This is a genomic window from Pontibacter brevis (assembly GCF_054779655.1).
In genome coordinates this window covers 1-57,671 of record NZ_BAAGXV010000087.1, presented here as the reverse complement: position 1 = coordinate 57,671, position 57,671 = coordinate 1, and the positions used below count along the sequence as shown (strand labels likewise).

Genomic DNA, 57,671 nt, shown 5'->3' with positions numbered 1-57,671 from the left:
CAACAAGTTCTACTACCACACGCGCCTCGACAAGAAAATCCGTTTCTCCAGCCCCACCAGCTTTATGGCTAACGAGAAAAGTTTATTAGAAGAGGCATGGCCCGGCGATGTAGTGGGCCTGTATGATACCGGCTCGTTCAAAATTGGCGACACCCTCACAGAAGGTGAACTGCTGCAGTACAAGGGCCTGCCGAGCTTTTCACCGGAGATATTCAAGGAGGTGGTAAACAGGGATCCTTTCAAGACAAAGCAGCTGGAGAAAGGCATCCGGCAGCTGACGGACGAGGGCGTGGCCCAGCTTTTTGTGCAGCAGCCTGGTAGCCGCAAAATCATTGGCACGGTAGGCGAGCTGCAGTTTGACGTAATAAAATTCCGCCTGCTGCAGGAGTACGGCGCTACCGCCGATTTACACAACCTCAATTACTACAAGGCCTGCTGGATTACCTCAGACGACAAAGAAGCGCTGGCCCGTTTTATCTCCTTTAAAGGGAGCAGCATTGCCTACGACAAAGACGAGAACCCTGTCTTTTTCGCTGATACGGCCTGGGTCCTTCGGTCGGTGCAGGAGTCTTACCCGGCTTTGAAATTTCACTTTACTTCAGACTTTAAGTTTGATGCTGCCGCAGAAGTGTATTAGCAGATTAATTCCCCTCCAAGGAGGGGCTAGGGGTGGGTTTAAGTGCGCAGCATACAGTTTATAATGGTGTTAGTCTGGATAAGCTGCCGTTGCGCCCGCTTATCCAGCGGCACCAGACCTGCTGTTTCATGGTTCTGGTCCTAGCTCCTAAGGCAGAGGCCTCGTCTTGGGAGAAGGCGCTCAACCCAAAGGCTTGAAAATCATCCACTTCGCACCAAAGAATAGAAAAGCCTGTGGCTTTATGGAAGGAGCTGCACACTATCTGGTATTAAACGGCTTCAGGCTCGGAAAGAGCAGTTAAGAAAATAGCTCCGATGAATCTGACTGTTTACAGCCAGCCTGGGAATGGCGAAGGCTCCGTAGAAATAACCTGCGGGAGCATTTCCTCTCACAGTTCGTCTCTACGGAGCCTTCGACCAGAATTTCTATATACGGCTGCTCCTCAGGAGCTCTATTAAACCTCTAGAACTTTGAATGCTGAATCCTGACAGCGTTCAGGATGGCAAGAAAAGCAACGCCGACATCAGCAAACACGGCCTCCCACATCGAAGCAACACCTACAGCACCAAGCAGCAACACAGCCGCCTTCACACCAAAAGCCATCCCGATGTTCTGCCACACCACCTGCTTTGTCTTTTTACCCACGGCAATGGCCGTGGCAATTTTAGAAGGCTGGTCTGTCTGAATCACCACATCCGCGGTCTCGATGGCGGCATCGGAGCCTAAACCGCCCATGGCCATGCCCACGTCCGAAAGTGTTATCACAGGAGCATCGTTTATTCCGTCTCCCACAAAGGCCACTTTCCTTTGCTGCGCCTTCAGCTCTTCCACCTTAGCAACTTTATCCTGTGGCAACAGGCCTCCATAAGCTTCATCCAGCTGAAGTTCCTTTGCCAGTTTCTGCACAATCGCGTCTTTGTCGCCGGAAAGCATCACCAGGCGCTTCACGCCCTGCCTGCGCAATGCTTTTACCGCAGCTGCTGCATCTGCTTTTACTTTATCCGCAATCACCAGGTGCCCGGCATAACTCCCATCAACGGCTACCAGCACCGTGGTCTCAGGTACGGCATCAATGGAGGCATCATAAGTCACCCCATGCTGGCGCAGGAGTTTTCCGTTTCCGGCCAATACCTCACGGCCGTTTACCCAGCCTTTTACGCCATGGCCGGGCACTTCCTGCACCTGCGTTGCCTGTACGTTTCCCTTACCGGCATATGCTGTAACAGCCTGCGCTACCGGGTGCGTGGAAAAACCTTCTACCGCCGCCACATAACTCAGAAATTCCTGTTCATCAGGCCACAGCGTAGTCACTTTTTGCACCTCGAAAACGCCTTCCGTCAGGGTTCCGGTCTTGTCCATCACAACCGTATCCAGCTGCGTGACCTGGTCCAGAAAATTGGCGCCCTTAAACAGGATACCGTTGCGCGACGCAGCACCGATGCCTCCAAAGTAGCCCAGCGGTATAGACACCACCAAAGCACAGGGGCAGGAGATAACGAGGAACACAAGGGCTCTGTAGAACCAGTCACCGAACATATAAGTGTCTACAAAAAAGTATGGTAACAGCGTGATGCCCAGCGCCAGGAAAAACACAACAGGTGTGTACACTTTGGCAAAGCGGGTAATAAATTTCTGAGTTTTGGCCTTGCGGCTACCTGCCTCCTCAATCAGTTGCAGTATCCTGGACAGGGCGCTATCCTCATAAGCAGCCGTTACCCGCAGTGTGGCAGCAGTGTTCAGGTTAATCATGCCTGCCAGCACTTTGTCGCCTCCCCGCTTTGTATCAGGCTTCGATTCGCCGGTGAGTGCTGCTGTGTTAAAGGCGGCTGTCGCTGTCTGCAATTCGCCATCCAGGGCCACCTTTTCACCCGGTCGCACCAGTATGGAGTCACCTATTCTTACCCCTTTGGCTGGCACGCTGGTTACTCCTGCGGCTGACTGCAGGTTTACCATGTCCGGGCGGTTATCCACCAGGTCCCGGATAGACCTCCTGGAGCGAATTACGGCTGCTTCCTGAAAATGCTCCCCTACCACGTAAAACAGCATCACGGCCACTCCCTCGGCATATTCGCCAAGGTAAAAAGCACCCAGTGTAGCCACCGTCATCAGCAGAAACTCATTAAAGAAGCTGCTTCGCATGCTCCTGAAAGCATGCCACACCACACGCCAGCCTACCAGCACATAAGCCACGCCAAAAGTCAGGAACCTGACCAGGCCCGTAAACCAGGCTACATCAAAATAATCCAGGCCGATACCGCTTACCAGGAGCACAAAGCTCATGATGGTGGGCAGGTACGATTCTTTTGCCTCTTCCTGTGCCTCTGACGCTGGCCTTGCGGCCGCACCACACGCCCCACCGGAGCAGCAACTATCCACCTGCGGACCAGGGGATTTGGCTGTCCTGGGTGACGTAATTTCCAATGGTTTAAAATCTGTTTCTATATCTGCTTTGTTGTTCTTCATCATTTATATTCTTCCCACTTAGCAATCTCAGTTCCTTTTACGTATTCCTGGCCGCTTCCGCCATGATGGCTAATTTTCATATCTGCACAGGAGTTTTATCCGGCCTTTGCCCATAATCAGCTGTTCCGACCAATACAAAGGTACTCCCGTTCCTCCCGCTCTATGTTACAAAATTCTGTAGAAGAGTTGCATGTTTTACAACCTGCTTCCTGCGCCTTCTGAAACCGGGGATCTAAAACTATTCCAAAACAAACTATAAGAGAGAAAGTACCGGCAGAGACGGCACCTTTGCATTGCTTAAACCATAAATCGGTTTAATCCTATTTTTATAAAGATCATTTAAATAAACCTCTCCGTATAAACCTGTATAAGTACAGCATAAAACACTAAAAGTTAGTTCACCTGGTACTCCTGTTCAACCACACCGTATAGAAAAAGTATTATAACACCCAAACCGGCACCAGGTAGACCCGGAGGAAACAATCCTGCCAGTGGGGCCTGTGTGATGCAAAAAAGCTATCACCTGATTTGCGTCGGTTGTTGAGGTGAAATCATATTACTGAAGGAAAGGACGAGAGGATGAAAAAAATACACCCACTACTATTATTACTTACCATCCTGCTCTTCTCTTGTGACAGAGAAGAGCAGGACAATACAACAGGAACCACAAGTGAATTTCCAGCCGAGGCAGTCCATCCCCTGCAATCTGAAGCTGACCTTGATGTACTCCTGAATGAAATCGGTGATGACCAGGTGGTACTGCTGGGAGAAGCCTCACACGGTACTTCAGAGTTTTACACCTGGCGCGCAGAAATCAGCAGAAGGCTGATTGAGGAAAAGGGCTTCAAAATCATCGCTGTGGAAAGTGACTGGGCTGATGCCTATGACCTGAACAATTACATCAGGGGCAACAGCAATGCTGCTACAGCAGAGGAGGCGCTTGTACAGGGTTTTGACCGCTGGCCGACCTGGATGTGGGCAAACGAAGAAATAGCAGACCTGGCAGACTGGCTGCAGGCCTACAACGCCGGCAGGGCAACAAACGAACAGGTGGGCTTCTACGGAGTGGACGTGTATGGTATCTGGGAGTCGATGGATGAGGTTACAGCCTACCTGGAGCGCACAGATCCGGCTGCAGCCCAGACAGCCCGTGAGGCAATGCGCTGCTTTGCCCCTTACAACCAAAATGAAAACGCCTACATCAGCGCGACCCGTTCTTCAACAGACAACTGTGCCGATGAACTGGCTGCCCTGCTGGAAGCCGTGGAAAACAGGGTTGCAGCCGAAGCTCCACGAAACGAAGCCGCTTTTAACGCCTTGCAGAATGTAATGGTGGCCGTTAATGCGGAGCGCTACTACCGTGCTGCCGGCGTGAGTAATGTCCAGTCGTGGAATATACGTGACCGGCACATGATGGGTACCATCGACAGGCTGCTGGAACAGTATGGCCCGGATGCAAAAATCATTGTGTGGGAGCATAACACACACATAGGCGATGCCCGGGCAACCACCATGGCAGATAACGGTATGGTGAACGTAGGCCAGCTGGCGCGTGAGGAATACGGCCAGGAAATCGTTTACATCGTTGGCTTTGGCACCTATAGCGGAACAGTGATTGCTTCCCAAAGCTGGGGGGCTGCCACCCAAACCATGACGGTGCCTGCAGCACAGCCCAACAGCTGGGAATGGATGCTGCACCGGCACGGACCTTCAGACAAAATCATCCTGATGGACGAACTTCGCCAGCGGCAGCGGTTCATGCAGCGCATCGGGCACCGGGCCATTGGGGTTACCTATAATCCTAACTCAGAGTCAGGAAACTATGTACCGTCTGTGCTACCGGAGCGCTACGATGCCTTCATTTATATAAATCAGACAGAGGCGCTTCGACCTTTGCAATAAAAATTGTCTTCTTCTTCTATTCATCATTTTTTAAAAACAGGGGCAATGAGCAAATATGCCATCGTGATACATGCAGGCGCAGAAACTGTAGAACCAGGATCGATAAGCCCTGAAAAACAGAAACAATTCAGAGAAGGCCTGCAGCAGGCGTTAAAGGCCGGGTACGAGGTGCTGGAAGAGGGTGGCAGTGCCCTTGATGCTGTGGAAGCAGCCGTCAGGAGCATGGAAGACTTTCCGCTGTTCAATGCCGGCCGGGGGGCCAACCTGAACAAACAGGGAGAAACTGCGTTCGATGCAGCCATTATGGACGGGAAAGACCTGAAAGCCGGTGCTGTGTGCAACATACACTATGTGAAGCACCCCATCACCCTGGCCAAAACCATTATGCAGGAAAGCAAGCACGTGCTGCTGACCGGAGAAGGAGGCGAAGCCTTTGCCCTGAGCCAGGGGCTTGAGATGGAGGAACCTGGTTACTTTGTGACAGAGGAAAAGGCAAAACAGTGGAAAGACGAGGTGGAGGAGCAGCTGACCGAGCAACACGACACAGTTGGTGCTGTGGCCGTTGACAAAGACGGCAACGTGGCAGCAGCCACCTCTACAGGGGGGCTAACATTTCAGCTGAAAGGGCGCATAGGCGACAGCCCTGTTATCGGGGGCGGGACATATGCACATAACGGTTACTGTGCCGTTAGCTGCACCGGAGAGGGCGAGCCTATTATGAAAGGCGTGCTTGCTCACGACGTATACGCTAGGGTGAAATATGCAGGAAACTCCTTACAGCAAGCCTGTGAGGAGGCAATCAAAGGAGATGATGATAAACTGAAGGGGGACAAAGGCATTATTGCGGTCTCGCCTTCCGGAGAGGTAGCCATCGCCTTCAACACAAACCAGATGAAAAGAGCTTACCGGATAGAGGGCGGAGAACCTTTTGTGGCCGTCTGGAAAGACGAAACTCATTAAACGCAACGTTTACGACTTCTTCAGAACAAGAATTAGTTACTGCAAATGCAAAGAAAATTAACTTCTTCTTATTATAAAAAAGAGGCACCCCTTACCAGCAGCATAGCCTTTCTTCCATCCATCATTTCCACTGCCTTCCTTCTTCTGGCAGTGGGCACCCTGTACTATGAGTCTTTGCCCCTGGCTTCTGCCGTAGAGCGCAGGCTCCCCTCCTTACTGGTACCACAGGAGGATAATGCACGGATAATCCTAAGTACAATAGCCAGTGGCATTATTTCGCTAACTGTGTTCAGTTTCTCGATGGTGATGATTGTGCTGAGCCAGGCTTCCAACAACCAGTCACCGCGCGTAATACCCGGCCTGGCAACAGTACACTACCACCAGGTAGTGCTCGGTTTTTACATTGGCACCATTATCTACACCCTTCTCCTGCTGCTCAACTTTAAAACGGAGGGAGGTGGTGGCAACGAAACGCCTGCCATCGCCACTCTACTGGCAATGGTTTTCGCTGTTGTCTGCCTGGTGCTGTTTGTGTACTTTATCCATTCCATCTCGAAGTCCATACAAGTGGATAACATCCTGAACAGCGTTTTCCGGAAAGCAAAATATGCCTTGCATCTTGAAAGAGAACTGGCCTACAGGACCAAAAGCACAAAGGTGGCCAACGTTAGAGCGCTTCCCTACACACTCAAGAACCAGGGCAACGGCTACTTAAGGCGCGTTAATCTGGCAGCGCTGCAACAGCTTGCAAAAAGGTATGATCTTCAGGTTGAAATAATGGTGGAAATTGGCGCATTTGCAGTGGAAGGCACCCCACTGATACGCCTTTCTGCCGACCCGAAAGAATACGGGAACCTTTCAGACGACTTACAAAGGTGCTTTGACCTGAGCGAGGAAGAAGTGGTGATGGAAGACTATGAACAAGGGGTAAAACAGATCTCAGAGGTTGCCGTAAAGGCACTTAGCCCCGGCATTAATGATCCGGGCACCGCTCTGAAAGCCATTGATTTCCTGACACTCCTTTTCATATACAGGGTAAAGTGCGAAGACCGGAATTGCCTGCTGGACGAGGAAAAGAACTTACGGGTAATCGACAGGAATGTCTCATTGGATGAGTTGCTGCACCGTTACCTGAGCCCGATAAGAACCTACGGTAAAGGAGACTTACAGATAAACGAACGGCTGCTCAAATGCCTGCAGAACCTGCTGCACCAGAGCCCCTACAATGCGCATGAAGATGTAATCGCAAAACACGCCCTCGCGGTGGTGATCGACGCAGACAAGAATATCCAGAACCATGTGGACAGGGCTCACCTGAATGAAGCGATTAAAAGCTTCAACGACATTGCCCCGCCAAAATTCCGGCTTGATTTACTTGATGTACAGGATGTAGTTTTTCATTCGTATAGCAGGTAGATGGCAATACTTTCAGTTACAGCTTTGGGCAGCGGCTCTGGGGAAATAAACATTCCAGCTCACTTCCTGATAAAGCGTGTGATCAATTGTATCGCTCCTGCGTAGGCAGCGAAGGGATGGTGGTCACCCAGCCTGATAACGTTAAACCCAAGCCGCTGCCATATTGCCTCATTCTCCTGGTCTGTCACCTCCAGTTCCTGCCAGCTTCCGTGGCCATACGTGGGTAGCCACACCGTTTTATCCTGCGCTCCCTTTATCTCCACAAGCGCATTATTATACGAGGCAAAATACCACGTACGCACCCGCTCCTCCTCGTCATCCACAAAAATCAAAGGCAGGGGATTACGGATTACATCGAAGCCAAGCCGACCCAGAACTTCAGCAATGTTATCGAAAACTTCGGGTGTGGCCAGTGCTGTGGTGTGGTTGCCCAGCAGGTCTCCAGCCATCTGCGGGTCCCCGACCAGTATCCGGTACCTGCCTTCCTCATTCCGGCCTGCCAGCGACAGGAACAGGTTCAGGTGAAAGAGGGGCTGCGCAGTTCCTTCTTTGTTTAGAAGGTGCATAACCTCCGTCCACTCTTCTCCTTCTCTTAGAAAGCTTCTTCTGCTTTCGGATGGAATCTTCAAGGCACTTCCAATAAAGAACAAAGCTCTTTCCTGGTCGAGGTACCGCTGAAAAGGCTCAATAAGCGCCTTTCCGGCAGAAAGGTTTCTTGTTTGCGGCACCAACTCGTTCAGGTCCAGGAAAGTGTCTACGGCGTGGTCTGCACCCAGGAGGAAGAAGTTGTCTCCCACCAGAATGTTCCCGCTTTCAAAGTAAAGCGGTACTTTTACACGCTCCCAGCCAAACTCCCTGCTGGCATGGTAGCATACATACTCGTCAGAGGCTTTCCTGCTGGAGTGGGGCTGCACCATGTACACTTTCCCGTCTTTTGCATCCCGTACCAGCTTAAACTCATCTTTTACCCAGGCGGTATTTTCATACTGTGCCGGCACACGGTACAGGGTTGTGCGACTCACCAGGTCCTGCTCCTCCAGCCATTTCTGCAGTCTGCCTTCCACGGAAGCATGCACCATAATGAAAAGCTTTATATCAGGGGGCAGCTTCAGGATAAGGTCCTGGTAGGCTTCCCACAGCGGGTTGTTTTCGCCTTGCAGCGCAAAAGCAGGCATTGTCAGCACAAGGGCATCCAGAGCACCGTCTGCACTGGGTATCAGGCTCGGGTCAGAGGGCAGCGTCATGTACTCCTGCAGGACACTTACTGCCACGCAGTGCCGGCGCAATTCGTATTCATTCACACACAGGGGCACCTCTTTCTCCGCCAGCTCCCTTATATCAGGGTAATGCCTCTTTTTAAACTGCTCTCCAATTTGCTGCATTTGATTTCTCCTCCCTTCAATCTTTGTTTCTTTCAACTGCCACAAGCCCTTTTGTGCCGGCCCAGAACCACAGGCAGATAAGCGCCACCTCTCCTACCGCATCCAGCAGGTACACATCCCAGATCACGTCTGTCAGGGCGTAGTAAACATCAATGCCTGTCAGGCCGGCCGCGCTGGCTATGCCCAGCCACTTCACCTCGCGCGTTACTACCTTACGAATACCAGCCGCCAGCAACACGCCACCTATCACCGTAATAAGAACACTCACCGTGTAAAGCAGCCAGATATCCTCTTTCGGACCTGTAACCCACAGGAAGCTGCGCAGATGCACAAAAGGCCAGACACCGGTTATAAACCAGTAGGCTCCTTGTATTTTGGCAACTAAACTCAGGTCAGGTCTCAAGAATATCTGATGTTGAATTATTTTAAATATGCAGCTGATCGTAGGTAGGAATGGTGTAGCACTCGTTCTTAGACAGCAAGTGCACCCTCATATTACGCACTGTAAGGGGTTCTCCTGTACCAATCTCATAGATATTGGTATCCGTAATGCCCATACCATCTACCACCGTTACAAGCCCACTACCTATTACACGTACCTGCTTTCCCTCTGTTACAAAAATAGCAGTGTCTTCCTCCAGTCCTATGCCCACACAACCCGGATTTGTTGCGATGCACTGCGCCATGCGTACGATACGGCCTCTTTCGATGAAGTGTGTATCAATGGCCACGTTCTTCAGGAACTCCAGACCGGTAGTAATACGAACGTCTCCTTTAATATAGCCCCCCTTTGTTTCCCCTTCGTAAATCATTGGAGTAGACATGGCGGCGGCTCCGGCACTTGTGCCTGCTATAATAATGCCTTCATCATAGGTAAACCGCTCTTTCATGAGTTCCAACACGGCCGTGCCTCCCAATATAGCAGTTAAGCGCAACTGGTCGCCGCCCGGGAAAATTATGCCTGATGCCCGCTCTACTATGTCACAGAACGCTTTATTCTTGGCATCAGGGCGATTTCGTATATCTATTACTTCTACGTTCGTGATGTTATGCTCTTTAAACACGTCGATGTAATCCCGTGCGATTTCCAGGGGAACAGTAGACGCTGTAGGTACGATGGCCACCAGTGGGTTCTCGCCTTTCAATTCATTAACAAAGAACTTCAGGATTTCCTGGCTCTCAAAGTTCACGTTTCGTTCCTGTTCCTCTGATAATTTGGCTTTTCCTTTATCCTCATGCCCGCCAATAGCAAGCAGCCGCCCTTTGGGAACCGGAGCCTCTTGATGGTCTTTATGTCGATCAGATACTTTCTTCTTTGTCATTTTGTGTTTCAGTTGTTAGACGGTCATTTCAATCAACATTGCTGTTATTTATGCTCACTTCGTGTTGTTCTGAATAGCGAAATGTAGAGATGAGGCAGGTGCTAGGGTTTTTGATAGCTTACCACCTGGCCTTTGACACTGCTTTCATTCTTAGGTTTACGGTTAAAAATCACCCAGCCCTCTCTCCTGGACTCCTTTGGCACAAACATCATCTGCAGTTCCACTTTTTCCAGCTGCTCCCCATCCTCCTGCAGGTATATTTCTACCATCACCGACTCTGCTGTCTCGCCGCCTTTATTATGCACCTGCACTCTGTACCGGGTAGGTTGTTGCGCAGAAGGGTCAGGCCACAGTTCCACATATAAATCCGGAGTGGAGGGTTTGTCGGCATAGACGTGGTAACCCAGGTAGCTGAATATACTTATAAGCAACAGCAGGCTTGCCCAGAACACAGCCCACTCCAGCATGTTCTTCTGGTCTATGACCTCATTCCCTTTGCTATTCTCTTCCATCTGAATCTACTTAATCAGCAGTCGCCCTGCAGAAGCACCCAGCGTCGCAATTACCCCCAGCGTAACACATTGGGCAACGGCATTCCAGAAGCTCATGTTTTCAAAGCGGCCAAAGAACCACAGGGCAAAGGCAGAGGCAGCGAGTGCAAGCAGGTAAGAGGTGCAGGTATCAAACGTGACATCATATAACATTTTACCCGACAGACTCATGGCTGTGCCTCTAAAGTCGCTGAAGTACACGACCACCAGGCTTAGCAGCAAAGAGACAATAGCCATAAAAAGTATATGAACAGGCTCTGCCTCCACTGCAATCATGAGTATTTCCTCGGTCGGTGCCACGTTGCCTCCCACCAGTATGGCGCCGCAAATAGAAAGTACAACCGCTGCCATTTTGCCGGACGCTCTTCTTTTTGAGTCTTCTTCAGGTTCAGCACTGGTGGTGTCCCGCCGTTGCGGGTCACCTTCTCTGCCTACGCCCAGTTGCGCCGTACCTACCGACACGCCTATAGATACAGCCATTGCCTCTATAATCACCTTGCCCATGATTTCCTCAACAGACATGCTGCTTAAATTCACCCGGTTCAGCATCAGCAATACTCCGAAGGACAGGGTGAGGCCTATTCCCATCTCCTCTACAGAATCCACGAACACACTGCGCCAGGAAGCATCAGCCCGCATACCAGCAAAGCGGTTATAGCCCAGTAGCAGCAGGTATGTTACCACCACCAGCACCAGCAGGTCCAGTGGCTTCACAATAAAGCCGGCCCACCACACCTCCATGGTATAGAGCAGGGGAAAGCTAAAAAGCAACCCACCGGCTATGCCGCGCGCATACTCTTTCAGCGACTGTGACACCGGCCTGTTCATGCTGTCCTGCCTTTGTTTCTGCTTCATCTACCTGTTGTAAAATATTTGTTCTTATCCTGCTGAAGCCAGCTCCAGGCGGTGCAAAGCAGCAGTTCATTTAGCCTGAGCAGAAGCTTTTGACAAGTAGATCTGCCGCATGGCTGCCGGGGGATAAGGTGTGAGGATTTACGTTGGCAGGTTTCAAGAGTTAAACACAGAGTGCAATTTCAGTACTTACACCTATCATGATTCAGGACTAAATACTGATTTACCCTTCGAAAGCGTACAATTTCAGCGTTAGAATCCTTCTTTTGCTGCACGTTGGGGAAAACAGGGCTGCTGATAATGCACCCCCATAAAATAGATGAAGCCTGCAAAGTGCAGGCTTCATCTATTTGAACACAAGAACATCTACTACTTGCAAAACATGTTAAAACAAAACTTAATCGAACTAAAACTATTAACTATGAAATCTGGTGTGTTCCTGGTTAACTACTGTTTTGATCTACCTACACTATGAAGAGGTAAGGGCTGCTATGCATTGTCTGGGTCAGATGGACGGGCACGCTCGCTTGCTGCCCCGTAGTTAAAGTGAATAAAATCACTATAAGAGGAGCCAGTGTTTAAATCTGGCTTTTTTTCGTCTGTAGCTAAGCCGTAGGCCACAGTAGCATAACCTCCCCCGCCGGATGTACGAGTGCTTTTTTTTACTTTAACAAAACCGGTTCTTTTTACGGGAGGGCACATCTGACCACTGTTCTGCGCTTCCTGTGTATTTGCCTTTTTGAATGAAAGTTTGCGTGGGCTGCTATGACTGCTATTGATTTTTGCTGTTCTCATAACTTTACTTCATTAAGTGAAGGGGTGCATGGTTGACGACAACACCTGTTATGGTGCTGCTACCTCTAAGGGTGAGGGGAAGGGTGGGTATGAAGAGCACCTGTGCTAAAAAGCAAGACGTAAGGAGGGCCATTCTCAGCACCCGTTTAAGTTTGGCCGCTCCTTAGTCTTGTAAATAAAGCGTTATAAAAACATATGCGTCAAAAGGTTGGCGCTGCTTTTAATCTTCTTTATTTACCTAAATTTACGTTTTGTTTGCACTAAGGTCAAGTCAGGCAGGCATTATTCAGTATTTCCACTTTGAAAATACCGTAATAACGCAGTTATCCGAAGCAGCTTTTTTAATATTTCTCTATTTGCCTAAACTGTTTTTTGCGTTCTCTTCAATTACCGCCTGTTTTAAAGGTATGCGTACTCCCTGATAAACTAGCCAAGGAGGCGAGAAGCACGATAATAGTGGTTATGAAGGTTCTTTTCTCTCCGGGAAAAAGAAAATAGATACGTAGGCAGACCGTATAAAATGGTAGTTTCGCTGTATTAGTAACCAATAACAGCACTTTTGTAAGCCTTGGCGGCGTGAAGGGCGTATAGACTGGAAACGACTGTTACACAGTGCAAAGATGTTTTTGGTTGGTTAAGCAATCTTTTAGTCACTGCCAATACGGGAAGACGTCCTGTTATAACAGTTCCAGAAAAGCTAATGATGTGGATGCTGATAAATGGGTGCTTAAGGTAATCCGTGTCATGTAGCTAATTTGGAAGGGCCTTCACTTTTCGACAGTAGTTGAAAGCGAAGGCCCTCTTTTTTTGGTATCACCTTATGCAGCCTTACTTCTGCCTAGCACATACCACAGCGAAGTAATATTTCCTGGATAGAACTGGCAGGAAACGAGCAAGGCCCATCAGGAGAACTGCAGCATAAGCTGTGCTTTTCCTGATGGGCCTTGTCCTGTTTGACCGTTTGCCCTTGCAAAGAATGGCTTAAAGCAGGTAACTAAGAATCGATACTGATATAACCGTTCTGGATGGCGTACTTTACAAGGTTTGCTGTGTTCTTGGCATTGGTTTTCTCCAGGATGTTCTGCCTGTGTGTTTCAATGGTTCGCTTACTTGTAAAAAGTTTATCAGCAATTTCAGCATTGGTATAGCCTTCTGCAATCAAACCCAGCACCTCCAACTCGCGCTTGGAAAGCACACTGTTGCTGCGGTTCGCCTTTTCTGTTTCTTCTTCCGGGCCTGAGGACTTATGCAGGAACTTAATAGCTAAATCGGCACACATAAACTGGCTGCCACTGGCAACTAATTTAATGGCAGAACGGAGTTCCGCTTTCCCGGTATTCTTCAGAATATAGCCCGAGGCACCATTTTCCATCATTTTTTGCACAAATGGCTCGCTGTTCAGCATCGAAAGCGCCAGCACTTTAACATCAGGAAACTGTTCTTTTACCTGCTTTGTCGCTTCGTATCCGTCCATCACAGGCATGTTGATGTCCATCAGCACAACGTCTGCAGCTATATGGTCCAGCAACTCCAGCAGTTCCTGCCCATTTGAGGCCTCTCCTACCACTTCCACGTCATCATCACCCTCCAACAAGGATCTTAATCCCTGACGGATTATGTTGTGGTCATCCGTCAGTATTACCCTTATTAAATTGTTCTCTCCCATTTTCGGTTCTTCTATGTTAACGATGCCGGAGCATCTGAATTTCATATGCTACGAATAGCATAGGATAACCCCGTGCCCTTACGCATGACTTAACGCCACTACCAAACTTATACGTAAGGCCTGAAGTTCCCGCTCACAATTTATCTAAAGTTTTAATAAGAATATGGTAATTAACACCTATTCTCCCTCTACGCATTAATACCTTAAACAGCAGCATCAGGAATCAAGGCTAAGCACCACCTTTACTCATAACCCTTGGTTTACTGTGCTGACAGCGTGTTTCTGCTCCGCATGAATCAGATTTCTACCCGGCAATGATAGCTGCAACAGGCCAAAAAGCGTAAACAGGTGCTACACGAATAAAAAGACAGCATGAAGATTAAGCGACGGGAAACAATATACGACGGCTTTTATACTTTTCGGAAAGTGATACTGGAAAACCAGGGCGACGAGATAGAAAGGGAGCAGTTTGACAGTGGCAGTGCAGCCACGGCTCTGGTATATGACACGACACAGGACAAGTACATTTTTGTTAAGCAGTTCCGGTACAGCGCCGAAACAGAACTGCTGGAGGTAGTAGCCGGTATTGTGGAGGAAGATGATCCGGAGAAAACAATACTAAAAGAAATAGAGGAAGAAATCGGGTACAAGGCAGACCATATTGAGCATGTGTGGGACTTTTTCACCTCTCCCGGTGCCTGCACCGAGGTGGTACATCTCTACTATGCCGAGGTAAGCGCAAAAACAGAGGAAGGAGGCGGCCTGGATGAGGAACACGAGCAGATAGAAATAGTGAGCTTTAGTGAAGAGGAGTTGCTGAGCCAGCCCCTGCGCGACGCTAAAACCATCATCGCCGTGCAATGGCTGGCAGCCCGCCTCGGCAAAACACCGCAACGGCAGGAAGTGAAGATAAAGAAGTAAATGCTTTTCCAGAGGAATTAACTCCCTGAACAAGCCACCTACTCAATCTTCCGGATAGCTAGTGCAACATCTGACACAACAGCAGGAATTACCACACTCAGGCTACCTAAAACGGTGTTCTGTGCTTCTTCCTGGAACATGGGCTTGCCTTCAGCTGTATTCCACATCGTAAAAAGGTATTTCCCCTCCGACATGCCGGGCACCTTCAGGCCTACTTCAATAGGGGATGCTGCCTGGTTTAGCATGCCACCACGCTTCTGAACTGTGTCTGTGCGCAGCACCCACACCACAGCCTGCTCCTGATCAGCACAGGCAAATACCGTTACTTTATCTGTACTTTTCTGCACCTCATGATTCAAGTTTTTCCGCCGGAAGCGTTTCCAGTCAATCAGGCTGGTGAAGGCAGCCAGGCTTTTCTGAGCACGGCGCATGCCATGGGTGAGGGTGTGGGGGTGGCGGTTGGGCCAGCGCATGCCCCCACCCGCACCGCCTGATGCAAAGTGTGCCCACTGCATGTGGCGGAAGTATTCATCATCAAATGGCTCCGGGAATGTTTTCTTCCTGTCTTTGAAGGCGTGGATAGGGCCGTGCTCGCTGTCAAAAAAGGGTTTAGCCCTGTTCATGTGCTCCAGCGCCTCACGCACCAGCCGCCCCGTTACAATGGCAGACCACAAGGTTTCCTTGGGATTGTTGATGGTGGCTGCATCATAAAAATGGGTGCTGGCAAAGTCCAGGTTGGGGTGCCGGAAAATAACATCTGCCACCTCAGGGTTCTCGTCCAGCACGGGTCCATAGAGCGACACGGTCTGGGGATGCGTACGGCCATACAGCCTCATTTCAGTTTCCCGCAGGTGCTCGCTTACCTCTTTAATGAAGCCGTAGAAGGCACTCGTCTGGTTGTTGGCATGGGCCGGGTGGATCTCGTTCCACAGGTCCCAGGCAAAGAGCGCACCGCTTCCGCCCCACCTTTCCGTCACGAAGGTGAACCTGTCTTTGATAAACTTCCGGGTATCTGCGCACAGCAACCACTGCGATCTGTCAGCGCAGGGGCCGCCATTCTGCTTGTTGTAGGGGTGGTGCTTCCACCTGATCCACATCCAGAAAGTATCCACGGGAGTGAGCAGTATGCGGAGTCCGTGCTTCTCGCAAAGGTGGAACAGGTCATCCCAGAGCCGTACCATATTGGGCGAAAACGTACCGGCAGGACGCTCGAAGTAGCGGTTCTCTGTTTGGGCATACTCCAGCATAAAGCGCAGGCAGGTAACCCCGTGCTGCGCCAGCCACGCCAGGTGCCCCTCTACCTGCTTCAGGTCTTTGCGCCTGAAAGCATTGGCAAAGTCAGGCCACGTAATGGCATCGTTCTGTCCAATAGGGGTCCAGTTCTCTCCTTCTTCCGTTACAAAATAGGGTGCATCAGGAGCTACCTGTATCCAGGGCAGGCCTTTTTTCTCTTGTTGAAGCGCCTGCTCAGGGGCCACGCTTTTATGCTTTCTTTTTTCTAAATCAATTGTTGTTGAACTTGGAATCAGCTGCTTTGTCCGCTCCATTTATGCCTCTCTTTAAGGTAGCCTCTACTAAAGTTCCCTTGCCGTTTCCGTTTCGGACCGCTACGCCATCCAATACAAGGGGCTTCTTTTCCTGTGCTGCTTTCAGCTTTTTGAAAAGCGTCAGCGACTGGGCCACTACCTGGTCCATATTATAGTATTTGTAGGTGGCCAGCCTTCCGGCAAAATGAACATCTTCCGTCTGGTCTGCCAACTTTTTGTACTGGCTGTAGATAGCCGCATTCTCTGCCTTCGGCACCGGGTAATACGGGTCTCCTTCTGCTTTAGGGTACTCGTACACAATACTGGTTTTAGGATGCAGCTGCCCCGTCAGGTATTTGAACTCTGTTACGCGGGTGTAAGCGTGCTCGTTAGGGTAGTTCACCACAGCAGTAGGCAGGTGCACCTCCTGCTCCAGGGTCTGGTGCCTGAACTCGAGCGAGCGGTAAGGCAGTTTCCCATACTTAAAATCGAAATACTCGTCCACAGGACCCGTGTAAATCATCTGCTTAAACGGAATCACGTCCAGTATCTCGTGGTAGTCGGTGTTAAGCATGATTTTGATGTTGGGGTGTGCCAGCATCTTCTCAAACATGGCGGTGTACCCATGCCTGGGCATAGCCTGGAAGGTATCGGTGAAATAGCGGTCGTCGCGGTTGTTGCGGACCGGCACCCGCGAGGTCACGGACTTGTCCAGTTCAGAGGGATCCATGCCCCACTGCTTGCGGGTATAGTTACGGAAGAACTTCTCGTACAGCTCCCGTCCTACCTTGCTCACCACCACATCCTCGGAGGTGCGGATTTCCGGCACCTGCTCTGCCACAGACTTGAAGAAGTCATCTACATCGAAGGCTGTCAGGTGCAGGCCGTAGAGCTTGTTGATGGTATCCAGGTTGATGGGCATGGGCACTAACTGTCCGTCCACGCTGGCCAGTACCCGGTGCTCATATGGCCGCCATTCTGTAAAGCTGGAGAGGTAGTCGAAAACGTCTTTTGAGTTGGTATGGAAGATGTGTGGCCCGTATTTGTGTACCAGTATTCCCTCCTCGTTATAGTGGTCGTAGGCGTTGCCGGCTATGTGCGGCCGCTTGTCTATGATAAGTACTTTCTTGTTTAACTGGGATGCAAGCCTTTCAGCCACCACACTGCCGGCAAAGCCAGCCCCAACTATAAGATAATCGAACATAAGTATCCCTTTCTGTTTTTTTATGTATTCATAACCTGCGCCTACTTCGCCTTTTCCTGCAGGGCCTGCCCCATGAGGGCCACCATGCTGCGCCATGTATTGTCCCAGGACCTGTCTGCCAGGAAAGCATCTACTTTGCTTTGCCATTCCTGATCTTCGGCCTGGTTCATGGCGGCCTCCACTGCCGTGGCAAATGCCTCAGGGGTTTGGGCAATGTGCACCAGCTTTGCCTCGCCATAAGGGTGCACTACATCCCGGACAGGCGTGGACACCACAGGTTTGCCTGCAGCCAGGTATTCTGGTGTTTTGGTGGGGCTGATAAACTCTGTTGATTCGTTCATGGCAAATGGCATGAGCGCCACCTGCCACCCACTGATGTAGGCCGGCAGGTCCTGGTAAGCCTTGCCCCCGAGATAATGTATATTCTGCCGCTGTGGCAAATCAGCCGGATCGATTTTTACCACCGGCCCCACCATCACGAGCTGCCAGTCTGGCCGTGCATCGGCCACTGCTGCCAGTAAGTCTAAGTCCATCCGCTCGTCAATCACGCCAAAGAAACCGATACGGGGTTCCGGTATAGCGGCCTGGTCGGCAGGCTGGTCTGTCTGCTGTTTTGCCCTGGCAAAATGCACCCTGTCAATACTGCTCGGGAACAGGTGCGTCTGCATGTGCTGCTTCTTTTTAGATTCATAGAGGCTTTGGCCGCCTGTAAATACCAAATCAGCCCTTTTGAACAGCTCCTGCTCCAGTTCCTTTATGCGTGGCGGCGAAAACTTAAACGCCGACAACTCATCCATACAGTCATATATGGTTAAAGCCGGGCTCAGGTGGTCAGAAAAGCTTAAGGCCATCGGGGTATAATACCAAAGCGCATAACGCTCCAGCATTTGCTCTTGCAGCAGGCTGTTCAGGAGCGTGCGTTGCGCCTCCTCCATTTGTTCTGCTGTTAAACCATGAGGCAGATAAGGCACCACTACATACAGGTTGTCTTCGCGCGGAGACACATCCAGAGCAGGAACAGGGGCGTCATGAAAGTTTGGCTCTTCTACAAAGAACACCCGCCTCCCGTGCTTTGCGAACCTCGACAGAAGGTGCTGCGGACGCTGGTATACAAAATCCCAACGGAGGTGAGACAGACAGACAACATCAGGAAGTGTTTCTAAAAAGCGGTCTGTTTCTGTTGTATTACTGTTTGTTTTGCCTTTTTTAGTCTGGGCTTTGGTTTCAGTGGCAGACAAATTTTCGCCGGAGCTTGCCGGAACCGGGGATATAGCGCTTGTTTCAAACATATTTAATTGTAGTAAAGCTGGGGCAGCTGGGGCAGCCTCAGCTGGAGCGAGTAAATGTCACTGTTCATACGGGTTTTTAAGCTTTTGAAATACGATATTATTACGTATTATGTCTAAGTATGAATACTCAAAAATGTTTAAACAATAAATTCATATAATCCTATATCCATTTATTTACTCCCTCCTTACATGCTATGATTTGCCCGGTTGCTGCCTATAGCCTGTTAAATAAAATGGTTTTCCGGAGGCTTTCTTATCTTTGCCAGCCTCATTAACAAAAAGCATATCCATGCCTGCAGCACCAGAAGAGACAGACAGCATATCAAGTAACGGAATAGGCCTTCGGAATGAGCGTTCGCTACATGCGGCCCTGAAACAGTGGGTTTCGCTGCCTGAAGACAGATTTGAGGTGCCCTTAGATGGTTACGTGATAGACCTCGTACGGGGAGAGCAGCTCATAGAGATCCAAACCCGCAACTTTTCAGCCATTCGTAGTAAGCTAAAATCACTTTTAACACAGCACAAAGTGCACCTGCTACACCCGGTAACATCAGAGAAGTGGGTGGTGCAGGTAGATCCAACAGGGGAAAAAGTTACTTCCCGCCGTAAATCGCCTTATAGAGGATTGCTGACGGATTTGTTTGAGGAATTGGTGCGGATACCGGAGCTAATGGCTCATGAAAACTTCTCGCTGGAGGTGCTTTTTGTTAACGAGGAGGAAGTAAGGTGCCGCGACGGAAAAGGCAGCAAGCATCGCAAGCGGGTGAGCGTGGTAGACAGGCGCCTGCTGGAAGTGGTGCAATCATACAAATTCAGGAATGCAGCGGACATGCTGGCATTTCTTCCGGCTACTGTTCCTCAGCCCTTCTCCAACAAAGATTTGGCTGCCTGTTCACGGCTGCCGCTCCACCGCTGCCGCCAGATAACCTACTGCCTACGCAAAATGGGTGCAGTTACGGTAGTAGGTAAAAACCGGAACGAACTGCTGTTCAGCGCTCGGGCAGCGGGATAAGCTGTTTTCGCCTTTCTCTTTCTTTCAGGGTGTTGCCTTCCTGCTGCCGAAGGACATTTCAGGATAACCTTTGCCTAGCTGCTGCTGTATAAATTACCCACATTATCCTGACGCAACCACTAATCCTATAACTGCTTTCCCTGCCTGCCACGGCGTAAAAAGCAGCTGAGATGGAGGTTATAAGCGGCCATTGAATTGATGGCGCTACACCCTTGCCTGCATCTCCCATTGCTAGAACATGTTCTGCTGCTTTAGCAGAGCGAAACAGCCTATACCTTTAAATTCAACCTATGGAAACAAGTAACGCAGAAAGGCGCAAGAACACCGGGTTCAAAATCTCGAAATCCAAATTCAAGGCAGGTACTGCCAGGCCCCAGGACCTCCACAACTTACCCACGCCCGCAAGACCTGTCGTGGATGCCCGCGATGTGGTAGTGCCGGAGGGATACACCGTGGAGCCTGTAATGGCAGGGCTCTCCTTCCCTACCGATATTGCTTTTGACGATAAAGGAACTGTGTTTGTAAGCGAAGGAGGCAGTTCCTGGCCTACCCGTCCCTACATGCCTGCCCGGGTGATTGCCCTGCACGCAAACGGTGAAACAGAGACGATCAACATGAACGTGCAGGCCGGGCCAAGGGGCATTGCCTGGCGGGACGGGGAACTTTACATGGCCCTGAAAGGCGGCTACCACATGCAAATTGTGAAGTATAACCTGCAGACGGGTGAGCTGAAAGTGCTGATTGACTCCCTCCCCAGCGGTGGCTGGCACGAACCGGGAGGACCCATTTTCGGGAATGACGGCCTGATGTATTTCGGAAACGGCTCTGTATCGCAGCAGGGCGTGGTGCTGCCGGCAGGTTTTACCGTGGACATGGCCAAGCACCCGCTGGCGCATGACGTGCCGGGGCAGGATGTAACCTTGAGCGGAAACAACGTGAGGAGCCGCGACCCGCGCATGCCTTACCCTTACATGGTTGAAACCGGACCCTTCAAACCATTTGGCACCGCCGCAAAAAAAGGAGAAGTAATAAAAGGAGATATTAACTGTAACTCTGCCGTCTGGCGCTCCCGCCCCGATGGCACCGGGATAGAGCTGCTGGCCTGGGGCATCCGAAACCCCTTTGGCATGGCCCTGAATGAGGAGGATGAGCTTTACGTAACAGACAACGATTACGAGGAGAAAGGAGAACGTGCCATCGCCATGGACCCGGACTGCATCTGGCACATCAAAAATGCAAAGCAGCCCTATGGCTCTATCACAACACCAGACTGGTACGGCTTCCCTGACTTCTGCCATGACGGGTTACCTGTAAACCACCCCTCGCACCTGCCGGGAAGAGGCACACCGGCAGAGCTGCTGATGGAAAACCATCCTCCGCTGGCAGGCCCGGCCGCTTTTCTGGAACAGCCGCACTCCTGCATGTGCCGCATGGACTTCTCCAAGTCCGATGCCTTCGGTTTCCGGGGCGAACTTTTTGTAGCCGAATGGGGAAGCATGGCCCCCTTGAACTCTCCACACCCGGAAGACCTTAGCCACGGGTTCAGAGTGATTCGGGTAGATGTGAAAAATGGAACGGCAGAACCCTTTATGCACAATAAAGAAATGGGACCGGCCTCCAAAGTAGGTGGCGGTGGCATCGAGCGCCCTGTCTCAAGCAAGTTCAGCCCGGATGGCAAAAGCCTTTACGTGCTGGATTTCGGTGCCGTACAGGTAACCTCTGGCAACATGCTGGCCTACGCCCACACAGGTGTACTTTGGAAAGTAACTAAAAAGGAAACGAACAATGGATAATACAACACACATGTCCCCCATCCTCATCGAGCTGAATAACGAAACCCGGAGCAAACAGTTGGACAGGGCCGCCACCTGGTTTAACAACGTGCTGCTGACGCAGGCATCTTACCGGAAGTTAGTTGAAGATACAGTTGAGAAAATAGACGAGCCACACATCAAACAATATCTTGCTGAAATTGCGATGCGTGCCGCAACCCACGAAGAGGTGATACGGGGTGAGCTGTTTTCGGCCATAGACCGAACACCGTCCGACACACGCACCTTGCTGGGAACGATGGCCGGTAAAGCGCGTGAGGCCCTGGGCGATATGATAGCGTTAACAGGCGGGGCAAGTGGTCCCTGGCAGGACCTCCACCAGGTATACCTCTCCAACTATAACTCCATGGGCGCGATTGCGGTGGCAGAGCAACTGGGTTTGGCGCTGGGTCTCCCGCAGGTGGCGCATATTACCTTCCAGCTAGTGGCAGATAAATCTACCGACCAGCTCCTCTTACAGGAGTGTGTGCTCGAAATGTGCTCTATGGCAATTCTGTATAATGAGCGGTTTTGAGGTGGAGCAGTCAATGTTTGATAAAAAAAGGCTGTCATTTCGACCAAAGGGAGAAATCTGATATAACTTAGTACTTCAGATTTCTCCCTTTGGTCGAAATGACAGCACAAAAAAAGGAAGCATGCCTTCACCTAGGCAGCATTTGCCTGGAGCGTTCAGCAATTTGAGCAATCTTTTCTGCAATGGCTTCCCACTGCTCCTCCTGCAGCAGGTGCTTGGCCGGGAGTTTCGTTACTTCTTCTAAACCTGCTGCTTCCTTTACTTCCGTGCCATAGCGCTCGTAGCGTAATCCTGGGTCTTCAGCTCCCCAGATGGCCTGTACCGGGTAAGGCACATTCTGAACTGCCTCATAGCACAGTTTCCTGTACTCCTCTGTGCTAGCAAAATTGCGCATTATCTTCAGAAAGGCATCTCCACCATCCTCGCGTTTAAGCAGGTCTACGTATGCGTATATTTCTTCTTTTGGAATAATCTCTGAGTTGGAAACACCTCCGCTAGAAAACATCAGGTTCCAGGTAGTGTGCTGCAGGCCTGCCAGCTCTGCCTCGCCCAGCAAAGGCTTTTCGAAGGGGCGCATGGGCAGTGGCTTCTGAAAGTTTACCACATCCACCCACGTATTCAGTATCGTCAGCGACAGTATCTTCTCCTTGTTTTCAGCCGCCAGGGCAAAACCGATGGGCCCGCCGATGTCGTGCACAACGAGGTGATACTTCTCCAGCCCGAGTTCTTCGGCTGCCCTTGCACAGAAAATGGCGAAACTGGGAAAAGAGTATTCAAAATCTTCCGGGCGTTCTGCCAGGCCTAAACCCGGCAAATCAACAGAAACACCGCGAAAGCCTTTATCGGCTAAAGACCGAAGCACCTTCCGGTACAGAAACGACGAAGTAGGTACGCCATGAATACAAAGGACAGCTTCCCCGCTTCCGTAATCAAGTGCAAAACTCTGCACGTCGCCGACACGGAAGAACTTTCCGGAGGAACGGTGCTGCTCAATTACCTGTTCGACAGTTAAATTATTACTCATACGCAACAAGGTTGGTGAAATTGAATTGTACGCACTCAGCATCAGGAGGATACTTTTCTCCAGGGGATAAGTGGCAGGTGTGGAAAATGGTCGATGTATCTGTCTTCTTTCCCTTCCTAAATGCAAGCGGGTACAACACCAGTCCCAGCGGGACGACCTGTCAATATAATCAGTTTATCCTGATGCTTCTTTAGCTCCGGCGGAGCGACCTGATTAAATTATATGAACAGGTCGCTCCGCCGGAGCTAAACGTGCTTAGAGACTGTCAGGTTAGCTACAGGTCGTCCCGCTGGAACTAATAGGGCTCGTTTATCTTGTACAAATTTCCGCCTTTTGTGCCTTCTTCAAAAGTTAGACTATGGCTGCGTAAGCTTTAGATCTCTGCGCAGTGGCTGGAACTCGCTTTTATTTTTGGTCCAGTAGTCCTGCAGCATTACGGCTTTACGGGTGGCTCTGCTTACTTCTTCCTGCCCATTCTCCAGCTTACGTACTTCTTCCCAGCCTGCAATGTCATAAGGAAAAGCCTTGTGAAAGTATATGCGGAGCACGCGGGGATAACCGGTATAGGCAACGGTGCACATGTTCAGCTTACCTGCTTCAAAGCCCGCTATCGCAGTATGAACTGGCTCAACGGAAACAGTGGCCTCCTGTGCCTCCAGCGGGAAATGGGTCAGGCGCTGGTCGAGCAGGCCTGGTATCAGCTTCATTTTTCCCGTCGGCACTTCTTTAGGGTTCAGGCGGATGAGGTTCCAGATTTCATCTTCGGAGCGGGCATTGATTTGGAGCTGCTGGTCTCCCTCTTTTTCAAAGTAAGAGCGAAGCTCCACCTTATAGCCATCAGCCTGCCGGTTCATCTGCGTATAGGTCTGCCCGCACCACTCCTGCACACTGGCTGCAATTTTTACCGCCGGCACCTTGTCGTACACCGGGGTGAAGGAGGAAAGCATCATCGAGTACGGGTAAATGCCGGTGACGAAGTTCTTGGTCATGTTCAGCTTCAGCACTTTCTGCGCATCCTTTTCATTCTCCTGTGGGTTATCCAGCTTTACCTGTTTGGCGCGGGAAAAATCTTCTGTCACAAAAATAAGCACGGCTTCCCCCTGGCGCTTTTCGCCGTAGCGGTACTGCTCCAGGTCATAAGAACTCAGCTCAGCTTTGCCCTGGCACCAGTATTCTTCAAAGGCCTTAAAGTCTACTTTCCTGTCGCTTTTGTCTGCGTCAGAAGCCCCTAGCGGGCTGCAGGCAGCAACGGAGAAAATCAGCAGGAGGTATGTCAGTAGCGTCATGTTGATCTAGATATTGATGGTTGATGTTTCGCAAGATAAGTTTGCTCCTTATGGGGTTCCAGCGGGACGACCTGTTGATAGATAGCCATTGGTTAGCTTCTCGCATCCCGCAAAGCAGCCTGTATCGCCTGCTTTAGCTCCTGTAGGTTTTTCAGCTGATTTAGCTGCCTGGCATCCAGCAGCACTTCCGGCTCCTTCTCCCCTGTTTGCAACGCCACGAGCGGATAAGCTTTATGAGAAGCCCTGTGCTTCCATTCATTGCGGTAAATAAACTCCACTTCCAGGGGCAGCTGTTGAACATAATCCGCCCACTCCTGCTTCATCGTGAAAGTGCCATAAGTCAGTGCGCACAGGTTGCAGTTGTATGTAGCCGGCGAAATGGCTTTATGCGCAAAATCGGTCAGCTTATTGAAAAGACCCGTTTTGGCATTGTAGACAAACTGCAGTTTTTGGCTCATAGCTTTTCTTCCTTATGCATTTGTCTTCACCTTTGGCACCGACTGCCACACATTCACGGAATCGTTACCAGTGAGGATAGGAATATCCGTAATACGCCCCTGCTCAGGCCCGTTCTCCAGCTTGAGTACGCCTCGCGGGCAGACAGATGCACAGATACCACAGCCCACACAGGAGGCGCGCACTACATTCTGGCCGCGCTGTGCATACCAGCGCACATCTATTCCCATTTCGCAATAAGTAGAGCAGTTGCCGCAGGAAATGCATTGCCCTCCGTTCGTGGTAATCCGAAAGCGTGATTTGAAGCGCTGCACAATACCGATGTAGGCCGCCAGCGGGCACCCGTAGCGGCACCACACGCGGTTACCCATAAACGGGTAAAAGCCCACGCCAATCACGCCGGCAAAGGCGGCACTGATCAGGAAGCCGTACCACTGGTGCACCACCCCAGTCGCATCGCCAAGCAGAGAGAATTCAGCAAAGTAATTGGCAATCGTCATGGCGGTCATCACCACGGCAAACACCAGCACGCTGTGCACCATCCACCGCTCAATTTTCCAGGCCTTCAGCGATTTGGTGGACAGGTGGCGGAAGGGATCGCCAGCCGTTTCAGCCAGTCCCCCGCAGCCGCACACCCAGCTGCAGTACCAGCGCTTGCCATAGAAGTAGCTCATCAGCGGCACTCCTACCACAACCATCAGAATGCCCCATATCAGCATAAACATGCCGATGGCGCCGCTGCTCACCATGTTCTCTACCCGGTATTCGAAAAAGAAGGTATAATCGAGCGGCCAGATATGCTTAAAGTCATTCCAGGGCTTGTTGAACAGCACCAGTATTTCCGGAATCAGAAAGGCGAAGGCCAACTGAAAGAACATAACGGAAGCGGTACGGAGCGTCTGGTACTTATTGCCCCGGTACTTGCGGAACATGCGAACGCCCATCACCAGAATGGCCAGTGTATAAATAAGCCCGTACATAAACCACTTGCTGGCCGGGTTACCGGATAGCGCAACACTGACAGGATCAGCGAGCAATACCCAGTTGGTGATATACTCGCCATACCAATATAGCAACACGTAAAACGCAATCAGGTAAGTACCCAACAGAATACCTAACCATCCCCTCGATTTGAGGGAAGAATGGTACACGCCCTCTTGTTTAAGCCCTCCTGTTTTGTGCCGTGGCGTTGGCAGCACGTACATGAACACTCCCAATGCGCCCGCTACAATTGTAAGCAGCAACAGGAGCAGTTTATTATCCGCTACAAAGCCAATGCTGGCGGCTTTGGTAACTGAAAAGGCATAATCGTCCCAGATAACTTTCTCGTACGCCCCCTCCATCTTCAACCTGTCGTTGTAGGCTCCGAAGTAGTCGTTAAAGTCACTGGCGAAGGAGAAGTTAGTATTATAGGTTTCGCCCATCATAGGCGCCAGCTCCTCCTTCAGAATAGGGTAATGCTCCTCGCTGACGGCTTCCTGTAAAACAGCATCTGTCAGCCGGAACTGGCCCAGAAACAAAAGGGAAGTAAAAAAGACCAGCGCCGCGAAAAAAACACCCAGTCCAATGTATCTTACATAATTCATGGTGCGGATTAACTCCTTAAAAATGAAAAGAGGCTTTTTTTCTTTTTAACCGGCAGCGAGGCCTCAAACTGCTCATTATAGGTCCTGATAATGTCCTGCTGGTACTGCCTGTTGAAAAACTCTCCGTTAAAATCTGCCTTGTCCAGTTTCGTCAGCACCTCTTCTATTGTGCTCCCGTTCCGTAGGGCTTTATCAAAGAAATCGTGCCGCAGCCGCAGGCCAAAAGCATTCACGCCTGTCAACACCTTTGTTTCGGCCTCGAACATCGCTCTAAAACATATTTTGCCCTCCGGGTGTTCCCAGTACAGCATCTGCAAGTCTTCGCCCCAGGTGGCAGGAACCACGCCATAGGTTTGAAACTCTATATCGAGGAACTTAGCGGAGTTAAACCAGGCGCCGGGTTGATAAGTCACCGGCTTTTCGGTAAGGCTGTAGGCTAGCGTTTCACCGTGCATGCGGCCCGTATACCAGGTTTGCTCAACGCTCCTGCGGTGCACGAGGGGTGTCCGGAACTCAGCACAGTCGCCAATGGCGTATACATCCGGTATGTTCGTGGCAAAGTACTCGTCTACCAGAATTCCCCGGTTTGTTTCCAGTGGTGTGCCCTGCAGTAAACTGATGTTTGGGCTCACCCCTACCGCCAGCCCTACAAACTGACAATCAATTCGCTCTCCGGTGGAGGTGATAACGCCACCTGCCTTGCCCGTGCCATCATCCAGCACCTCCTTCAGTTCATGTATCAGTCTCAGGTCGATGTGATGCTCCAGCACATGCCGGCTCACCAGTTGCGCCTCCTCCTTCGGGAGCACATTCCCCCAGAAGTTTTCTTCCCTCACCAGGAAAATGACCGGTATATCGCGGCTACGCAGCATCTCTGCCATCTCAATCCCGATAAGCCCGCCGCCTACCACCACTGCCCGCTGGCATGCAACAGTGCCTGCCTCCATCGCCTCCAGGTCCTGGTAACTGTACAGGCCCTGCACGCCCTGCAGGTCCTGACCTGGCCAACCAAACTTATTCGGAACAGAGCCTGTGGCCAGAATGAGGATATCATAAGAAATAGGGGCATGCTGCTGTAGCTGCAGCGACTTTGCCTCAAAATCAATCTTGGTTACCCAGTCATGTACCAGCTGCAATCGGTTCTTGCCCCAGAAGTAGTCTTCATAGGGTTTGATGTTACTGTACTTCATGTGCCCCATGTAGAGGTACATCAGGGCTGTGCGTGAGAAGAAATGTTCTGTTTCGCCGGAGATGAGGGTGATTTGGGCAGCACTGTCTCTTTTGCGGATATGACGTGCGCAGGTAACGCCTGCAATGCCATTCCCAATGATGACGATGCGGCGTCCTTCGTTGCTGCGCAAACCAGGTTTATTTATCACGGGTGTGGTAATTATTTTTTGGTGCTATCATGCTGTTATGGTAACGGTACACAGAAAAAATGCTGTATCAGCTTTCAGCTATGGGGTTAACCGTCCCTCCTTTCAATTGTTCAAGCGCTGTTGTTTCCATTACCTGCTTTCCGGGTAACGGGAATAAAGATAAAGCTTTTAGTGCGCATTGCGCTGTAGCAGGAGTATCAAAACATTTGTAGCGGCAGAATTAACCGCCCATGTTTGGTTTACAATACAGCTTACAGTAAACTAGCTTTTTCATTTTCTGAATCAGCCTTTGCCGCATATGCTTCAACTACAAAAAATGCACCACATCGCCATCATCTGCTCTGACTATGAGACCTCCAAACACTTTTATACAGCCATACTGGGTTTGGAGGTGATACAGGAAGTGTACCGGGCAGAGCGGACGTCTTATAAACTGGACCTGGCTTTGAATGGGGAGTACGTGCTGGAACTGTTCTCTTTCCCTTCTCCGCCGCAGCGGCCCTCCCGGCCAGAGGCAACCGGTTTGCGCCACCTGGCTTTTGAGGTAGCCGACATTGAGGCCGCTGTAAAAGAACTGCAACAGAATCGCATTACTCCCGAGCCCATTCGTGTGGATGAGCACACCGGCAAGCGCTTTACTTTTTTCGCCGACCCGGACGACTTGCCGCTGGAATTGTACGAAATGTAAAGGCTTTTTTGCAGCAGGACCTTTTTCTCTTGCTCTTCCGTAAGAACCTACAGTATGGAAGAAAACGACTTAGCAAATAATCCGGATTACAAAGCCATTACCATCACTGATATTCATGAAGAGGCACCCGGCGTAAAAACGTTTGTTTTTGGTGCCGACGATGCAAAAGATATATCCTATCAGCCCGGGCAGTACCTCACCTTTGCCCACAAGGGCCACAGCGGGGAAGTACGCCGCTCCTACTCTATCACCTCCACCCCTGCCCTGCAGGAACCGCTGGCCATTGGGGTAAAACGTGTGGAAAACGGCTTTTTCTCCAGAGAGTTAATAGACAAAGCACAGGTAGGGGATAAGTTATATACTATTGGTGCCTCAGGGCTCTTCACACTGCCGGATAACATCAGCGCGTATAAACAGGTCTTCCTGCTCGCAGCGGGGAGTGGCATTACTCCCATCTATTCTTTGCTCAAAACACTGCTCTATGCATACCCTGAGCTGAAGGTGGTGCTTATCTACAGCAACAACAACCCTGAAAAAGCGATTTTCAGAGATGGCCTGCAGCAACTGGCACAGACTTTTCCGGAGCAGCTTCATATCGAGTTTCTCTACAGTATTTCTCCGGATCTGTCCAAGGCCAGGCTCTATAAAGATTTGCTACAGACGCTGTTGCGGCAATATGCGGTAGCACCATACGACCAAATCCTGTTTTACCTCTGCGGCCCCACCACCTATATGCGCATGTGCTTCTATGCGCTGCGGCAGGTAGATGTGCCCAATGACAACATCCGAAGGGAGAATTTCAGCACCACAAAGGTAAAGGTGCCACTCCTGCCACCAGACACAGCCAAGCACCCCATTACGCTGCACTTCAAGGGCCGGGAACATCGCCTGGAGGCACAACACCCCACTACCATTCTACAGGCCGCCAAAAAAGCAGGCATCGCGTTGCCTTACAGTTGCGAAGCCGGTAAGTGTGGCAGCTGCGCCGCCCGCTGCACAAAGGGCCAGGTGTGGATGTCGTATAACGAAGTACTGACAGAGAAGGACCTGGCCAAAGGTCTGATGCTTACCTGTGTGGCTTACCCGGTTGGCGGGGAGGTAGTACTTGAGGTGATGTGAGCTTTTACAACTCAGCTTTGTCATCTCGAACGCTTATGAGAGGCTCTGGGCTTTGATGATAGCAGATCTCTCACTAGTTTCCAAGATGACAGTTGTAGGAACTTTGGTAGGCTTACCTTTACTTTAAGATAGTTTCTATCTGCTCCAGTTCATCAGTACTAAATTTCGTATTCTGTATACTCTTTAAGGAGTCCGACAACTGTGCCGGAGAGCTTGCCCCTATCAGCACAGAGGTAACCCGAGGGTCCTTTAGAAGCCAGGCAATGGCCATTTGTGCCAGCGACTGGTTGCGGCCTTGCGCCAGTTCGTTCAGCTGCCGAATCTGTTCTACTTTCTCGTCTGTAATATCCCTCTCCTGCAAGTGCCCGTGTGCTTTTGCAGCCCTGGAACCTTCCGGAATGCCTTTCAGGTATTTGTTTGTCAGGAGGCCCTGCGCCAGCGGCGAGAACGGTATACAGCCTACTCCCTCCTCCTGGAGCAGGTCCAGCAATCCCTCCTCTACCCAGCGCACAAACATGGAATATTTTGGCTGATGGATGAGGCAGGGCGTGCCCAACTCACGGAGCATTTGAATGGCTCTTGCGGCTTCTGCTGGCTTGTAGTTGGAAATACCAACATAAAGAGCCTTCCCCTGTCGTACAACCAGATCCAGTGCACCCATGGTTTCTTCTAAAGGCGTTTCAGGGTCCGGGCGGTGGTGGTAGAATATATCCACGTAGTCCAGGTTCATGCGCTTCAGGCTCTGGTCCAGGCTGGACACCAGGTATTTTTTTGACCCCCAGTCGCCGTAAGGGCCAGGCCACATGTCGTAGCCGGCTTTGGTCGAGATGATCAACTCATCGCGGTAGCTGCGGAAGTCCGTCTGCAGAATTCGGCCGAAGTTCTCTTCTGCAGAACCGTATGGAGGACCATAGTTATTGGCGAGGTCAAAGTGCGTGACTCCGGCATCGAAGGCATCGCGGAGCATTTGGCGAGCATTCTCCAGCACATCTACATGCCCGAAGTTATGCCACAGGCCCAGCGACAAGGCAGGCAGCCTGATACCACTCCTGCCACAGCGGCGGTATTCCATTGTATTGTATCGCTCCGGATTCGGGGTATAAGTCATTTTGATAGTTGAGTTTGGTAGGGGATATAGAATTGAAGGCTGTCTGCCAGCGCACCTTTTTAGAAGCTCTCTGGTTGAAATACTCTTTTACGTTTGTAATAGGTGCTGGCTGCTTCTTAAGCTGGCTCAGGCGTTAAAAACAAATAATCGTAATGCACCAGGGGTTTCTGGTTTGCCAGCCCCATGCGCTCCTGGGCTTTGTCTGAGCCGTATTCCGCAATTCCCAGGCCGATGGGTTTTTCCTGTTCATCCAGCAGCTTGATGATATCGCCCTTCTGAAAATCACCGATGATTTGAATCACGCCCACCGGCAGCAGACTGGTCGCTTTAGAGGAGGTCAGGGCCGCACGGGCTCCTTCGTTTACCAGCACTTTGCCCTTGGCTGATTGCTCGGAGTGTGCAATCCATTTTTTCTTGCCAGAAGCAGTTTTCTTTGGTATAAAGCGGGTGTTCACCACCTCCTCGTTTAGCACTTTAGGCAGGATGTTCTCCGTTTTGCCGTTAGCAATATGCACAGCAATGCCCAGTTGCGCTACTTTCTGGGCCATATGGCATTTCGTTATCATGCCACCACGGCCAAACTGCGACCGCTGCGTGGTGACAAAAGAGGCAAAACTCGTGGCACTGGAGGCGATTTCTTGGATTACTTCAGAAGTTTCATCTTTCGGGTCGCCGTTGTAGATGCCGTTTACATTGCTGAGGATAATCAGGGCATCGGCATCGAGCATAGACGCAATCAGGCCCGCCAGCTCATCGTTATCAGTAAACATCAGCTCCGTTACAGATATCACGTCATTCTCATTTACAATAGGAATAACGTTATTCTGCAGCAGTATTTTAAAGCAACTCTGCATATTCAGGTAATGCAGGCGGTCGCGGAAGTCTTCTTTTGTAACCAATACCTGCGCACAGATAAGTTCAAAACGGCTGAACAGTTCAGAGTACGTGTTGATAAGCTTTACCTGACCGATAGACGCCAGCAACTGGCGTGTGGCGACTGCATCGGCTTTTTCAGATACTTTCATCAGGCTTCTTCCCGATGCCACTGCGCCAGAGGACACGACAATCACTTCTTTGCCCTGGCTTTTTATCCGGGCCACCTGCTCTACCAGGTGCTGCATCCGCGCCAGGTCCGGCATCCCATTATCCTGCGTCAGTACGTTTGAGCCAATCTTTACTACTATCCGGTTATAGTTTAGCGCCATGTTTTTGTAAGCGTTATATCGTATTTAGATTTCATTTTACAGACCATTGGAAAAAGCCCGTTTAAGATAAATCTTGATTGTTTATACTTCTAAGACTGCTTCAGAAAAATCTTCTGGTGAAGATGTAAGCCTGATTAAATCCTTTCTTAATCCCAGCGGAACGTCCTGTAGATAGAATTCAATTTTAAACCGTTATAGCTCCAGAGGAGCGTCTTGTTAAAAATGTTTTTACAGGACGCTCCGCAAGAGCTAAGGGTACTAACTAACCATCAGGCTATCAACAGGACGTCCCGCTGGGACTTTTGCCTGACTTTAGCCAAAGACACAAAGGCTCACTTCCACAAACTCGCTGCGCCAATCAAGGCGGCTTCCTCCCCTAACTCCGCCTGCTTTATAGGTACTATAACACCCTGCATCGTTAGTGTTTGCCGCAGGGCAGGATAAAACAGCCCCAGTGCCTGCGCAATGTTACCGCCTATCACCACCACCTCAGGACTTTCTCTCTCCATATAAGGAACAAGGAACTCTCCCAGGTGCTGCCCGAATTCATTAAATATAGTCTGTACCCGCTCATCTGAGGACAGTAAACTGACCAGGCTTTTCACATTGCTTACTTCCTTACCAGAGAGCGTGTGGTAACGCTTTGTAAACCACCGGGCGCAAAGGTAATCCTCGGCTATGCCCTCTTTGTATGGAGAGCGCCAGAGTGCAGCATCCCTGGCCATTCCACCGTGGTAAAAAGCTGATCCCAGGCCGGTGCCCAATGTCAGGCCGATGGCGCGGCCCGCTCCTTTTGCGGCACCACCAAAAACCTCGCCTTGTAAAAAGCAGGCGGCATCGTTCATGAATTTAAAATGTGCCGGGGGCATTTTCAGCGCATCAGCCAGAAGCTTCCTCACATTCAGGCCGTAGAGTGCATCGTACTTGTCCTGGTTTTGCATCAGGGAGATTCCTTCCTCATAATCGAAGGGCCCGGGCATGGCAATGCCAATATGCACGTTCTCCCTGGTATCTTCTTTCGCAGCATGCACAATTGCCTGTGCCCAGCTACTGATGATTTCCTGCTCTTTTCCCTTCGCATTCACTTGTTCCCGAACCAGGGTATCGGCAAGCAAGGCACCTGCCTTCATATCAACAAGTGCTGCCGTAATATGCGTGCCCCCAATGTCAACACCCACTGTCCTGTAGTCAGCCATGGTTCCTCTCTTCGCTAATGAAGTATGTTTGATGCTTGTGAAGCGTTAAAGATACACCCACAGCAGCACCTATAAAAGCAAAGCACCATATTAACAGCGCTGTCGCCCCGGCTTGCCTTTTAAGCTGGTTTTATAGCTCAGGCGCTTGTCTGCTCCCGGCATTTAGAGCTGAAATGTGTAACTTTGGGAACGGCGGCTATAGAAGCTGCTCTAACCACATAAAACCACTACAATGAGCGCAGAAGTACGCAACCTCGAGCCTAAAGCACTTTGGGAGAATTTTGCTGACTTAAATGCTGTACCACGCCCCTCCAAAAAAGAGGCGCGCGTGATTCAGTTTATCAAGGACTTTGGCCAGCGCCTTGGCCTGGAGACTTACGAAGACGAAACCGGCAACGTCATCATAAAGAAGCCTGCCACACCAGGCATGGAACACCTGCAGACGGTAGCCATGCAAAGCCACCTGGACATGGTGCACCAGAAAAATGCAGATACAGATTTCGATTTCGATACACAGGGAATAGACATGTATGTGGAGGGCGACTGGGTGAAAGCCAGAGGCACGACCCTGGGGGCAGACAACGGCATTGGAGTGGCTACCATCATGGCTGTGCTTGCTTCCAAAGACATTCAGCACCCCGCTATTGAAGCACTTTTCACGGTAGACGAAGAAACAGGCATGACAGGTGCCTTGGGCATGAAAGGCGGCTTACTAGACGCCGGCATTCTGCTGAACCTGGACACTGAAGACGACCGCGAACTAACCATCGGCTGCGCAGGCGGGGTAGACATTACTGCCACCGGAACCTACTCCCAGGAAGCTGCTCCCGGAGGCATGGCAGGATACAAACTCCGTATAAAAGGCCTCACGGGCGGCCACTCCGGCATGGACATCATCCTGGGCCGGGGCAATGCAAATAAGCTGATGAACCGCTTGCTGTACTTGGCTACCACGAAATTTGATGTGCGTATCGGCACCATTGACGGCGGAGGCCTCCGTAATGCCATACCACGCGAATCTGTTGCCACCGTAGCCTTAGCCGAGGCTCAAAAAGCCGCTTTCGAGGCATTTGTGCAGGAGCAGGCAACGGTACTACAGCAGGAGTACAAAACTACTGATCCGAAGCTGCAGGTATTGATCGAAGCTGCAGAAGTTCCGGCCCAGGTTGTGAACAAAGATGCTGCAGGCAAATTATTACGCGCTATTTACGCCTGCCCGAACGGCATTTACCGCATGAGCCCGGACATCAAAGGCCTGGTGCAGACATCAAATAACGTAGCCCGTGTGGTGGTGCAGGATGGCAGCTATACCGTGCTCTGCCTCACCCGCAGTTCCGTGGATAGCGAGAAAGAAGACCTGGCGCAGGCAATACAAAGCGCCCTGGAACTGGCAGGCGCTTCTGTTGAGTTGAGCGGCTCCTACCCTGGCTGGACGCCGAAACCGGATGCCGCTATCATACAACTCATGCGTGACCTGTACCGTGAAAAGTTTGCCGGAGAACCGGATGTAAACGCCTGTCATGCCGGTTTGGAGTGCGGCATACTGGGTGCAAACTATCCGGGCATGGAAATGATCTCCTTCGGCCCCAACATCCGCGGTGCCCACTCCCCTGACGAGAAAGTACAGATAAGCTCGGTGCAGAAGTACTGGGATTTCCTGCTCGCCACGCTGCAGCGCATACCGGAGAAAGCCTAGCCTCTCTAACTTATAAGTAAAAGTAAACGCCGCTCTGGTAACCCGGAGCGGCGTTTGTATTCTTTATATAGATGAAAATTCATGCCCAGGGCTGTGTCTTTCAGCCAGGCAACCGGTAAATCAGCTTCTGCTCTGGTAGTTGTACATCATTTCATAGTACTGATGCGCCATGCGGTCTGAGTCGAAGGCGGGTACTACGTCCCGCATACTCTGCTTCACGATACGCAGCCAACGGTCGCGGTCACGGTAATACATCGGCACCACCTGTTGCTCCAGTATGCGCATCATGTTGCTGTAGTCTTCCTCGTCCTGCATTTCGTCTGGCAAAGAGGTATCTACAATGGGCAGCACAAAGCTGTTTTCACCATGGCGGGCAAACTCCGGCAACCAGCCATCCTGCACCGAAAAATTAATGGCGCCGTTCATAGCGGCTGTCATGCCACTGGTACCCGAAGCCTCTCTTGGGCGGCGTGGTGTATTCAGCCACACATCAGCGCCATGTTTCAGCTTACGCGATAATGCCAGCTCATACCCTGTCAGCACGGCTACGTTGTCCTGCTTCTGGGAGATGTATACCAGTTTATTGAACGTGCTCACCGCATTGTGGTCAAACGGGTAAGGCTTGCCGGCCCAGATAACCTGTACAGGCATATCGTGTTTATTCACCAGCCGCAGGAAGCGGTCCATGTCCCGCACCAGCAGGTCAGCGCGTTTGTAGGCGGCAAACCTTCGGGCCCAGACAATCGTCAGCACATCCGGTTTAAAAATTTTGCCTGTCTGATCCGCCACGATTTCGAAGAGCTTCCGCTTCATCTCCTCCTTGCGCCGCTGCATGGTCATATCCTTGTCCCGCTCCTGTGCTTCCCACAGCTGCTTGTCCATCCAGAACGGCACATTCTGCGCGTTCGTAATCGACTTGATTTCGCATACGCCTTCGTTGCCATACCACATATCCCGGGCTACCTCCCCATGCAGTTGCGAAACCCCATTGGCAACTTTAGACAGGCGCAGGGCCACCAGCGTGTGGTTAAACATGTGCCCGCTCGTACTGGTCAGCTCGCGTGCCTCATCCAGCGACAAGCCGTTAAAAAAGCTCATGCTGTGCAGCATCTGGATGTCATGTTCCTCGTTTCCTGCTTTTTCAGGGGTGTGCGTGGTGAATACCATCCGGCGGCGCACCTCCTCTTTCAGGCCATACTCCTGGTACAGGTGGAACGCCAGCGGAAGCGCGTGCCCCTCGTTCATGTGGTAGATCTCGGCACCTCCCAGGGCCTCCACCACTTTGGCTCCGCCAATGCCCAGCACAATACTTTGCGCAATACGGGCATTGGGTTCCGGGTCATACAAACGGTTCGTGATGGTGCGGGCCAGGTGGTCATTTTCAGGCACGTCTGTTGTCAGGAAATAAATAGGGGCAGTTCCGAAAACCTCCGGCTTCAGCACCATCGCCTTCACCAGCACCGGGTGGTTGTTTACCACAACCCGCACCGTAATGCCGCTGTCCTCCAGAAAACTGTAGAACTTTTGCATAAAGTGCGGCCGCATACTCTGGTCTTCGTTTCGCTCCTGGTCATAGTAGCCGTACTTCCAGAGCATACCGATGCCTACCAGGTTCTGGCGCAGGTCAAAGGCGCTGCGCATATGAGAACCGGCCAGAAAGCCCAAGCCACCGGAATATATTTTAAGTGATTGGTGAATAGCGTACTCCATGCAGAAGTAGGCAACACGACGGGCATATTTATCATTTGTATCATAGGGATGATACCACCTGCTGTATGTTGTAGGCATAAGATGCGTCTCGTTAAGTTTAGAAGCGACTCTTTGCATTCCTGAAGGCTTATGGCCGCTCTGACAATTCCTCCTGTTAAATTAAGTGTTTGTATCGATGCTTAGTAAGTATAAATCCTTGAAAAGCATGAAGTATGTTCTACGGTATTCCAAAAGCGAAAGGTTAGAATAGACTTCAACCAATGCAAATATCTCATCCTCAAAAGCTTTTCCTGATACGTAACGACAGCCGGAACTTGTTTTCTGCAGGTTAGAAAAAATATAGACAAATTTGGTTCTGTAAATTATGAACTAATAAAACAAACCTATACCTTTGCTGCGTTCTTCATATCTAAAAAAACACATTATGGCACTAAGCGAACAACAAAGAGAACTGATAGAACAGCTTGGCATCTACCATGAAAACAATGGCTTCCAGCCTGCTGTAGCGCGTGTTGTGGGTCTTTTGCTGGTATCTGATAAGCCCGAATTATCTTTTGATGAAATTTCTGAAACCCTCGGAATCAGCAAAAGCGCCACAAGTAATGCGCTGAACATGCTGCTCAACACGGGACATATAGAATACACCACCTTTCCGGGTGACAGGAAACGGTATTTCAAAATAAGATCAGCCAACTGGCAGGATACCTTTTCTAAAAAAATGGAAGAACTGGGTACACTCAACAACCTGCTGAAGCGTGTGCTCGAAGTCAGGAAAAGAGAAAACCCGGTTTACGACATCAAGCTCAGGGACTTTATCGGCTTTCTGGACTACCTGAAACAGCAATTGCCTGCGCTGATAGCGCAGTGGGAAGCGGAGAAAAAAGTAAAGAGCAAAGACTGATTTTTTTTAGCAGTTTAGTTCAGTAATTTCTGAACTAACCATAAATTTTTAAACAAATAAAACCAATACAGTGATAAAGAAATATTTAGCAATCGGACTGCTGCTAACCTGGATGGCACCTGCCTTTGCGCAGGGACCGGGCGCGGGTCAGGTGAAGGCACTGACGCTGCAGGAAAGCCTGCAGTATGCCCTGAGCAATAACCAGGATGTCAAAAAAGCAAGCTATGACGAGCAGATTGCCGGGCAGCTAATACGCGAGACAAAAAGCGAGGGCCTGCCGCAGGTATCAACTCAGGGCGGGCTGGACTATTTCCCGGCATTGCCAACGCAAATCCTTCCGGGAGAACTGGCAGGCCAGCCAGGCACGGACATTCCGGTGCAGTTTGGTAAAGACTACAACGTGAAGGGGAATGTGCAGATACAGCAGTTGCTCTTCAACCAGTCTTACTTTGTAGGCCTTCAGGCTGCCAAAATCACGCAGGACCTGTACCGCCTCAGAAAAGAAATGGTGGAGGAAGACCTGATCTATAACATCGGTGCCGCTTACCTGCAGGCACTGCAAACAAAAGAGCAGTTTAACACCATTGAAGCAAACCTGGAAAGGCTGACGCAGCTGGAGAAAATTATGCAGCTGCAGTACGAGAATGACTTGGTGAAAAAGGTGGATGTGAACCGCATTCAGGTAAGCAGAATTAACCTGCAGACCCAGCAGCAAAGCCTGCGCACAGCGTTTGAGCAGCAGAAAAACTTTCTGAAGTTCTTTATCGGTATGCCGCTGGAGCAGGAAATCGCGCTGCAGGATGCCACTATCTCACTTGAGAAAGTTGTGCCAGGCACAATAGATGCGGCCACAGCTGCCACAAACAAGACACAGTTCCAGTTGCTGAACACACAGAAGCAACTGACCAGCCTGCAGGAGAAAAACATCAAGGCTGGCTACTACCCTACATTGGCTGCATACGGGCAGTACGGTTACCAGACGCAGCGCAACGAGCTGTTCAGCAGCAGCATTCCTTTCTTTAAAACATCAGTAGTTGGCTTGCAGCTTAATGTTCCGATTTTTGACGGTTTTAAAAAGGATGCGCAGGCCAAGCAGGTGCAACTAGAGAAGAAGAAGATTGACGAGGACCTGAGCAAGTTTACAACCAACACAGCTGCTACGCTAACCAACGCCATCAGCCAACTGGAAAACAGCCAGTCCGCTATTCAGGCACAGGAGAAAAACGTGACGCTGGCGCAGGATGTGTACAACACTACCAACCAGCTTTACAAAGAAGCACTTGCCCCGCTCACAGACCTGCTGGAGGCAGAGGTGCAGCTCAGGGAGGCGAGAACTAACCTGAACAACGAGGTACTGAAATTTAAAATTGCCCAACTGAATTACCTGCAGGCAACAGGAGAGTTAGAAACACTAATCAAATAGAGTCAAAAAAATAAAGATGAAAAAGGTAATTTATATTCTGGTCGTTATCCTGGTTTTAGGTGCTATCGGCTTTAAGCTGATGAGTAACAAAGAACAAATGGCAGCAAAGGCAGCAGTAGCCGACATCAAAAGCGAAGCTATACCAGTTGCTGTTACGGAAGTGAAGTCTGCTAAAATAGACAAGTCCTTTACCGCACAGGGTAACTTCGCTCCTATCCAGAGCCTGACGCTATTGTCAGAAACCCAGGGCCAGGTGCAGCGTGTGCTGAAGCGCAAGGGAGATAACGTAAAGGCAGGCCAGCTGCTGGTGCAGGTAGAAAGCAACACCATGGCTGCTGACTTAGCCACTGCACAGACAAACGCCGAGAAAGCAAAAAGAGACCTGGAGCGTTTCGAGAACCTGGCTGCCGGCGAGGCCATCACCAAAAGACAACTGGAGGATGCCCGTTTAGCCGTGAAGTCTACAGAAGCACAACTGGTAGCTGCCCGCCACCGCCTGAACAAAACACGCATCACGGCTCCTATCAGCGGCGAAATCAACGAGATTTATGTGGAAGTCGGTTCTTTCCTGAATCCTGGAACTAAGCTGTATGACATCGTGAACGTGGACAAGCTGAAGCTGAAAGTAAAAGTGTCTGAAAGCGAAGTGCTGCTGGTACAGAAAGGCGCAAAAGTAAAAGTGAAGGCAGATGCCGGCTCCGGACAGGAATACGAAGGAACCGTGACGGCAGTAGCTGCCCAGGCAGACCCAACCCTGAAGTTTGATGTGGAAGTGGAAGTGCAGAACGCTGCTAACAACAACCTGAGAGCCGGTATGTACGGCACAGCATTCTTTGAGGCAGCCGAACAGCGCGAAGCGCTTTTATTACCTCGCCAGGCAATTGTAGGCAGCATCCAGAACCCAAGTGTTTATGTGGTAAAAGATGGTGCAGCTAACCTGCGCCAGGTAAGAGTGGGCACGGTAACGCAGGACCAGGTAGAGATACTGGAAGGTGTGCAGCCAGGTGAGCAGATCGTACAAAGCGGTCAAATCAACCTGCGCGAAGGCATGAAAGTGTCCGTGCTTTAAGAACTGTCAAATTTCTTTAAACAGAATTTAGAAAATGAACATAACGAAATTATCCATACAGCGGTCTTCCCTGGTGGTGGTGGTTTTTACCGTCCTCACACTGCTCGGGGTTGTCAGCTACCAATCGCTCAACTACGAGCTGCTTCCTAAGTTCAGCCCTCCCGTACTCACCATTAGTACCATCTACCCGGGTGCATCGCCTAACGAGGTAGAGAACTCGGTGACGAAGGAGATTGAAGATGCACTGTCCTCGCTGGAGAACGTGAAGGAAATGAAAAGTACCTCCCTCGAGAGCTTTTCTATCGTTACGATCCAGCTGAACCAGGGCACTGATGTAGACCTGAGTCTGCAGGATGCACAGCGTAAAATCAACACCATCTTGTCTAAATTGCCGGAAAACGCAGATGCGCCAACACTGAACAAATTCGACTTCGACGACCTGCCGATTATCAAGATGGGTGCCACGGCGAACATGTCGCCGACAGAATTCTATGACCTGATTGACAAAAAGATCAAGCCGGAGCTGTCGCGTGTGCCAGGTATGGCGGCTATCAAGATTCTGGGTGGCCAGGAGCGTGAGATTAAGGTGAACATTGATGCAAACAAGCTGGAGGCTTATAACTTGTCTATCCTGCAGGTGCAGCAGAAAATCCGCAACTCAAACCTCGACTTCCCTACTGGTAAGATAAAGCAGGAAAGCGGGCAGACACAGATTCGTCTGGCAGGTAAATTCGAGTCGCTGGACCAGCTGCGCAGCCTGATCATCCGCGAAGACCAGAACGGAATCGTTCGCCTGGGTGACGTAGCAGAAGTACAGGACACCCAGAAAGACACCGAAGTACTGACCCGCGTTAACTCTAACCCATCGGTGGGTATCACCATCCAGAAGCAGTCGGATGCCAACGCAGTGGAAGTAAGCCGCCTGACGAAAGAGGCGCTTGCCAAACTGGAGCAAACGTATGCTGCCCAAGGTTTGAACTTCAACATTGCCAACGACTCTTCTGACTTTACACTGGAAGCTGCTGACTCAGTGATGCACGACCTGGTGATTGCGGTGATCCTGGTGGCTGTGGTGATGCTGCTTTTCCTGCACTCGCTGCGCAACGCCGTGATTGTAATGATCTCTATTCCGGCATCCCTGGTGGCTACGTTTATCGCGATGTACCTGCTGGGCTACTCGCTGAACCTGATGTCCCTGCTGGCGCTTTCGCTGGTGGTAGGTATTCTGGTGGACGACGCCATTGTGGTAATCGAGAACATTCACCGCCACATGGAAATGGGTAAAAGGCCGGCACAGGCTGCTTACGACGGAATCCGTGAGATCATGGCGACAGTTACTTCTATCACACTTGTAATTGTGGTGGTATTCATCCCAATCGCGCTGTCCTCTGGTCTGGTGTCAGACATTCTGCGCCAGTTTGCCGTGGTGGTAGCCATAGCGACCATGATATCACTCTTTGTGGCTTTTACCCTGATTCCGCTGCTGGCCAGCCGTTTCTCACGCCTGGAGCATGTTTCAAACAAGAATGCTTTCGGCAGGTTTATTCTGGCCTTCGAGCGCTTCCTGGACCGCATCATCGACGGCTTTACAGCTGCCTTGCAGTGGGCGTTCGGTCATAAGTTCATCACATTGGCCGCGACACTGTTACTGCTGGTTGCTTCGTTTGCGCTGGTGCCGTTCGGCTTTATCGGTTCTGAGTTTATACCTGCCGGTGACCGCGGGGAAGTAAGCTTACAGCTGGAGCTGCCTAAGAACGCGACCGTAGAGCAGACTAACTTTGCCACCAGACAGGTAGAAGAATACCTGAGCGGTATTCCTGAAGTTGCAAAAGTGTTTACGACAGTAGGTACTACTACATCGGCGCAGGCTGGCCAGAACACCGCTTACAAATCAGATGTGTCGGTTACGCTGGTAGATGTGAAGGAGCGTAGCTTCAGCACAGACGAGTTTAGCCGCCAGGCCAAAGCAGATATCGAAAGCAGGCTACCTGATGTGGAAGTAACACCGATACCTGTCGGACTGGTAGGTAACTCAGCGGCTCCAATCCAGATCATTATTTCTGGTTCAGACCTTGACTCGGTATTAGCTTTCTCACAGCAAGTATTGGCGACTACAGAAAGCGTGGATGGTACGGTAGACGTGGAGACTTCTGTTGAAGGCGGTAACCCGGAGATTGAAGTGGTAGTGGACCGCGATAAGATGGCCAATGTTGGTTTGTCGCTGGAAAATGTAGGTGCAAGCATGCAGCTGGCTTTCAGTGGTAACTCCGATATTACCTTCCGTTCCGGTACCGAAGACTACGACATCAACATCCGCCTGGATGAGTTCGACCGCCGCAGTGTAACCGATATCGGTAACCTGTCATTAGTGAACAACACAGGGCAACTGGTACGCCTTTCGCAGTTCGCAGACATCAGGCAGTCTACCGGCCCCTCGCAGCTGGAGCGTTACAACCGTGTCACTTCCGTAACCGTGAGCTCGCAGGTAATTGGCCGTCCGTCTGGTACAGTAGGTGCTGATATAGAAGCGAAGATGGCAGAAATTAACATGCCGGATGGTGTGAGTGTGGAGATGGGCGGTAACCTGAAGAACCAGAGCGAAGGTTTCGGTACACTGGGTATTGCCTTGCTGGCCTCCATCATCTTCGTGTACCTGATTATGGTGGCACTTTACGATTCCTACGTGTATCCGCTGGTGGTACTGTTCTCCATACCGCTGGCTATCATCGGTGCCTTGCTAGCCCTGGCGCTGGCTGCCCAGTCGCTGAGTATCTTCTCTATCCTGGGTATTATCATGATGATTGGCCTGGTTGCCAAGAACGCCATCATGGTGGTGGACTTCACCAACAACCTGAAAGCAGAAGGCGTGGAAGTGAAAGAGGCCTTGATAGAAGCGGTGAGAATCCGTTTCCGCCCTATCCTGATGACGACGCTGGCCATGGTGATTGGTATGTTGCCGATTGCCCTGGCAGGTGGCTCCGTGGCTGCCACTAAAAACGGCCTGGCCTGGGCCCTGATTGGTGGTCTGAGTTCCTCTATGTTCCTGACACTGATTGTGGTGCCGATTATCTACTACGGCTTCGACCGCATACTGGCGAAGTTTGGCATGGATAAGAAAACCGTGATTGTGCTCGAAGACAAAACATTGGAAGAGCTGGAGCACGAGACAGCGCTGCTCGAAGAACAGAAAATGGCACATGCTTAAGACACTGCCTGTAAAATAATGCATACCCTCCTTCTGTACCCTGGCCTGCCTGTCCGCAGGAGAAGCAAGCCCGGTATGGAAGGGGAATTATGAAACATGCAGGAGGCAAATTAATTTTTCAAGTAGAACGATGATGATGCATGTATTAAGTAATTCCATCACACGCGATACAATTCAGAATGATGTATCGAAAATAATTGGCAGGTTAAAGCATATTAACCCTGTCGATCTATCCAGTAACAGGGGTTTGTGGGAATATAATATAGACATTGTAGATGTGGTCGATATCATACTGGCCGTCGAGAAGAAATACAATATCACTATCCCGGATGAAGTACCTGTTTATTCGATAGATGATTTTGTGGCATACATAGAGCTTTCTTTATCTAAACTAAAAAAACAACAAATACCTTCGGAGACATCAAACGCCTGTTCCATATATTTTACATAATGGGTGATTTATGCTTCAGTACCTACCTCATTACAGCAACACTATCCAGTAAAAAAGTTTTCCTACTTCTTTCTTAACTCAAACCATGAAGGTCCGCATTATTCTTTTATGTGGTGTATTATTATTTCCAGCGCTATCAGACGCTGTTGCACAGAAAAAAAATGTAGTCAGCAGGTACATCAACAGTCTTATAAATGACACAAGCCACGTGTCGCAACCACAGTTCCTCAACTACCCCACCCTGGCCTACTCGCCGGAAACAAGCCTGGAAGTCGGTCTCAGCAGCCTCTATGTCTATTATGCTAAAAAAGACACTGCTAACCGCCTGAGCGAAATAAACGGCTTCACCTTTTATACACTGGAGCACCAGTACGGTATCTGGTTTGACCATGCCCTTTACTCCGACAAAAACAAGTGGTTTTCCTTGGGGCGTCTCCGTTTCCAGAGTTTCCCCCTGCTCTACCACGGCATTGGCCCAGACTCACCAGATGAATACCTGGCACTTGTAGAAGCGAATCAGTTACAGGTAAAAGAACGGGTAATGCACAGGGTTCGCCCCAACCTGTACATAGGGGCCGAACTTGATTTCCAGCGGCTGAGCGCAGTGGAGTTTAAATCTGCTTCAGACGTGCCAGTAGCAGAACCCACAGGGAGCAGGGGCTCTACCAATTTGGGGCTGGGCATGGGCATTATTTACGATAACCGGCATAATGTACTGAATGTGCGGGAAGGCTTGTTTTCGGAACTGGCGTTCATCAGCTACGACAGGCTTTGGGGCAGCGACTTTAACTTTACCTCTATCGTTTCAGACAGTAGAATTTACAAGCCCATGGGAAAAAGCAATGTGCTCGCGGCCCAACTGCTGGGGCAGTTCAATGTAGGCGATGTACCTTTCAACCAAATGGCTTTGCTGGGTGGCGAAAGCATCATGTGCGGCTATTACCTGGGACGTTTTCGCGACAATAACCAGTTAGCCGCTCAGGTGGAATATCGCTTTTTACCCCTGCCTTTTTCTTTTTCTAAAAGAATCGGAGCAGCAGTATTTGCCAGCACGGGCACAGTTTTCCCGGATTTCCAAAACCTGGATGCCCGTGACCTGAAGGTAGCGGGAGGCGGTGGCCTGCGCTACCTGCTGTTCCCCAAGAAGGACATTTTCACCCGTGCTGATGTAGCTTTTACCAGAGAGGGACCCGGCTTTTACATCTTTATCGGGGAATCTTTCTGATACCACCTGACCAGAGCATGCATCCTGAAATACCGTGCTATTTACAGCAGTCATGAAAAGGGGATGGCCTGCAGTATATCTGCAGGCCATCCCCTTTTCATGACTATTTTACTTATACCTCCAGAACATAAAACGGAGGATCATATCCCTCGTGCACCAGGATGGGTTTGGAGACATTGAAGACTTTAACTCCCTTGCTGGTTTCGCCTTCTAAAGTACCAATGTGCGCATGCCCGTGAAAAGCGGCCACCACACCACGGCGGTTCAGCGGCTCCGCGAGCCGGGATGAACCCAGGAACGGGAAAATCTGCTCCGGCTCCCCTACCACGGTTGCCCTGATGGGGGAATAATGCAGCACCGCAATCTTCTTGATGTCTGCGTAATCGCTATCTAGGCGGGCCAATGCTCCGTCCAGCTTCAGTTGCTCGTCCACGGCTTCCTGCACAAAGCTCTTTATCATCGGCTCTCCGAACATGCCCAGCATGCCTTTGTCGAAGCCACCGCCAAAGCCTTTGACACCGGCAAAGCCTACATCACCAAATACCACACTGTCACCGTCCAGCAAATTTACGTTGGCGTTAATAAGTGTTTTACGTATGGCACTCTCGTTTTCCCGCTCATAATCGTGGTTTCCGAGCACGGCCACCACGGGTATGCTGCAGGACCTCAGTTCTTCGGCCAGTACCTCTGCTTCTTCTACTCGGCCTGTATCGGTCAGGTCGCCGCAGAGCAAAAGCACATCTGCCTTCTCTGACACCTGCGTAAAAAACTCCTTTAACTTCCCGCTGTCCGTCTCCCGGACATGTATATCTCCAACTGCTGCAATTCTGGTTTTGTTCTTCTTTTTGTCTGTCATTCCTTAAACTGATCTGATGGTTACTACCTTATAGTCCCATTCGGTCACATCGGTTGCATATTGGGTCTGATCGATAAGTGGGCCGCGGCAAATCTTCTCCTTTGGAGGCGGCATATCAAACTGCTCTCTCGCCCGCACCAGTAACTCATCAAATAACCACTTCGGGATGATATCGCGCTCCGAGGGGTAAACAAACTGGAAGGAAAGGAACTGCGCCAGCAGCAACTGCCAGTGCACCTCTATGTGCTGCCACAGCCATTTCCAGTCGAGGTTCTGGCCATAGCGAAGTATAATATGGTTGATGTCGCCGCCGTCGTAGCGCTCGCGGTTCTGCACGTAGAGCTTCGACCAGATGAGTGCCTCGGCAGGGATAACACGCACCTGTATGCCCAGCAACTCGCTCTGCACCGACCGCTCAAACCAACCGTCATCTACATGGCAGTGATTACCAGGATTATTGAAGATGATATCCATAAAATGGTCCCCTTTGATGGCCTTGGCCAGCCAGCGGGCATCTGTCAACTCTGTCTCGTAACCGTTATCGTTGAAGTGTTTCAATATGCGCGGAGTGTCCCCGGACTTACAGAAGATATCCAGGTCCTTTGTATCACGCATCAAATCCGTATACAGGCGTAGGGCAAAGCCTCCGCCCACCAAAAAGTCCGCATTGCTCTCTGTCAGCAGGGTAAGGGCCTCCTTATAAAAGTCGTGGGCCGCCTGACGTTGCAAGCCATCATTAATCTCTATTACTTTTGCCATTCTGCTTCTATTCTTTCTTTTTTAAACAATGGCCACAGGGTAGCGGCCTTGCCATGGGCAGGTTCACAAAACAGATGCTGTTTTTTGTACTACTCTAACCGATGTGCATACTCAGCATTTACTTTATTGCCACAGGAATGGTTGTATAAATATGACTGATGAGCTTTTAAATATAGGCAACCATAATTCAGCTGTTGTTTAATTTTGCAGCTAAACTTGAATTATACCGATATTTAATAAGGCGGATTGCTGGATACAAAAAAAGGAAAGTTGGCAGTGGAAACGTTATTGTGATCATCGTAAATGTAAGCGTACAGCCTGTAAGCACCTTCTTTTCGGGGTGCCCGCACTCTTATAGTATTTCCTGCTGCTCCGCTAAGCACATGGTGTACTGGTTTAGGTTTGGTGTCTTTATCGTTTTCACCAAACTGGCTGAGCGTTTCCGGCAGAACCTCCCACTCAATCCGGAGAGAGTCCCCGTCCGGGTCAAAAGCATAAACAGCCGCACCATACTCCTGCTGAGGTTCCAGAAACACGCTTTGAAAATCAAAAGACCCTTTCAGCTTTAAATAAGCTACATAAGGTGCTTTGTTTGCGCTTGTATCACCCATCCAGAGTTCACGCATCACATCCACCATTTCCGTTTCTTCGCCTGTTTCTGTCAGAAGGCTGAACCAGGTAGGGGTGTACTCGTGCTTATGCCCCCAGTAAAACACGTAGCCGCCAAGGCACCTGCCTATACCAGGACTAATGTTTTCCTCGTACCGTTGTTTTATAAAACCAGCTTTTTCAGAGCTTGTCTGCTCCAGCGGAGCACCCCATAAAGTGGTGTAAGTTTCCCAGGCACCCCGCGCTCCGAACTCTGAAATAATGTAAGGTCCCTTCCATTCCACTTTCTCCAGCCGTTTCTCCACCTTGTTCAAACTGCCAAACATATTAAAGGAGATCACATCAATGGCAGGGCATTCTTTTTGCACCAGGTTAATGGTTTTGCTTCTCAGGCCGATTAACATGGTAGTGGTAGGATGATTGGGGTCTACCTCGTGGATCATCTCAGCCACTTCGTTCACTGCGTCCCACACCTTTGAGTTAGTGGCCTCCATATTCACTTCGTTGCCTACTCCCCACATCAGCAGTGCCGGGTGGTCTTTGTATTGGAGCACAATCTCCCGCAACTTCTCCAGTTGCTGGGTCACCAGCTTTTTGTCGTAATAGTTGAACCCTTCATTTTCACGCTCCATCCAAAGCCCCAGTGTTACGGTAAGGCCATTTGCATGGGCTTCATCCAGAATCTGCTGCGCATTATCCGCATGCCACACCCGTACAGAGTTGCCACCGTTTTCTTTGATTTTACTGAAGTGTGTATAGCCACCTGCTCCTTTTATAAAATAGGGCTCGCCGTTACGCAATAGCGTGTACTGACCGTTCTGGCCAACAATTTCCACCGTTCTTCCCCTGCGAATATACTTTTCCTGCGCATTTGTATCTTCCCCGCAGCTTGTCAGAAAAGAACATAATACAACAGCAAAAAGAGATACATAATGTAGAACAACTCTTCTGTTAAGGGTGGACATGCAAACAGTATAGATGAATATAAAACTGGTAGAAAAGACTGGCACAAAGCAAACGCGTCAAACTGGCCAAAGTTGTCATTTAAAACTTTTGAAGCTTGGTACGAGTATATCGGGAAGCATGTTCCTTTAGAGGAATCCTTCGTTCCCATTCGATGCTGCCGGAGTTCAATCTTTTTATTCAATAAATAAGATCTTTATTTTTACATCTACATGATGTATATGCACACAAAATATCAGAAGGAAAAATACACCCCTGGCCCTGATACACCATTAAAACGTACGGAGATAACGACCATACGAGCCATGATCGTATTAGGGCTGGTTACGCTTGTAATTTTCCTGTACTGGTTTTTTGACGAAGACCATGTGGGATATGCGCCGCTGTACTGGATGCTGACCACCGCCCTTGGGTTCAAGCTGCTGCGGACGCTGCATGAGTGGTACCACTACTTTAACGTAAGCAAACCCCTCCGGCCGGAGTTAAAAACAGACTTCACGGTGGATATTTTCACCACCTCCTACCCCGGGGAGCCGCACAGCATGATAATCAATACGCTGAGCGCTATACAACAGATACGCTACCCACACACCACGTACTTATGCGATGAAGGGGATGACCCTGTACTGAAAGAAGCCTGCAGGCGCCTTGGTGTGATACACGTAACCCGTACTGAGAAAAAAGATGCCAAAGCTGGTAATGTGAACAATGCACTCCAGCATGCCACCGGCGATATCTGCCTGATCCTAGACCCTGACCATGTACCAGTGCCGGAGTTTATTGGTGAGGTGCTGCCGTATTTTGAAGATCCGGACGTTGGTTTTGTGCAGGTAGTGCAGGCGTACAGCAACAACAAAGAAAGCCTGGTGGCCTATGGTGCCGCAGAGCAGACATACAGCTTCTACGGGCCCATCATGATGGGCATGAACAGCTATGGCACTGTACAGGCCATCGGTGCCAACTGTACCTTCCGCCGCAAAGCACTGGATTCTATTGGCGGGCATGCGGCCGGATTGGCGGAGGACATGCACACTGCAATGCTGTTGCACGCGAAGGGCTGGAAGTCTGTTTACGTACCTAAAATTTTAACACGCGGTCTTGTACCCGCTACCCTGGCATCTTATTACAAACAGCAGATAAAATGGGCGCGCGGCACCTTTGAACTGCTCTTTACGGTATACCCGAAACTGTTTGGCAGCTTTACCTGGAGGCAGAAAATCCACTACCTGACACTGCCTCTTTACTACCTGTTTGGTGTCTTCAACCTCATCGACTTCCTGATTCCCATTCTGTCGTTGGTGCTGGCCGAGTTCCCCTGGTATGTTTCCCTTGGAGAGTTCATGGTCATGTTCGGTCCTTTTTTCTGCATTTCTGTCTGTATCAGGCACTATGCACAACGGTGGCTGCTGGAAAAGAAAGAAAACGGGTTTCACCTGTTCGGGGGCCTTCTCCGCACCGGCACCTGGTGGGTCTTCTGCCTTGGGCTGGTTTATTCTATTTTAAGAATTAAGGTCCCCTACATTCCTACTCCCAAGGATGACAAGCCTAAGAACAATTTTATCCTCAGCCTGCCGAATATAACGGTTTGCGTACTTACACTGTGGGCTATTTACTTTTACCAGCGTACGTACGGCTATCTTTTATACAACCCCTATGTGCAGATGATGACCATGTTTGCCCTGGTCAACTTCACCATCCTCGGGAGTGTGGTGCTTATCGGGCAGGAGCGTTTCCTGGCCTCGCTTCACAGCAAGATAGTGGAGGCACCGGCCTGGCAACCGGTTTTAAAACCGTTCCGGAAAAGGTTCGGGCGCACCAGGCATGGCTTTTACAATGGTATCCGGCGCATAGCCCTGGCTACTACCGTCCTGGCAGCCATCGTGTCCATTGCTTTTATTATTTTTAGAGATGAGGCCTATGTTTACCTGGTAAGACCATACCAGGAACAAAGGCTGAAAGAGCATGATTCGCAACAGCCTGCCCATTGGTGGGATAAAGTTATTCAAAAGCTGGAGCCGCCTGAAACTCAGGAATAGTATCCGGCCTCATAAACTCCTGGTGTTTCTCTTCGTTACACAAATACAGATTTGTATAACCTTAAAAACCTAAAAGCTATGAACAGAAACCAAAATGAACACCAGGACAATTCCCGCGGCTTCCAGACACGCCGTTCAGAAAGATACCGCCATCCCGAAAGTGACAACAATTACCGTTTCGACGACTATGGTTCCTCTGCACGCGGTGGCTATGGTAACGAAGGGCATTCCGGCACCTGGGGAAACCAGGGTAACGAAATGGCCGGTTCCCGCAACACGTCTAACCAGGATGTTTACGGCACCTACAGCACATCGCGCAACTATGGCAACATGGGTAGCTATGGTGGCGCTCAGGGGTTCGGCACATCCAGAGGAGGAAATATAGCACAGCGCCACTACGGCTCCGGCAATACCGGATACAACTATACCAGCGGCATGGGCAACCCAGGAGAAGCCCGTGACAGCGACTACAGCCTAGGCGGCCACCGCGTTTATGGCTATCAGCGTGACTACGACAGCCATGGCTCTGACAGGGGCAACGACAGAGACAATGACCGTTACCGCTCTGGCAGCACCAGGGGGTTCCAGGACAGCAACAGCGGCAACTACGACTCCAACCAGAAAGACTACAACTACTACGGGGGTATGGGCTCACCAGACCAGGCCAGGCAGAGTAACCTGAATAGCCCAAGCCGAGGCATCAACTACGGTGGTGGCAGCAATTACGGAGAAAGAGATTACGGCTCTGACGACCGCCGTGGCAACCGTGGCTCCGACAGAAACAGCTCTTCTTCAGGCCGTGCTTTGTACGGTTCGGATACCTCCAGAAGGTTTGAGGGTACGCGGCAGGGACGTTATGACTTTGATGAAGACAACTATAATAATGCCGGCGGCAATTCCAGCAGTAGCGGCAGCGGCTGGGGCAGCTCCGGCAGAAGCAGCTCCTCCAACTACGGTGGTTCGGAAGGCAGCTACATGGGCAGCGGCTACAGACGCGAATCGCAGAACGATTCCGGCTCATACGGTGGCAGTGGCTACAGCCAGAACCGGGCACAGTCTTACGGCAACAGCAACCGCCGTGGGGCCTATGGCGACAGAAACTTTAACAGCGGCTTTGTCAGCTCTGACGATAGCCACTCCGATAGTAACTACCTTGCCAGCCGCAACCGGGGCCGCACTTTCGACCGCGACAGGGGCGATGACCGCGAACGTGGCCGTATGGGAGGCCGCTATTAAGGCTCAGAAGCATAAGCAGGCAAGGCGAAAGGGCTTTTTCAGAAACATTGCCCTGCTCTGCAGAAAGTTTATATAAAAATGACCTGTAAAAGAAGGAGGCGCTATGTTGTAGCGCCTCCTTCTTTTACAGGTCATTTTTACTTGATGCACACACTGCGCAACTCACGCATACTACCGTAAAAAACGTTGCAATCCACTTTGCCCTCAATACCTTTTATGGATCCGACATCTGTGTGTTGCCAGAAGGCAAGCTTTAACTTCTCACTCTTCTCCAGCCGTAGCTTCGGCACATTATAATGCGCAATCCAGAGGTGATATTCATCAAAATGACCAGCCAGGTAATTCTGGTAGAAATTATAGCCGGTATAGATGATAGGCTTTACTCCATATGCCTTTTCTACCTGCTCCAGCCACACCTTCAGGTCTTTCCTCAGTTGTGCCACAGGCCTTCGGCCACGAACCTCCACATCCAGTACAGGGGGTAGGTCGCCCACAGATAATTTTACTGTGGAAATAAAATTTTCTGCCTGCAGTTCCGGTTTGATATAGGGCAGGTAAAAATGATAAGCCCCCCGCGCAATACCAGCGGCACCGGCACCGTCCCAGTTATCCTGAAACTGCTTGTCCTTTAGGCTTCTACCTTCTGTGGCTTTCACAAAGGCAAAAGTAACCTCATTCTCCCGCACCTGCTGCCAGTCTATCTCTTTCTGGTAATGTGAGACATCCACCCCATACACACTGTGGCCTTGCGGCCAGACAGGCTTGGGCTTCTCTATAAACAGTTCCACATACACCACCACCAGCGCCAGCGTTGCCAGCACGGCGAGCCCTATCCAAAACTTGTAAGGAGATGCTGGCCTTGCTTTCTTTTTAGGCTTTGCCGCTGCTGTTCTGACGGCTGGTTTAGCCTTTGGCTTAGGGCGCACAATGCGTTTGGCAGGCTGCTTCTGAATAGCACCCCAGGCATCATCTTCAGTAGATTTTCCCTTCCGGCTCAAATTTAGAATACTTCCAGTTCACGTTGCGGCATTCCTGACAGGTGCTCCAAAATCTCCCCATCAGTGGTCATATAACCCTTCATCAAGTCGGCTGTAAGGCAGGAGTGCACGGGCAGCAGGCCAATCATATCACCAATGTGGTATTTCTCGAATTGCTCAGGAGTGGCTTTTATCACGCCATGCTCCTGCGACAGCGAAACTAAGTCAATGCCACTGACCGGTGTTGTCCAGCCATCGTTCGTAAACTCCACCACCCGGCCATATAGCATAGAGCTGTCTTCCTGCTGCAATGCGTCTTTGGAAAAATGCACGCTGCCGCCATAGATAATGATCTCACCGCGCTTCTGGTGCTTGGCCACCACCGGACAAGCCACACACACTGCTATGTCATCGAAACTGCAGGAGCCGATGCGCTGTTGCATGAGGTCGTAAAAAACAAAATTACCCGGCCTGATCTCGTCCACGCCGGTCAGATTGTCCAGTATGCTGCAGGAAGGTGTATCCCCGATGGAGAGCTGCAGGTTAGGAAACTGCCCGACGTAGCGGTCCCTGAGCAGTTGTAACTGGTATACCGAGGTATTATGTATGGTTTGTATAGCGTAAACATCTGTTTGCTTATATGTATGGCCATCGTGCACCACAAAACCGCCAAACTCTAATTTATCGCTTTCTTTTATTTTACTTAAGAGTTTATCCAGCACGGTATGGTTGTTGGCAAGTACGCCTGTGCGTCGGTAGCCGGTATCTATCTTTACCCAAAGCTGAACCGGATGTTTCAGGCCAATGGCTAGGGCCTCCACCGTTTCCTCGTTCACAGCCAGCAAATGCAGCTTGATACGTGAAGCCAATTCGTTCATGCTGTCCATTTCCAGCACGTTGGCAGGAAACGCGATCATAATATCATTCCAGCCATGGTTGGCGAAATAACGGGCCATTTTTACAGAGGATACTGTAATGGTATCTATACCATAATTGCGGAACCACATGCCCACCTGCGCCGACTGATGCGTTTTGAAATGCGGACGCAACCGGACGCCGTTCTCCTTTGCCTTCTGCGCCATCCTTCTGATGTTGTTCAGGCTCTTCTTCTTATCCAGTAGTAGTGTTGGTGTGGTTAATCTCATATATCAAAAACACAGTTTTTGTAGCAAATCTTGTGAAGTTACACAGGTTTATGCTAAAAGTCACGCCAGGGCATGCTTTTAGGTGACAAATGTCATTTCCTGCCTCCCCTCCACAACCGATCTTTGCACAGAGAAATTCAAGGATGAGGAGAGAAAACATGAAATTTACCCCTGCAGTCACCACTTCAGCAGATTTGCTAGCCAAATATGATGTGCCATCGCCCCGCTATACCAGCTATCCTACTGTTCCCAACTGGGGAGAAGCCCCGCTAACACAGGCGCGTTGGCTGCAACATGTGCAACAGACCTTCCGGAACACTAATACATCAGAGGGCATCAGTTTATACCTGCACCTGCCCTTTTGTGAGCAGCTGTGCACCTACTGTGGCTGTAACAAGCGCATCACCAAAAACCACGCGGTGGAGGAGCCTTATATGCAGGCCCTGCTACAGGAGTGGGACCAGTACCTGGCGGCATTCGGGGAGAAACCGCGCATTACGGAGCTGCACCTTGGCGGCGGCACGCCGACCTTTTCAGCGCCAAAAACCTGAAGCGGCTGCTGGAGGCCCTGCTCAGCAAAGCAGAGGTAACACCAGAGGCTGAGTTCAGCGTAGATGTGCACCCCAATGCCACTAATGCCGCGCAGCTGCAGGTGCTGTACGACCTAGGTTTCAGGAGGCTCAGCGTCGGCATCCAGGACTTTGACCCGCGGGTGCAGTTTGTCATCAACCGCATCCAGAGTTTTGAGCAGACAAAAGAGATATTCGACACCGCCCGCGCCATCGGCTACACCTCCATTAACGGAGACATTATCTATGACCTGCCCCACCAGACCGCTAACAGTGTGCGCCACACGATTGAGAAAGTAAAAGAGCTGCGCCCGGAGCGCATTGCGTTTTACAGTTATGCCCATGTGCCCTGGAAGAGCAAAGCGCAGCGCCGGTCTTCTAAGGCCGACCTGCCGGAGCCAGCCGAAAAAAGAGGCTTATACGAGCTGGGCAGAAACCTGCTGGAAGAGGCCGGTTATAGTGAAATAGGCCTGAACCATTTTGCCCTGCCGGAAGATGAACTATACATAGCTGCACAGCAAGGCAGGCTGCACCGCAACTTTATGGGTTAAACGCCCCGCCACACCGAACTACTGGTTGGCCTGGGCGCCTCCAGTATCTCCGATACCGGCACCGCCTTTATGCAGAACGTAAAGGAGGTGGAAGCCTATGAGGCCGCTGTTGCCACCAACCAATTGCCTATCTTTAAAGGCCATGAATTCACACCAGAGGACAGCCGCATTCGCCAGCACATCCTTAACCTGATGTGCCGCCTGCGCACCTCCTGGACAGAGGCAGAGCTGCTTTACTTTGTGGATGCCCTCGTTCGCCTGCAGCCTTTGGCAGAAGATGGCCTGGTGGAGTACGGAAGGGATTACATACAAGTACTGCCGGCTGGCAGGCCTTTCCTGCGCAATATTGCCATGTGCCTCGATGCTAGGCAATGGGATGCTAAGCCGACAACACCTGTATTCAGCAGGTCGGTGTAAGTTACCTCTCCCAAACTTTTTCCTTTGTTGAGCCCCCTGGCCTAAATCAGGAAAGGGAGCCATATGGGGAAGCCAGCGGCGCCTAAGGCAAAACAGCAAAAACAGATTTCTGTCTTAGATCCCTTACCTTTGCAGAAACAAGCATCACAGCCATGAGCTTTTATTACGTTAAGGCGCTGCACATCATTTTTGTTGTTACCTGGTTTGCCGGGTTGTTCTACATTGTGCGTCTGTTTATATATTATGCAGAAGCCGACGAGAAGCCGGAGCCAGAGAAATCCATTCTGCAGCGGCAGTTCTCCCTGATGCAGAAAAGGCTGTGGTACGGAATCACCTGGCCTTCTGCCGTGCTCACCCTGATTTTTGGCCTGACCATCCTGCACCTCTACGGCTCCATTCCCGGCTGGCTGGTCTGGAAGCTGTGTTTTGTAGTGGGGCTTTATGTGTATCATTTTCTTTGCCACCGTATTTTCATGCAGCAGCAGCAAGGCATCCTGAAGTATAACTCCACCCAACTCCGCATCTGGAACGAAGTAGCCACCCTGTTTCTGATCAGTATTGTTTTTCTGGTGGTGCTTAAAAGTTCTCTGAGTATGCTGTGGGGTATCCTCGGACTCATCCTCTTTTCAGCCATGCTCATGCTGGCCATCCGCATCTATAAAAAACTCAGAGAGGCAGGAAGCTAAAATTTAGAAAATTCAGAAGTTAGTAATTTAAAAAGGCAGAGAGTATGCGCAACGCGACACTGAAAACAAACGAGAGGGAGCTGTTAAAACTGATTCGTTTCTTTAGCAAACGTGGTGAGCAATTGGCAGCAACAGGTGAACTGACGGAAGAGCATGCGCAACTAACAAAAGCTTGCCAAAACCTAGAAACGCAGCTTTACAACCATGCTGAGAACCGTGCTGCCATACTGGAGAAGCGTGAGCGCCTGGAGAAGATAATCGAAGACAAGGCACAGTGCCCCAAGTGCCACAAAGCAGATATGCTGAAGAAGACCGGGGTGGCGACAAACGAGTACGGCTGGAAGAGCAACACTTACCGCTGCCGCCGCTGCAACACCACCTTTACCTGGAACCGCCCGAATAACCCCTGGCACATGGTAGAGTTCCTGGAGCGCTACATCCAGGAACTGGAGCAAAACCTGCAATCAGAGCAGCCTGAAGATATGAGGCAGCACATCGAAAGCGCTATTCCGCAACTACAGGACAGCCTGTTCAGACTGCGCCCGGTGCTGCTAACCTCTAATGAAGAAGTGGAGGCCCTGGAACAAAAGGAAAAAGAAATGGGCAAGCTTATTCACCAGTTCAAAAACTACCTCCTCATCGAGAAAATTAAACTGGACACTTACCCGGAGGAGTAGTTGTCCTAAACATTGCTCCTTATTTGATTTTTGAGAGCACACTTGGAATGCTGTTCCGGTTGTTTTGCCATTTTATATTGCCAGGCAAATAGCAGGCACTCCTGCTAACATAAGCTACGGACAACCAGCAACGAACAACACCCTTTACACTCCCTGCACAAGCCAGTACCAGATGGCCAGTGTCAGGAATGAGATGGGGATGCCGAAGCCAATCATCATGTTAGCCAGGCGTGGCTTCAGGCCATAGGATGCCGCCACAATGCTGGCCGTGATCATGGGGGCCATGGCAGCTTCCAAAATCATAATCTGCGCCAACTCCCCTCTTACACCCAGCACCTGCACATAGAGCAGGTAAATAAGCAGGGGCGCCAGAACTAGCTGAAAGAACAGGCCAAGAATTAGAAAGCGCCAGTGTTTGCTGCGCCGCTCTATCCGCAGCTGCATACCCACCGATACAAGTGCCAGGGGTGTTACGGTACTACCCAGGCGCAGGAAAACTTCTTTCATTTCAGCAGGAAAGCTGTACTGCAGCAGGTTGAGCAGCAAGGCCAGGAAAAACATAATGAACGGCGGAAAGAAGAGTATCTTTCTGGAGATGGCTTTTATATCCGGCTGTCCTTTCGAAAAAGTGGCGGCCAGGGCAATGCCAAAGGTGGAGAGCACCACAAAGGTACCTGGCTGGTCAATCAGGATGGCTGTTTTCAGCCCTTCTGCGCCATACAAAGCATCAATCACCGGAAAGCCGATAAAAGATGTGTTGCCCAGACCGGCCGTGAGAATAAGGCAGCCGATAAGCTTCCGCGACCAGTTAAAAAATTTACCTAAACTCCAGAAGAACACTGCAGAGGCTGCAAAGCAAATCCACGCCACCCCTACCGGCAGCAGCACTGTGCTATCCAGCTTCACATCCGGAATATAATATAACGCCAGCGCAGGGAGTGATATATAGATAATGAACTGATTGAGTACCTGCGGTGAGTTAATCGGAAAGTCCCGTACTCTTTGCAGCAGGATGCCGATTGCCAGGCAACCAAATAACAATATCAAACTACTCATACATTTCCTGTAGATGTGGCAGCCAAAGCTGCTCTTAAAGGTAAGCCTGCCTGCCGAGAACTAGGGTGTGTCTGATGAATACTTTTTCAGGTAAAACCTAATAAAAGCCAGCTTCAGCATCGCTAAGAAACTGACGGCTAATTTCTCATATCTTGTAGCAACT

Annotated in this window: 46 protein-coding genes and 1 pseudogene (1 of these 47 running past the window's edge); 21 read left to right on the top strand and 26 right to left on the bottom strand. The window is 50.5% G+C overall.

The features are described 5' to 3' along the window. A protein-coding gene (locus ACYVB1_RS19170; protein WP_460925425.1) for a peptide chain release factor 3 crosses the window boundary here: on the top strand, positions 1 to 637 show its end. 968 nt of this gene lie to the left of the window's left edge; 637 of the gene's 1,605 nt are visible here — the last part of the coding sequence; the start codon falls outside the window, past its left edge; the stop codon is at positions 635 to 637. Positions 638 to 1,099: 462 nt separating this feature from the next. On the opposite strand, the gene ACYVB1_RS19165 is transcribed toward ACYVB1_RS19170, so the two are convergent. Beyond that, on the bottom strand, positions 1,100 to 3,103 hold the full coding sequence (locus ACYVB1_RS19165) for a heavy metal translocating P-type ATPase (RefSeq protein ID WP_460925424.1): 2,004 nt from the start codon (positions 3,101 to 3,103) through the stop codon (positions 1,100 to 1,102). Positions 3,104 to 3,679: 576 nt separating this feature from the next. On the opposite strand from ACYVB1_RS19165, the gene ACYVB1_RS19160 reads away from it, so the two are divergent. From ACYVB1_RS19160 to ACYVB1_RS19150, 3 genes are read left to right on the top strand one after another with little or no spacing between them, the layout of a single operon-like run. Next, complete coding sequence (locus ACYVB1_RS19160; RefSeq protein WP_460925423.1) at positions 3,680 to 5,002, top strand: erythromycin esterase family protein; 1,323 nt, start codon at positions 3,680 to 3,682, stop codon at positions 5,000 to 5,002. Positions 5,003 to 5,047: 45 nt separating this feature from the next. Beyond that, positions 5,048 to 5,962 (top strand): isoaspartyl peptidase/L-asparaginase family protein, encoded by a 915-nt coding sequence (locus ACYVB1_RS19155; RefSeq protein ID WP_460925422.1) that lies wholly within the window; start codon positions 5,048 to 5,050, stop codon positions 5,960 to 5,962. A gap of 45 nt (positions 5,963 to 6,007) precedes the next feature. Then, positions 6,008 to 7,378: a DUF2254 domain-containing protein gene (locus ACYVB1_RS19150; protein WP_460925421.1), complete on the top strand. Its 1,371-nt coding sequence runs from the start codon at positions 6,008 to 6,010 to the stop codon at positions 7,376 to 7,378. 59 nt (positions 7,379 to 7,437) lie between these two features. Here ACYVB1_RS19150 and ACYVB1_RS19145 read toward each other — a convergent pair whose 3' ends face one another. The 7 genes from ACYVB1_RS19145 to ACYVB1_RS19115 all read right to left on the bottom strand — a co-directional run bounded on the left by ACYVB1_RS19145 (position 7,438) and on the right by ACYVB1_RS19115 (position 13,991). Beyond that, the gene (locus ACYVB1_RS19145; protein ID WP_460925420.1) at positions 7,438 to 8,796 is read right to left on the bottom strand and encodes a hypothetical protein; all 1,359 of its coding nucleotides are present in this window, start codon (positions 8,794 to 8,796) and stop codon (positions 7,438 to 7,440) included. Beyond that, the gene (locus tag ACYVB1_RS19140; protein WP_460925419.1) at positions 8,777 to 9,163 is read right to left on the bottom strand and encodes a hypothetical protein; all 387 of its coding nucleotides are present in this window, start codon (positions 9,161 to 9,163) and stop codon (positions 8,777 to 8,779) included. The genes ACYVB1_RS19145 and ACYVB1_RS19140 overlap by 20 nt, the downstream gene beginning before the upstream one ends. A 22-nt stretch (positions 9,164 to 9,185) precedes the next feature. After that, on the bottom strand, positions 9,186 to 10,082 hold the full coding sequence (locus tag ACYVB1_RS19135) for a cyanophycinase (RefSeq protein WP_460925418.1): 897 nt from the start codon (positions 10,080 to 10,082) through the stop codon (positions 9,186 to 9,188). Positions 10,083 to 10,183: 101 nt separating this feature from the next. Further along, positions 10,184 to 10,594, bottom strand: a complete 411-nt coding sequence (locus ACYVB1_RS19130; RefSeq protein WP_460925417.1) for a hypothetical protein — start codon at positions 10,592 to 10,594, stop codon at positions 10,184 to 10,186. Between the two features lie 6 nt (positions 10,595 to 10,600). After that, positions 10,601 to 11,488 (bottom strand): TIGR02587 family membrane protein, encoded by an 888-nt coding sequence (locus tag ACYVB1_RS19125; RefSeq protein ID WP_460925416.1) that lies wholly within the window; start codon positions 11,486 to 11,488, stop codon positions 10,601 to 10,603. A 486-nt stretch (positions 11,489 to 11,974) separates the two neighbouring features. After that, positions 11,975 to 12,280 (bottom strand): hypothetical protein, encoded by a 306-nt coding sequence (locus ACYVB1_RS19120; protein ID WP_460925415.1) that lies wholly within the window; start codon positions 12,278 to 12,280, stop codon positions 11,975 to 11,977. Positions 12,281 to 13,274: 994 nt separating this feature from the next. Further along, positions 13,275 to 13,991 (bottom strand): response regulator transcription factor, encoded by a 717-nt coding sequence (locus ACYVB1_RS19115; protein ID WP_460925414.1) that lies wholly within the window; start codon positions 13,989 to 13,991, stop codon positions 13,275 to 13,277. Between the two features lie 327 nt (positions 13,992 to 14,318). On the opposite strand from ACYVB1_RS19115, the gene ACYVB1_RS19110 reads away from it, so the two are divergent. Then, positions 14,319 to 14,867, top strand: coding sequence for an NUDIX domain-containing protein (locus ACYVB1_RS19110; RefSeq protein WP_460925413.1), 549 nt, complete (start codon positions 14,319 to 14,321; stop codon positions 14,865 to 14,867). Positions 14,868 to 14,905: 38 nt separating this feature from the next. Here ACYVB1_RS19110 and ACYVB1_RS19105 read toward each other — a convergent pair whose 3' ends face one another. The 3 genes from ACYVB1_RS19105 to ACYVB1_RS19095 are packed head-to-tail and all read right to left on the bottom strand — an operon-like array spanning position 14,906 to position 18,886. Next, positions 14,906 to 16,414: a glycoside hydrolase 5 family protein gene (locus ACYVB1_RS19105; protein WP_460925412.1), complete on the bottom strand. Its 1,509-nt coding sequence runs from the start codon at positions 16,412 to 16,414 to the stop codon at positions 14,906 to 14,908. Beyond that, a complete protein-coding gene (gene glf / locus ACYVB1_RS19100; RefSeq protein WP_460925411.1) occupies positions 16,371 to 17,597 on the bottom strand; it encodes a UDP-galactopyranose mutase in 1,227 nt (408 codons plus the stop codon). The genes ACYVB1_RS19105 and glf overlap by 44 nt, the downstream gene beginning before the upstream one ends. Positions 17,598 to 17,638: 41 nt before the next feature. Then, positions 17,639 to 18,886: a glycosyltransferase family 1 protein gene (locus ACYVB1_RS19095; protein WP_460925410.1), complete on the bottom strand. Its 1,248-nt coding sequence runs from the start codon at positions 18,884 to 18,886 to the stop codon at positions 17,639 to 17,641. A 289-nt stretch (positions 18,887 to 19,175) separates the two neighbouring features. Here ACYVB1_RS19095 and ACYVB1_RS19090 point away from each other — a divergent pair, with 289 nt between their 5' ends. The 3 genes from ACYVB1_RS19090 (at position 19,176) to ACYVB1_RS19080 (ending at position 22,244) form a co-directional block, all read left to right on the top strand. Beyond that, positions 19,176 to 19,898, top strand: a complete 723-nt coding sequence (locus tag ACYVB1_RS19090; protein WP_460925409.1) for a hypothetical protein — start codon at positions 19,176 to 19,178, stop codon at positions 19,896 to 19,898. Between the two features lie 290 nt (positions 19,899 to 20,188). Continuing rightward, on the top strand, positions 20,189 to 21,691 hold the full coding sequence (locus ACYVB1_RS19085; RefSeq protein WP_460925408.1) for a PQQ-dependent sugar dehydrogenase: 1,503 nt from the start codon (positions 20,189 to 20,191) through the stop codon (positions 21,689 to 21,691). Next, on the top strand, positions 21,684 to 22,244 hold the full coding sequence (locus ACYVB1_RS19080; RefSeq protein ID WP_460925407.1) for a hypothetical protein: 561 nt from the start codon (positions 21,684 to 21,686) through the stop codon (positions 22,242 to 22,244). The genes ACYVB1_RS19085 and ACYVB1_RS19080 overlap by 8 nt, the downstream gene beginning before the upstream one ends. 127 nt (positions 22,245 to 22,371) lie before the next feature. On the opposite strand, the gene ACYVB1_RS19075 is transcribed toward ACYVB1_RS19080, so the two are convergent. The 5 genes from ACYVB1_RS19075 to ACYVB1_RS19055 form a co-directional block, all read right to left on the bottom strand. Then, entirely contained in the window at positions 22,372 to 23,268 is an 897-nt protein-coding gene (locus ACYVB1_RS19075; RefSeq protein WP_460925406.1) for an alpha/beta fold hydrolase, read from the bottom strand. A gap of 356 nt (positions 23,269 to 23,624) precedes the next feature. Further along, positions 23,625 to 24,554 (bottom strand): hypothetical protein, encoded by a 930-nt coding sequence (locus ACYVB1_RS19070; RefSeq protein ID WP_460925405.1) that lies wholly within the window; start codon positions 24,552 to 24,554, stop codon positions 23,625 to 23,627. A gap of 92 nt (positions 24,555 to 24,646) precedes the next feature. Further along, entirely contained in the window at positions 24,647 to 25,012 is a 366-nt protein-coding gene (locus tag ACYVB1_RS19065) for a hypothetical protein (protein ID WP_460925404.1), read from the bottom strand. A 12-nt stretch (positions 25,013 to 25,024) separates the two neighbouring features. After that, the gene (locus tag ACYVB1_RS19060; RefSeq protein ID WP_460925403.1) at positions 25,025 to 26,596 is read right to left on the bottom strand and encodes a 4Fe-4S binding protein; all 1,572 of its coding nucleotides are present in this window, start codon (positions 26,594 to 26,596) and stop codon (positions 25,025 to 25,027) included. Between the two features lie 8 nt (positions 26,597 to 26,604). Then, positions 26,605 to 27,975, bottom strand: coding sequence for an NAD(P)/FAD-dependent oxidoreductase (locus tag ACYVB1_RS19055; protein ID WP_460925402.1), 1,371 nt, complete (start codon positions 27,973 to 27,975; stop codon positions 26,605 to 26,607). A gap of 298 nt (positions 27,976 to 28,273) precedes the next feature. Between ACYVB1_RS19055 and gloA2 the strand changes: the two genes are divergently transcribed. Both gloA2 and ACYVB1_RS19045 read left to right on the top strand, forming a co-directional pair. Beyond that, complete coding sequence (gene gloA2, locus ACYVB1_RS19050) at positions 28,274 to 28,663, top strand: SMU1112c/YaeR family gloxylase I-like metalloprotein (protein ID WP_460925401.1); 390 nt, start codon at positions 28,274 to 28,276, stop codon at positions 28,661 to 28,663. 54 nt (positions 28,664 to 28,717) lie between these two features. After that, positions 28,718 to 29,782: a 2Fe-2S iron-sulfur cluster-binding protein gene (locus ACYVB1_RS19045; protein ID WP_460925400.1), complete on the top strand. Its 1,065-nt coding sequence runs from the start codon at positions 28,718 to 28,720 to the stop codon at positions 29,780 to 29,782. Between the two features lie 118 nt (positions 29,783 to 29,900). Here ACYVB1_RS19045 and mgrA read toward each other — a convergent pair whose 3' ends face one another. The 3 genes from mgrA to ACYVB1_RS19030 form a co-directional block, all read right to left on the bottom strand. Then, a complete protein-coding gene (gene mgrA, locus ACYVB1_RS19040; RefSeq protein ID WP_460925399.1) occupies positions 29,901 to 30,890 on the bottom strand; it encodes an L-glyceraldehyde 3-phosphate reductase in 990 nt (329 codons plus the stop codon). Positions 30,891 to 31,006: 116 nt separating this feature from the next. Further along, positions 31,007 to 32,095 (bottom strand): glutamate 5-kinase, encoded by a 1,089-nt coding sequence (gene proB / locus ACYVB1_RS19035; RefSeq protein ID WP_460925398.1) that lies wholly within the window; start codon positions 32,093 to 32,095, stop codon positions 31,007 to 31,009. Between the two features lie 332 nt (positions 32,096 to 32,427). Next, entirely contained in the window at positions 32,428 to 33,291 is an 864-nt protein-coding gene (locus ACYVB1_RS19030) for an ROK family protein (RefSeq protein ID WP_460925397.1), read from the bottom strand. Positions 33,292 to 33,523: 232 nt separating this feature from the next. Between ACYVB1_RS19030 and ACYVB1_RS19025 the strand changes: the two genes are divergently transcribed. After that, positions 33,524 to 34,987, top strand: a complete 1,464-nt coding sequence (locus ACYVB1_RS19025; RefSeq protein WP_460925396.1) for an aminoacyl-histidine dipeptidase — start codon at positions 33,524 to 33,526, stop codon at positions 34,985 to 34,987. 120 nt (positions 34,988 to 35,107) lie between these two features. Here ACYVB1_RS19025 and glgP read toward each other — a convergent pair whose 3' ends face one another. Continuing rightward, complete coding sequence (glgP, locus tag ACYVB1_RS19020) at positions 35,108 to 36,775, bottom strand: alpha-glucan family phosphorylase (protein ID WP_460925395.1); 1,668 nt, start codon at positions 36,773 to 36,775, stop codon at positions 35,108 to 35,110. A gap of 346 nt (positions 36,776 to 37,121) precedes the next feature. Between glgP and ACYVB1_RS19015 the strand changes: the two genes are divergently transcribed. The 5 genes from ACYVB1_RS19015 (at position 37,122) to ACYVB1_RS18995 (ending at position 44,971) form a co-directional block, all read left to right on the top strand. After that, positions 37,122 to 37,598: a GbsR/MarR family transcriptional regulator gene (locus ACYVB1_RS19015; protein ID WP_460925394.1), complete on the top strand. Its 477-nt coding sequence runs from the start codon at positions 37,122 to 37,124 to the stop codon at positions 37,596 to 37,598. 70 nt (positions 37,599 to 37,668) lie between these two features. Then, positions 37,669 to 39,021 carry a TolC family protein gene (locus ACYVB1_RS19010; protein WP_460925393.1) on the top strand — a complete coding sequence of 451 codons (1,353 nt, stop codon included), beginning with the start codon at positions 37,669 to 37,671 and terminating at the stop codon, positions 39,019 to 39,021. A 16-nt stretch (positions 39,022 to 39,037) separates the two neighbouring features. Next, positions 39,038 to 40,090 (top strand): efflux RND transporter periplasmic adaptor subunit, encoded by a 1,053-nt coding sequence (locus tag ACYVB1_RS19005; protein ID WP_460925392.1) that lies wholly within the window; start codon positions 39,038 to 39,040, stop codon positions 40,088 to 40,090. 34 nt (positions 40,091 to 40,124) lie between these two features. Then, on the top strand, positions 40,125 to 43,295 hold the full coding sequence (locus tag ACYVB1_RS19000; protein WP_460925391.1) for an efflux RND transporter permease subunit: 3,171 nt from the start codon (positions 40,125 to 40,127) through the stop codon (positions 43,293 to 43,295). 659 nt (positions 43,296 to 43,954) lie between these two features. Then, positions 43,955 to 44,971: a BamA/TamA family outer membrane protein gene (locus tag ACYVB1_RS18995; protein ID WP_460925390.1), complete on the top strand. Its 1,017-nt coding sequence runs from the start codon at positions 43,955 to 43,957 to the stop codon at positions 44,969 to 44,971. Positions 44,972 to 45,083: 112 nt separating this feature from the next. On the opposite strand, the gene ACYVB1_RS18990 is transcribed toward ACYVB1_RS18995, so the two are convergent. The 3 genes from ACYVB1_RS18990 to ACYVB1_RS18980 all read right to left on the bottom strand — a co-directional run bounded on the left by ACYVB1_RS18990 (position 45,084) and on the right by ACYVB1_RS18980 (position 48,031). Then, positions 45,084 to 45,827, bottom strand: coding sequence for a metallophosphoesterase family protein (locus ACYVB1_RS18990; RefSeq protein ID WP_460925389.1), 744 nt, complete (start codon positions 45,825 to 45,827; stop codon positions 45,084 to 45,086). Positions 45,828 to 45,830: 3 nt separating this feature from the next. Beyond that, entirely contained in the window at positions 45,831 to 46,586 is a 756-nt protein-coding gene (locus ACYVB1_RS18985; RefSeq protein WP_460925388.1) for a nucleotidyltransferase, read from the bottom strand. A gap of 233 nt (positions 46,587 to 46,819) precedes the next feature. Beyond that, on the bottom strand, positions 46,820 to 48,031 hold the full coding sequence (locus tag ACYVB1_RS18980; RefSeq protein ID WP_460925387.1) for a glycoside hydrolase family 2 TIM barrel-domain containing protein: 1,212 nt from the start codon (positions 48,029 to 48,031) through the stop codon (positions 46,820 to 46,822). A gap of 348 nt (positions 48,032 to 48,379) precedes the next feature. On the opposite strand from ACYVB1_RS18980, the gene ACYVB1_RS18975 reads away from it, so the two are divergent. After that, a complete protein-coding gene (locus ACYVB1_RS18975; RefSeq protein WP_460925386.1) occupies positions 48,380 to 50,194 on the top strand; it encodes a glycosyltransferase family 2 protein in 1,815 nt (604 codons plus the stop codon). A gap of 78 nt (positions 50,195 to 50,272) precedes the next feature. Next, positions 50,273 to 51,430 carry a hypothetical protein gene (locus tag ACYVB1_RS18970; RefSeq protein WP_460925385.1) on the top strand — a complete coding sequence of 386 codons (1,158 nt, stop codon included), beginning with the start codon at positions 50,273 to 50,275 and terminating at the stop codon, positions 51,428 to 51,430. A gap of 137 nt (positions 51,431 to 51,567) precedes the next feature. On the opposite strand, the gene ACYVB1_RS18965 is transcribed toward ACYVB1_RS18970, so the two are convergent. Then, positions 51,568 to 52,428, bottom strand: a complete 861-nt coding sequence (locus ACYVB1_RS18965; RefSeq protein ID WP_460925384.1) for a glycoside hydrolase family 25 protein — start codon at positions 52,426 to 52,428, stop codon at positions 51,568 to 51,570. 2 nt (positions 52,429 to 52,430) lie between these two features. Beyond that, a complete protein-coding gene (locus tag ACYVB1_RS18960) occupies positions 52,431 to 53,552 on the bottom strand; it encodes an alanine racemase (protein WP_460925383.1) in 1,122 nt (373 codons plus the stop codon). 158 nt (positions 53,553 to 53,710) lie between these two features. Between ACYVB1_RS18960 and hemN the strand changes: the two are divergent. The 3 genes and pseudogenes from hemN (at position 53,711) to ACYVB1_RS18945 (ending at position 56,452) form a co-directional block, all read left to right on the top strand. Further along, positions 53,711 to 55,089 (top strand): annotated as a pseudogene (hemN, locus tag ACYVB1_RS18955) (oxygen-independent coproporphyrinogen III oxidase). Positions 55,090 to 55,241: 152 nt separating this feature from the next. Further along, positions 55,242 to 55,775 (top strand): CopD family protein, encoded by a 534-nt coding sequence (locus ACYVB1_RS18950; protein ID WP_460925382.1) that lies wholly within the window; start codon positions 55,242 to 55,244, stop codon positions 55,773 to 55,775. Positions 55,776 to 55,819: 44 nt separating this feature from the next. After that, positions 55,820 to 56,452, top strand: a complete 633-nt coding sequence (locus ACYVB1_RS18945; protein ID WP_460925381.1) for a hypothetical protein — start codon at positions 55,820 to 55,822, stop codon at positions 56,450 to 56,452. Positions 56,453 to 56,596: 144 nt separating this feature from the next. On the opposite strand, the gene ACYVB1_RS18940 is transcribed toward ACYVB1_RS18945, so the two are convergent. After that, positions 56,597 to 57,508 carry an AEC family transporter gene (locus ACYVB1_RS18940; protein ID WP_460925380.1) on the bottom strand — a complete coding sequence of 304 codons (912 nt, stop codon included), beginning with the start codon at positions 57,506 to 57,508 and terminating at the stop codon, positions 56,597 to 56,599. Between the last annotated feature and the right edge of the window lie 163 nt (positions 57,509 to 57,671).

Bases quoted from the DNA above. Each gene is read 5' to 3' on its own strand.
- ACYVB1_RS19165 (WP_460925424.1), bottom strand. From the start codon at position 3,103: ATGATGAAGAACAACAAAGCAGATATAGAAACAGATTTTAAACCATTG.
- ACYVB1_RS19160 (WP_460925423.1), top strand. From the start codon at position 3,680: ATGAAAAAAATACACCCACTACTATTATTACTTACCATCCTGCTCTTC.
- ACYVB1_RS19155 (WP_460925422.1), top strand. From the start codon at position 5,048: ATGAGCAAATATGCCATCGTGATACATGCAGGCGCAGAAACTGTAGAA.
- ACYVB1_RS19150 (WP_460925421.1), top strand. From the start codon at position 6,008: ATGCAAAGAAAATTAACTTCTTCTTATTATAAAAAAGAGGCACCCCTT.
- ACYVB1_RS19135 (WP_460925418.1), bottom strand. From the start codon at position 10,082: ATGACAAAGAAGAAAGTATCTGATCGACATAAAGACCATCAAGAGGCT.
- ACYVB1_RS19130 (WP_460925417.1), bottom strand. From the start codon at position 10,594: ATGGAAGAGAATAGCAAAGGGAATGAGGTCATAGACCAGAAGAACATG.
- ACYVB1_RS19125 (WP_460925416.1), bottom strand. From the start codon at position 11,488: ATGAAGCAGAAACAAAGGCAGGACAGCATGAACAGGCCGGTGTCACAG.
- ACYVB1_RS19120 (WP_460925415.1), bottom strand. From the start codon at position 12,280: ATGAGAACAGCAAAAATCAATAGCAGTCATAGCAGCCCACGCAAACTT.
- ACYVB1_RS19115 (WP_460925414.1), bottom strand. From the start codon at position 13,991: ATGAAATTCAGATGCTCCGGCATCGTTAACATAGAAGAACCGAAAATG.
- ACYVB1_RS19110 (WP_460925413.1), top strand. From the start codon at position 14,319: ATGAAGATTAAGCGACGGGAAACAATATACGACGGCTTTTATACTTTT.
- ACYVB1_RS19105 (WP_460925412.1), bottom strand. From the start codon at position 16,414: ATGGAGCGGACAAAGCAGCTGATTCCAAGTTCAACAACAATTGATTTA.
- glf (WP_460925411.1), bottom strand. From the start codon at position 17,597: ATGTTCGATTATCTTATAGTTGGGGCTGGCTTTGCCGGCAGTGTGGTG.
- ACYVB1_RS19095 (WP_460925410.1), bottom strand. From the start codon at position 18,886: ATGTTTGAAACAAGCGCTATATCCCCGGTTCCGGCAAGCTCCGGCGAA.
- ACYVB1_RS19090 (WP_460925409.1), top strand. From the start codon at position 19,176: ATGCCTGCAGCACCAGAAGAGACAGACAGCATATCAAGTAACGGAATA.
- ACYVB1_RS19085 (WP_460925408.1), top strand. From the start codon at position 20,189: ATGGAAACAAGTAACGCAGAAAGGCGCAAGAACACCGGGTTCAAAATC.
- ACYVB1_RS19080 (WP_460925407.1), top strand. From the start codon at position 21,684: ATGGATAATACAACACACATGTCCCCCATCCTCATCGAGCTGAATAAC.
- ACYVB1_RS19075 (WP_460925406.1), bottom strand. From the start codon at position 23,268: ATGAGTAATAATTTAACTGTCGAACAGGTAATTGAGCAGCACCGTTCC.
- ACYVB1_RS19070 (WP_460925405.1), bottom strand. From the start codon at position 24,554: ATGACGCTACTGACATACCTCCTGCTGATTTTCTCCGTTGCTGCCTGC.
- ACYVB1_RS19065 (WP_460925404.1), bottom strand. From the start codon at position 25,012: ATGAGCCAAAAACTGCAGTTTGTCTACAATGCCAAAACGGGTCTTTTC.
- ACYVB1_RS19060 (WP_460925403.1), bottom strand. From the start codon at position 26,596: ATGAATTATGTAAGATACATTGGACTGGGTGTTTTTTTCGCGGCGCTG.
- gloA2 (WP_460925401.1), top strand. From the start codon at position 28,274: ATGCTTCAACTACAAAAAATGCACCACATCGCCATCATCTGCTCTGAC.
- ACYVB1_RS19045 (WP_460925400.1), top strand. From the start codon at position 28,718: ATGGAAGAAAACGACTTAGCAAATAATCCGGATTACAAAGCCATTACC.
- mgrA (WP_460925399.1), bottom strand. From the start codon at position 30,890: ATGACTTATACCCCGAATCCGGAGCGATACAATACAATGGAATACCGC.
- proB (WP_460925398.1), bottom strand. From the start codon at position 32,095: ATGGCGCTAAACTATAACCGGATAGTAGTAAAGATTGGCTCAAACGTA.
- ACYVB1_RS19030 (WP_460925397.1), bottom strand. From the start codon at position 33,291: ATGGCTGACTACAGGACAGTGGGTGTTGACATTGGGGGCACGCATATT.
- ACYVB1_RS19025 (WP_460925396.1), top strand. From the start codon at position 33,524: ATGAGCGCAGAAGTACGCAACCTCGAGCCTAAAGCACTTTGGGAGAAT.
- glgP (WP_460925395.1), bottom strand. From the start codon at position 36,775: ATGCCTACAACATACAGCAGGTGGTATCATCCCTATGATACAAATGAT.
- ACYVB1_RS19015 (WP_460925394.1), top strand. From the start codon at position 37,122: ATGGCACTAAGCGAACAACAAAGAGAACTGATAGAACAGCTTGGCATC.
- ACYVB1_RS19005 (WP_460925392.1), top strand. From the start codon at position 39,038: ATGAAAAAGGTAATTTATATTCTGGTCGTTATCCTGGTTTTAGGTGCT.
- ACYVB1_RS19000 (WP_460925391.1), top strand. From the start codon at position 40,125: ATGAACATAACGAAATTATCCATACAGCGGTCTTCCCTGGTGGTGGTG.
- ACYVB1_RS18990 (WP_460925389.1), bottom strand. From the start codon at position 45,827: ATGACAGACAAAAAGAAGAACAAAACCAGAATTGCAGCAGTTGGAGAT.
- ACYVB1_RS18985 (WP_460925388.1), bottom strand. From the start codon at position 46,586: ATGGCAAAAGTAATAGAGATTAATGATGGCTTGCAACGTCAGGCGGCC.
- ACYVB1_RS18975 (WP_460925386.1), top strand. From the start codon at position 48,380: ATGCACACAAAATATCAGAAGGAAAAATACACCCCTGGCCCTGATACA.
- ACYVB1_RS18970 (WP_460925385.1), top strand. From the start codon at position 50,273: ATGAACAGAAACCAAAATGAACACCAGGACAATTCCCGCGGCTTCCAG.
- ACYVB1_RS18960 (WP_460925383.1), bottom strand. From the start codon at position 53,552: ATGAGATTAACCACACCAACACTACTACTGGATAAGAAGAAGAGCCTG.
- ACYVB1_RS18950 (WP_460925382.1), top strand. From the start codon at position 55,242: ATGAGCTTTTATTACGTTAAGGCGCTGCACATCATTTTTGTTGTTACC.
- ACYVB1_RS18945 (WP_460925381.1), top strand. From the start codon at position 55,820: ATGCGCAACGCGACACTGAAAACAAACGAGAGGGAGCTGTTAAAACTG.
- ACYVB1_RS18940 (WP_460925380.1), bottom strand. From the start codon at position 57,508: ATGAGTAGTTTGATATTGTTATTTGGTTGCCTGGCAATCGGCATCCTG.